The 56,072-nt window shown below is 69.7% G+C and carries 49 protein-coding genes and 5 pseudogenes (1 of these 54 cut by a window edge); 37 read left to right on the forward strand and 17 right to left on the reverse strand.

The features are described from left to right. The 16 genes from OHA03_RS37960 to OHA03_RS38035 form a co-directional block, all read left to right on the forward strand. Window positions 1–338, forward strand: partial view of a glycoside hydrolase family 27 protein gene (locus tag OHA03_RS37960; protein ID WP_267008558.1) — the end only. The gene continues 1,774 nt to the left of window position 1, outside the view; the window shows 338 of its 2,112 coding nt (coding positions 1,775–2,112); the start codon falls outside the window, past its left edge; the stop codon is at window positions 336–338. Window positions 339–535: 197 nt separating this feature from the next. Then, window positions 536–1,828 (forward strand): ABC transporter substrate-binding protein, encoded by a 1,293-nt coding sequence (locus tag OHA03_RS37965; RefSeq protein WP_267008559.1) that lies wholly within the window; start codon window positions 536–538, stop codon window positions 1,826–1,828. Between the two features lie 2 nt (window positions 1,829–1,830). Next, window positions 1,831–2,727, forward strand: a complete 897-nt coding sequence (locus OHA03_RS37970; RefSeq protein WP_267008560.1) for a carbohydrate ABC transporter permease — start codon at window positions 1,831–1,833, stop codon at window positions 2,725–2,727. Further along, window positions 2,727–3,638, forward strand: a complete 912-nt coding sequence (locus tag OHA03_RS37975; RefSeq protein WP_267008561.1) for a carbohydrate ABC transporter permease — start codon at window positions 2,727–2,729, stop codon at window positions 3,636–3,638. The genes OHA03_RS37970 and OHA03_RS37975 overlap by 1 nt, the downstream gene beginning before the upstream one ends. Next, a complete protein-coding gene (locus OHA03_RS37980; protein ID WP_267008562.1) occupies window positions 3,635–5,746 on the forward strand; it encodes an alpha-galactosidase in 2,112 nt (703 codons plus the stop codon). The genes OHA03_RS37975 and OHA03_RS37980 overlap by 4 nt, the downstream gene beginning before the upstream one ends. A 58-nt stretch (window positions 5,747–5,804) precedes the next feature. Further along, entirely contained in the window at window positions 5,805–6,563 is a 759-nt protein-coding gene (locus tag OHA03_RS37985; RefSeq protein WP_267008563.1) for an SDR family NAD(P)-dependent oxidoreductase, read from the forward strand. A 57-nt stretch (window positions 6,564–6,620) separates the two neighbouring features. Continuing rightward, the gene (locus OHA03_RS37990) at window positions 6,621–7,382 is read left to right on the forward strand and encodes a FadR/GntR family transcriptional regulator (protein WP_267008564.1); all 762 of its coding nucleotides are present in this window, start codon (window positions 6,621–6,623) and stop codon (window positions 7,380–7,382) included. Then, window positions 7,379–8,524 carry a galactonate dehydratase gene (gene dgoD / locus OHA03_RS37995; protein WP_267008565.1) on the forward strand — a complete coding sequence of 382 codons (1,146 nt, stop codon included), beginning with the start codon at window positions 7,379–7,381 and terminating at the stop codon, window positions 8,522–8,524. The genes OHA03_RS37990 and dgoD overlap by 4 nt, the downstream gene beginning before the upstream one ends. After that, window positions 8,518–9,315, forward strand: a complete 798-nt coding sequence (locus OHA03_RS38000; RefSeq protein WP_267008566.1) for a hypothetical protein — start codon at window positions 8,518–8,520, stop codon at window positions 9,313–9,315. The genes dgoD and OHA03_RS38000 overlap by 7 nt, the downstream gene beginning before the upstream one ends. A gap of 26 nt (window positions 9,316–9,341) precedes the next feature. Further along, window positions 9,342–9,977 (forward strand): bifunctional 4-hydroxy-2-oxoglutarate aldolase/2-dehydro-3-deoxy-phosphogluconate aldolase, encoded by a 636-nt coding sequence (locus OHA03_RS38005; RefSeq protein ID WP_267008567.1) that lies wholly within the window; start codon window positions 9,342–9,344, stop codon window positions 9,975–9,977. After that, the gene (locus OHA03_RS38010; RefSeq protein ID WP_267008568.1) at window positions 9,974–10,876 is read left to right on the forward strand and encodes an SMP-30/gluconolactonase/LRE family protein; all 903 of its coding nucleotides are present in this window, start codon (window positions 9,974–9,976) and stop codon (window positions 10,874–10,876) included. The genes OHA03_RS38005 and OHA03_RS38010 overlap by 4 nt, the downstream gene beginning before the upstream one ends. Window positions 10,877–10,886: 10 nt before the next feature. Beyond that, a complete protein-coding gene (locus OHA03_RS38015) occupies window positions 10,887–11,876 on the forward strand; it encodes a sugar kinase (RefSeq protein WP_267008569.1) in 990 nt (329 codons plus the stop codon). A gap of 359 nt (window positions 11,877–12,235) precedes the next feature. Then, window positions 12,236–12,760 (forward strand): 2Fe-2S iron-sulfur cluster-binding protein, encoded by a 525-nt coding sequence (locus tag OHA03_RS38020; protein WP_267009614.1) that lies wholly within the window; start codon window positions 12,236–12,238, stop codon window positions 12,758–12,760. After that, window positions 12,757–13,740, forward strand: coding sequence for a xanthine dehydrogenase family protein subunit M (locus OHA03_RS38025; RefSeq protein WP_267008570.1), 984 nt, complete (start codon window positions 12,757–12,759; stop codon window positions 13,738–13,740). The genes OHA03_RS38020 and OHA03_RS38025 overlap by 4 nt, the downstream gene beginning before the upstream one ends. 9 nt (window positions 13,741–13,749) lie before the next feature. Further along, window positions 13,750–15,978 carry a xanthine dehydrogenase family protein molybdopterin-binding subunit gene (locus OHA03_RS38030; RefSeq protein ID WP_267008571.1) on the forward strand — a complete coding sequence of 743 codons (2,229 nt, stop codon included), beginning with the start codon at window positions 13,750–13,752 and terminating at the stop codon, window positions 15,976–15,978. 143 nt (window positions 15,979–16,121) lie between these two features. Next, a complete protein-coding gene (locus OHA03_RS38035; RefSeq protein WP_267008572.1) occupies window positions 16,122–16,346 on the forward strand; it encodes a DUF6480 family protein in 225 nt (74 codons plus the stop codon). Between the two features lie 252 nt (window positions 16,347–16,598). Here the strand turns inward: OHA03_RS38035 and OHA03_RS38040 are convergent, their stop codons facing one another. Beyond that, window positions 16,599–17,576, reverse strand: coding sequence for an aldo/keto reductase (locus OHA03_RS38040; protein ID WP_267008573.1), 978 nt, complete (start codon window positions 17,574–17,576; stop codon window positions 16,599–16,601). A gap of 238 nt (window positions 17,577–17,814) precedes the next feature. On the opposite strand from OHA03_RS38040, the gene OHA03_RS38045 reads away from it, so the two are divergent. Next, window positions 17,815–18,231, forward strand: a complete 417-nt coding sequence (locus OHA03_RS38045; protein ID WP_267008574.1) for a MerR family transcriptional regulator — start codon at window positions 17,815–17,817, stop codon at window positions 18,229–18,231. Between the two features lie 169 nt (window positions 18,232–18,400). Here the strand turns inward: OHA03_RS38045 and OHA03_RS38050 are convergent, their stop codons facing one another. From OHA03_RS38050 to OHA03_RS38060, 3 genes are all read right to left on the reverse strand, one after another. Beyond that, on the reverse strand, window positions 18,401–20,782 hold the full coding sequence (locus OHA03_RS38050) for a phosphoketolase (RefSeq protein WP_267008575.1): 2,382 nt from the start codon (window positions 20,780–20,782) through the stop codon (window positions 18,401–18,403). A gap of 493 nt (window positions 20,783–21,275) precedes the next feature. Continuing rightward, the gene (locus OHA03_RS38055; RefSeq protein WP_267008576.1) at window positions 21,276–22,898 is read right to left on the reverse strand and encodes an amidohydrolase; all 1,623 of its coding nucleotides are present in this window, start codon (window positions 22,896–22,898) and stop codon (window positions 21,276–21,278) included. Window positions 22,899–22,929: 31 nt separating this feature from the next. Beyond that, entirely contained in the window at window positions 22,930–23,643 is a 714-nt protein-coding gene (locus OHA03_RS38060) for a TetR/AcrR family transcriptional regulator (RefSeq protein WP_267008577.1), read from the reverse strand. A gap of 69 nt (window positions 23,644–23,712) precedes the next feature. Here OHA03_RS38060 and OHA03_RS38065 point away from each other — a divergent pair, with 69 nt between their 5' ends. From OHA03_RS38065 to OHA03_RS38075, 3 genes are all read left to right on the forward strand, one after another. Then, window positions 23,713–25,167: a cytosine permease gene (locus tag OHA03_RS38065; protein WP_267008578.1), complete on the forward strand. Its 1,455-nt coding sequence runs from the start codon at window positions 23,713–23,715 to the stop codon at window positions 25,165–25,167. Further along, on the forward strand, window positions 25,164–25,295 hold the full coding sequence (locus OHA03_RS38070; RefSeq protein ID WP_267008579.1) for a hypothetical protein: 132 nt from the start codon (window positions 25,164–25,166) through the stop codon (window positions 25,293–25,295). The genes OHA03_RS38065 and OHA03_RS38070 overlap by 4 nt, the downstream gene beginning before the upstream one ends. A gap of 251 nt (window positions 25,296–25,546) precedes the next feature. After that, window positions 25,547–25,720 (forward strand): hypothetical protein, encoded by a 174-nt coding sequence (locus tag OHA03_RS38075; protein ID WP_267008580.1) that lies wholly within the window; start codon window positions 25,547–25,549, stop codon window positions 25,718–25,720. Window positions 25,721–25,901: 181 nt separating this feature from the next. Here OHA03_RS38075 and OHA03_RS38080 read toward each other — a convergent pair whose 3' ends face one another. After that, window positions 25,902–26,993, reverse strand: a complete 1,092-nt coding sequence (locus OHA03_RS38080; RefSeq protein WP_267008581.1) for a PP2C family protein-serine/threonine phosphatase — start codon at window positions 26,991–26,993, stop codon at window positions 25,902–25,904. Between the two features lie 352 nt (window positions 26,994–27,345). On the opposite strand from OHA03_RS38080, the pseudogene OHA03_RS38085 reads away from it, so the two are divergent. Beyond that, window positions 27,346–27,531 (forward strand): annotated as a pseudogene (locus OHA03_RS38085) (hypothetical protein); the annotation flags it as partial. A 157-nt stretch (window positions 27,532–27,688) separates the two neighbouring features. Here OHA03_RS38085 and OHA03_RS38090 read toward each other — a convergent pair. After that, window positions 27,689–28,186 carry a signal peptidase II gene (locus OHA03_RS38090; protein ID WP_267009615.1) on the reverse strand — a complete coding sequence of 166 codons (498 nt, stop codon included), beginning with the start codon at window positions 28,184–28,186 and terminating at the stop codon, window positions 27,689–27,691. Between the two features lie 136 nt (window positions 28,187–28,322). Continuing rightward, on the reverse strand, window positions 28,323–28,538 hold the full coding sequence (locus OHA03_RS38095) for a hypothetical protein (protein WP_267008582.1): 216 nt from the start codon (window positions 28,536–28,538) through the stop codon (window positions 28,323–28,325). 78 nt (window positions 28,539–28,616) lie between these two features. Between OHA03_RS38095 and OHA03_RS38100 the strand changes: the two genes are divergently transcribed. Together OHA03_RS38100 and OHA03_RS38105 are read left to right on the forward strand one after the other, a co-directional pair. Beyond that, entirely contained in the window at window positions 28,617–29,270 is a 654-nt protein-coding gene (locus tag OHA03_RS38100) for a VanZ family protein (RefSeq protein WP_267008583.1), read from the forward strand. 68 nt (window positions 29,271–29,338) lie between these two features. Beyond that, window positions 29,339–29,689, forward strand: a pseudogene (locus tag OHA03_RS38105) (response regulator); the annotation flags it as partial. Window positions 29,690–30,141: 452 nt separating this feature from the next. On the opposite strand, the gene OHA03_RS38110 reads toward OHA03_RS38105, so the two are convergent. Further along, a complete protein-coding gene (locus OHA03_RS38110) occupies window positions 30,142–30,561 on the reverse strand; it encodes a CoA-binding protein (RefSeq protein ID WP_267008584.1) in 420 nt (139 codons plus the stop codon). A gap of 247 nt (window positions 30,562–30,808) precedes the next feature. Continuing rightward, window positions 30,809–31,621 (reverse strand): annotated as a pseudogene (locus OHA03_RS38115) (alpha/beta fold hydrolase); the annotation flags it as partial. Window positions 31,622–32,141: 520 nt separating this feature from the next. Between OHA03_RS38115 and abc-f the strand changes: the two are divergent. The 3 genes from abc-f (at window position 32,142) to OHA03_RS38130 (ending at window position 36,104) form a co-directional block, all read left to right on the forward strand. Beyond that, complete coding sequence (gene abc-f, locus OHA03_RS38120; RefSeq protein ID WP_267008585.1) at window positions 32,142–33,806, forward strand: ribosomal protection-like ABC-F family protein; 1,665 nt, start codon at window positions 32,142–32,144, stop codon at window positions 33,804–33,806. Between the two features lie 182 nt (window positions 33,807–33,988). Beyond that, window positions 33,989–35,605 carry an ABC-F family ATP-binding cassette domain-containing protein gene (locus tag OHA03_RS38125; RefSeq protein ID WP_267008586.1) on the forward strand — a complete coding sequence of 539 codons (1,617 nt, stop codon included), beginning with the start codon at window positions 33,989–33,991 and terminating at the stop codon, window positions 35,603–35,605. A 214-nt stretch (window positions 35,606–35,819) separates the two neighbouring features. Continuing rightward, window positions 35,820–36,104, forward strand: a complete 285-nt coding sequence (locus tag OHA03_RS38130) for a hypothetical protein (RefSeq protein ID WP_267008587.1) — start codon at window positions 35,820–35,822, stop codon at window positions 36,102–36,104. 45 nt (window positions 36,105–36,149) lie between these two features. Here the strand turns inward: OHA03_RS38130 and OHA03_RS38135 are convergent, their stop codons facing one another. Beyond that, the gene (locus OHA03_RS38135; RefSeq protein ID WP_267009616.1) at window positions 36,150–36,623 is read right to left on the reverse strand and encodes a helix-turn-helix domain-containing protein; all 474 of its coding nucleotides are present in this window, start codon (window positions 36,621–36,623) and stop codon (window positions 36,150–36,152) included. Window positions 36,624–36,799: 176 nt separating this feature from the next. Here OHA03_RS38135 and OHA03_RS38140 point away from each other — a divergent pair, with 176 nt between their 5' ends. Both OHA03_RS38140 and OHA03_RS38145 read left to right on the forward strand, forming a co-directional pair. Continuing rightward, the gene (locus OHA03_RS38140) at window positions 36,800–37,102 is read left to right on the forward strand and encodes a hypothetical protein (RefSeq protein WP_267008588.1); all 303 of its coding nucleotides are present in this window, start codon (window positions 36,800–36,802) and stop codon (window positions 37,100–37,102) included. Window positions 37,103–37,326: 224 nt separating this feature from the next. Then, a complete protein-coding gene (locus OHA03_RS38145; RefSeq protein WP_267008589.1) occupies window positions 37,327–38,496 on the forward strand; it encodes a thiolase family protein in 1,170 nt (389 codons plus the stop codon). A 323-nt stretch (window positions 38,497–38,819) separates the two neighbouring features. Here the strand turns inward: OHA03_RS38145 and OHA03_RS48105 are convergent. Then, window positions 38,820–38,948: pseudogene (locus tag OHA03_RS48105) on the reverse strand (winged helix-turn-helix transcriptional regulator); the annotation flags it as partial. Between the two features lie 172 nt (window positions 38,949–39,120). On the opposite strand from OHA03_RS48105, the gene OHA03_RS38150 reads away from it, so the two are divergent. Beyond that, the gene (locus tag OHA03_RS38150) at window positions 39,121–39,729 is read left to right on the forward strand and encodes a DJ-1/PfpI family protein (RefSeq protein ID WP_267008590.1); all 609 of its coding nucleotides are present in this window, start codon (window positions 39,121–39,123) and stop codon (window positions 39,727–39,729) included. Between the two features lie 91 nt (window positions 39,730–39,820). After that, the gene (locus tag OHA03_RS38155; RefSeq protein ID WP_267008591.1) at window positions 39,821–40,168 is read left to right on the forward strand and encodes a thioredoxin family protein; all 348 of its coding nucleotides are present in this window, start codon (window positions 39,821–39,823) and stop codon (window positions 40,166–40,168) included. A gap of 284 nt (window positions 40,169–40,452) precedes the next feature. Here OHA03_RS38155 and OHA03_RS38160 read toward each other — a convergent pair whose 3' ends face one another. Next, window positions 40,453–40,890 (reverse strand): helix-turn-helix domain-containing protein, encoded by a 438-nt coding sequence (locus OHA03_RS38160; protein ID WP_267008592.1) that lies wholly within the window; start codon window positions 40,888–40,890, stop codon window positions 40,453–40,455. A gap of 416 nt (window positions 40,891–41,306) precedes the next feature. On the opposite strand from OHA03_RS38160, the gene OHA03_RS38165 reads away from it, so the two are divergent. Further along, window positions 41,307–42,296 carry a D-cysteine desulfhydrase family protein gene (locus OHA03_RS38165; protein ID WP_267008593.1) on the forward strand — a complete coding sequence of 330 codons (990 nt, stop codon included), beginning with the start codon at window positions 41,307–41,309 and terminating at the stop codon, window positions 42,294–42,296. Window positions 42,297–42,304: 8 nt separating this feature from the next. On the opposite strand, the gene OHA03_RS38170 is transcribed toward OHA03_RS38165, so the two are convergent. After that, window positions 42,305–43,012: an Imm21 family immunity protein gene (locus OHA03_RS38170; RefSeq protein WP_323181357.1), complete on the reverse strand. Its 708-nt coding sequence runs from the start codon at window positions 43,010–43,012 to the stop codon at window positions 42,305–42,307. Window positions 43,013–43,318: 306 nt separating this feature from the next. On the opposite strand from OHA03_RS38170, the gene OHA03_RS38175 reads away from it, so the two are divergent. From OHA03_RS38175 to OHA03_RS38185, 3 genes are all read left to right on the forward strand, one after another. Next, on the forward strand, window positions 43,319–43,942 hold the full coding sequence (locus tag OHA03_RS38175) for an RNA polymerase sigma factor (RefSeq protein WP_267008594.1): 624 nt from the start codon (window positions 43,319–43,321) through the stop codon (window positions 43,940–43,942). Window positions 43,943–43,944: 2 nt separating this feature from the next. Beyond that, window positions 43,945–45,036 carry a CU044_5270 family protein gene (locus tag OHA03_RS38180; RefSeq protein WP_323181358.1) on the forward strand — a complete coding sequence of 364 codons (1,092 nt, stop codon included), beginning with the start codon at window positions 43,945–43,947 and terminating at the stop codon, window positions 45,034–45,036. 238 nt (window positions 45,037–45,274) lie between these two features. Then, the gene (locus tag OHA03_RS38185; RefSeq protein ID WP_267008596.1) at window positions 45,275–47,044 is read left to right on the forward strand and encodes an FUSC family protein; all 1,770 of its coding nucleotides are present in this window, start codon (window positions 45,275–45,277) and stop codon (window positions 47,042–47,044) included. 34 nt (window positions 47,045–47,078) lie between these two features. Here OHA03_RS38185 and OHA03_RS38190 read toward each other — a convergent pair whose 3' ends face one another. Then, on the reverse strand, window positions 47,079–49,412 hold the full coding sequence (locus OHA03_RS38190) for an FdhF/YdeP family oxidoreductase (RefSeq protein WP_267008597.1): 2,334 nt from the start codon (window positions 49,410–49,412) through the stop codon (window positions 47,079–47,081). A 6-nt stretch (window positions 49,413–49,418) separates the two neighbouring features. Here OHA03_RS38190 and OHA03_RS38195 point away from each other — a divergent pair. Both OHA03_RS38195 and OHA03_RS38200 read left to right on the forward strand, forming a co-directional pair. Then, window positions 49,419–49,592 (forward strand): annotated as a pseudogene (locus OHA03_RS38195) (hypothetical protein); the annotation flags it as partial. 169 nt (window positions 49,593–49,761) lie between these two features. Continuing rightward, on the forward strand, window positions 49,762–50,397 hold the full coding sequence (locus OHA03_RS38200; protein WP_267008598.1) for a DUF1345 domain-containing protein: 636 nt from the start codon (window positions 49,762–49,764) through the stop codon (window positions 50,395–50,397). Window positions 50,398–50,530: 133 nt separating this feature from the next. Here OHA03_RS38200 and OHA03_RS38205 read toward each other — a convergent pair whose 3' ends face one another. From OHA03_RS38205 to OHA03_RS38215, 3 genes are all read right to left on the reverse strand, one after another. Beyond that, window positions 50,531–51,013: a GreA/GreB family elongation factor gene (locus OHA03_RS38205; RefSeq protein ID WP_267008599.1), complete on the reverse strand. Its 483-nt coding sequence runs from the start codon at window positions 51,011–51,013 to the stop codon at window positions 50,531–50,533. Window positions 51,014–51,303: 290 nt separating this feature from the next. Continuing rightward, window positions 51,304–51,975: an enoyl-CoA hydratase-related protein gene (locus OHA03_RS38210; RefSeq protein ID WP_267008600.1), complete on the reverse strand. Its 672-nt coding sequence runs from the start codon at window positions 51,973–51,975 to the stop codon at window positions 51,304–51,306. 940 nt (window positions 51,976–52,915) lie between these two features. Then, window positions 52,916–53,326, reverse strand: a complete 411-nt coding sequence (locus tag OHA03_RS38215) for an ester cyclase (protein ID WP_267008601.1) — start codon at window positions 53,324–53,326, stop codon at window positions 52,916–52,918. A 379-nt stretch (window positions 53,327–53,705) separates the two neighbouring features. On the opposite strand from OHA03_RS38215, the gene OHA03_RS38225 reads away from it, so the two are divergent. Continuing rightward, the gene (locus tag OHA03_RS38225; RefSeq protein ID WP_323181359.1) at window positions 53,706–55,880 is read left to right on the forward strand and encodes a SpoIIE family protein phosphatase; all 2,175 of its coding nucleotides are present in this window, start codon (window positions 53,706–53,708) and stop codon (window positions 55,878–55,880) included. Window positions 55,881–56,072: the final 192 nt, after the last annotated feature.

The following is a 56,072-nucleotide window of genomic DNA, read 5'->3' on the forward strand; positions in this document are numbered from 1 at the left end:
TCCATGTGGCCGTACGCACCGCTGACGACGCGGTGTGGTGGCGGACCAGGGACACCTCCGGGACCTGGTCGTCGTGGACCGCGCTGGGCGGCACGACCAGCGGCAGTCCGACACTGGTCGCCTCCGGCGGCACGGTGCATCTGTACGCGCGGGCCGGTGACTACACGCTCTGGCAGCGCAGTTGGACCGCGGCGGACGGCTGGGCCGGCTGGACCCCGCACAACGGCTTCGTGAGCGGTGTCTTCGACGGCGCGCTCGGTGCCGTCGCCGGGCCGGACGGCGGCGTACTGGCCGCATTCCGCGGGGTGGACGGCCGCGTCCACCAGAGCGAGCTCTGAGCTCCGCTTTCCCTGCTTCACCTGGTGTGGGTGTGCCTCCGGGCCGTACAAGGCCCAGGGGCACACCCTCTGAAGAATAAATTAGTAATTAATCTTGACGGCGCTCCGACCTCTGCGACAGGCTGTGTCTGCCGCACCAAGAGCCGGGCCGTCAGGGGGCCTCAACTCCGTTCCGTGGGCACATAGGGAGTGCACAGATGACCGCCTTCAACGCCAACCGCCGCAGATTCCTCGTAGGATCAGGCGCCGTCGGCGCCGGCGCGCTGCTCAGCAGCTGCGTCACCCAGAGCCCGTCCGCCACCGGAGGAAAGTCCGGCGGCCCGGTGACCCTGCAGTCCAACCTCTCCTCCCCGCAGGCCAAGACGGCCATGAAGGCGATCGTCGCCGCATTCGACAAGCGCGGGGACGCGAAGGCACAGCTCAACACCGTCGCCTCGGAGACCTTCCGCACGCAGCTGCCGACCTACCTCACCTCGGCCACCCCGCCGGACGTCTACACCTGGTACCCGGGGTCGGTCGCCGAGTCCTACGCGAAGAAGGACCTCCTCCTCGACATCAGCGACATCTGGGAGAAGCCGGAGCTCGCCGGATACTCCGACGCGCTGAAGAAGCTGTGCACCTCCGCCTCCAGCGGCAAGAAGGTTTTCGTGCCCACCAGCTACTACTGGTGGGGCATGTTCTACCGGAAGTCCAACTTCGCCAAGTGGGGCGTGCAGGAGCCCAAGAGCTGGGACGAGTTCCTCGACCTGTGCGACAAGCTCAAGAGCAAGGGCGTCGCCCCGATCGGCCTCGGCGCCGGCGGTGACACCCCGTGGGTGGCCTCCGCATGGTTCGACTACCTCAACATCCGCGTCAACGGCGCGACGTACCACCGCGAACTCCTCGCGGGCAAGCACCGCTTCGACGACCCCGAGGTCCGCAAGGTCTTCGACCGCTGGGACGAGGCGCGCCCCTTCTTCGACCCCAACGGCACGGCGATCCCCTTCCAGGACGCCACCACCGCGCTGCTCCAGGGCCGTACGGGCATGATGCTGATCGGCACCTTCTTCGCCGACGCCGCGCCCAAGGACGCCCTCGGCGACCTGGACTTCTTCCAGTTCCCCATCATCGACCCGAAGATCCCGGTGGCCGAGGAGGCCCCCACCGACGGCTACTTCGCCAGCGCGCGCACCAAGCGCACCGACGGCACCAAGGAATTGATGCGCTACCTGGCCACCGCCGAGGCGCAGGAGCTCTACCTCAAGAGCTCCTCGGGCACCACGCTGCCGACCCACCCCGACGCCAAGGACAGCGGCACACCCCTGGTCCTCAAGGGCCGCAAGCTCATCGAGAGCGCCGCCGACCTCACCCAGTTCTTCAACCGCGACTCCAGCGACGCCCTCCAGCCGACCGCCGACACGGCACTGGTCCACTACCTGGCCAAGCCCAAGCAGGTCGGCTCCATCCTCACCACCTGGCAGCGCAGCGCCCAGAAGATCTGGAGTCAGTGAACATGGCGCTGATCGGCTCCGCACGAAGGTCCAGGGCCACGCGGGTGCCCCCGGTGGTCCTGGCCTTCGTCCTCCTGCCGCTGCTCGCCGAGGCCTTCTGGGTCTTCTGGCCCGCCATGCAGGGCTTCTACCTCTCGCTCACCTCGTGGGACGGCCTTTCGGCGCCGACCTTCGTCGGACTCGGCAACTTCAGCGAGATGGTGCACGATTCGGTCTTCCGCACGGCCGCCTTGAACACGGTGCTGTGGCTGGTGCTCTTCGGCGGGCTGTCCGCCGCCCTCGGACTCGGTGCCGCGCTGCTGCTCCAGCAGGAGCGGCGCGGCGTCGGGTTCTACCGGGCGGCGCTGTTCCTGCCGGTGGTCTTCTCACTGGTCGCCACCGCGCTGGTGTGGCAGGCCATGTACCAGCCGGACGGCCTGATCAACAATGTGCTGTCGGCCATCGGCCTCGGGAGCTGGCGGCACGCCTGGCTCGCCGACCAGGACACCGCCTTCTACGCGGTGATCGTGCCCGCACTGTGGCGCCAGGTCGGTTACGTCATGGTGCTCTACCTTGCCGGGCTCAAGGGCATCGACCCCGCACTGTACGAGGCGGCCAAGGTCGACGGCGCGAACCGCCTCCAGCAGTTCCGGCACATCACGCTGCCGCAGCTCAAGAGCGTCAACGCGGTCGTCCTGTCGGTCATCGTCATCGACTCGCTGCGCTCGTTCGACGTCGTGTGGGCGCTCACCCGTGGCGGCCCGTACCACTCCTCCGAACTGCTGAGCACCTATATGTACTCCACCGCGTTCCAGTCCCTGCGGCTGGGCTACGGCTCCGCGCTCGCCGTCGTCATCTTCCTGCTGGCCTTCGGTGTCATCGCCAGCTACCTCGTGCGCGCCTTCCGGGAGGCCGACTGATGACCGCGACCCACGTTCCCGCACCCGTCAAGGACCACCCGGGGCCGTCCCCCGTGCCGGCTCCGGCGGCCAGCCGGCCCGTCGTCCGTGGCCGCGCCTGGCGTACCACCGGCTTCCACGTCTCCGCGGGCCTGCTGTCCGCTCTGTGGCTGCTGCCGATCGTCCTCGTCCTGGTCACCAGCACCCGCACCTTCGACGACATCGCCGCGCACGGGGTGGGCAGTTGGCCGCACTCCTTCACCTTCGACGGCTTCAGTCAGGCGTGGGTGGACGGAGGCCAGCAGCAGGCCCTCATCAACAGCATGCTGGTCTCCGTCCCCACCGTGCTCCTCTCGCTGGGCCTCGCCTCCACGGCGGCGTTCGCACTCAGCCGCTATGACCTGCCGCTGCGCCGCGTCCTGCTGCTCCTGATGCTCGGCGGCAACCTGCTGCCCCCGCAGATCCTGCTGATCCCCGTCTCCAAACTCAGCGAGGTGCTCGGCATCTACGACCAGCTGTACGCGCTGATCGGGGTGCAGGTCGGCTTCGGCGTCGGCTTCTACGTCTTCGTCCTGCACGGCTTCATGCGATCGATCCCCGGAGAGATCCAGCAGGCCGCGGTCATCGACGGCGCGAGCCCCTGGCAGATCTACTGGCGGATCATCCTGCCGCTGGCCCGCCCGGCGCTCGCCGCGCTGAGCGCCCTGTCGTTCACCTGGATCTTCAACGACCTGCTGTGGGCCATCACCGTGCTCCGCACGGACACCCAGATGCCCATCACCGCGTCCCTCATCGGGCTGCAGGGCCAGTACGTGTCGATGTGGAACGTCATCGCCGCCGGATCGGTGATCGCCGCCGCCCCGACCGTGGCCGTCTTCCTCCGCTTCCAGCGCCACTTCGTGGCCGGACTCAACCTGGGGGCCGTCAAGTGACCGGGCACGAGCAGTGGCTGCTGCGTACCGACACGACCACCTATGCCGTCACCCTCGGCGGGGACGGCCGCTGGGCCGAACTCGCCGCGTGGGGGCCGCACGGTGCGGAACAGGGTCCGTCGCCGATGGACTGGTCGCGGCGGACCCACTTCATCACCCCCGCCGACGCGGCGCCCGCCGAGTACATCCCGTACGGGATGCGTCCGTTCACCGGCGCGGACCTGATCGCCCGGCAAGCGGGCGGCGACCGCGGCAGCTGGTGGCGGTTCACCGGCGCCACTGCGGACGGGGACCGCGCGCTGCGCCTGGAGTTCGCCGACGAGGCCCTCGGTCTGCGTACGACGCTGTGCTACGAGACCGTCCCGGGCACCGACGTCATCCTGCGCTGGACGGAGCTGACCTGCACCGGCGAGCGGGAGCTGCGCCTTGAGCGCTTCGACTCCGCCGCCGTCAACGTGCCCGTCCAAGGCGGTGCCAGGCTGACCTACCTGGCGGGCCAGTGGTCGCAGGAGTTCCAGCTGAAGCACCTGGAACTGGAGCGCGGCCGCTTCGAGATGGAGAGCACCCAGGGCTCGGCGGGTCACGCGTACGCCCCCTGGCTCGCGGTCCAGGACGCGGCCGCCCCGGCCGAGGGCACCACCCCCACCTACGGCATCGCCCTGGAGTGGTCCGGGAACTGGCGGATCAGCGCCGACGCCGAACCCGGCGGCTCGGTACGGGTCCGCGCCGGCCGGGTGCCGCACGAGGGCGCCGTCCGCCTCGCTCCTGGCGCCACCCTCACCACGCCCCGGCTGGCCTGCGCCTTCAGCGCGGACGGCCTCGACGGGCTGGCCCGTGTGTGGCACCGCTACGAGCGGCTGCTGACCGGCGACCGTATGAACCGGCCCCGCCAGGTGCTCTACAACTCCTGGGAGGCGACCGGCTTCGACGTCGACGCCGCAGGGCAGCTGGAACTCGCCAAGGCTGCCGCGGACCTCGGCGCCGAGCTGTTCGTCGTCGATGACGGCTGGTTCACCGGACGCCACGACGACACCGGCGGCCTGGGCGACTGGGAGCCGGACCCGGCCGAGTTCCCCGGCGGATTCGACCGGTTCGTCGACGAGGTCCGCGCACTCGGCATGGACTTCGGGCTGTGGGTCGAACCCGAGGGCATCAGCCCCCGATCCAAGCTGTACGCCGAGCACCCCGAGTGGGTCTACCGTCTCGACGGCCGCCCCGCCACGCTCGTACGCAATCAACTCCTGCTCGACCTCGGCCGCACGGACGTGCAGGACTTCGTCATCGCCACCCTCGACCGGCTCCTAGGCGACCACGCCATCAGCTACCTGAAGTGGGACATGAACCGGCCACCCACCGAGCGTGGCCGCCCCGGCGGCCCCGTGGGCGACGACTCGGAACACCTGGATCTGGACGCCGCCCATGTAGCCGGCTACCTGCGGGTCCTGGACCACCTGCGTACCGCCCACCCCCACGTCACCGTGGAGGGCTGCGCGGGCGGCGGCGCACGCGTCGAGCACGCCACCCTCGCCCGCACCGACGTCGTGTGGCCCAGCGACAACACCGCACCGCTGGACCGGCTGCGTATCCAGTACGGCTACCTCCATGCCCACGCCCCGCACACCATGAGCTCCTGGGTCACCGACGCCGCCGGTGTCTTCGACCCCCGGCCCCGCTCGCTCGCCTTCCGGTTCGTCAACTCCATCGCCGGCGTGCTGGGCATCGGTGCCGACATCCGCGAGTGGACCCCGGAGCAGTGTGCCGAGGCGACCGGATGGATCGACCGCTACAAGAAGGTCCGCGACGTCGTGCACCACGGCGAGGTGCACCTGCTGGGCAGCCCGGCCGACCCCACCTGCGGCATCCAGTACGAGGAACCCGGCGGCGGACGCCTGGTGGTGACGGCCTGGAGCACCGGGCCCCTGGACGGCGCACCCCTGGTGCCCGGCAGGGCCGCCCGGCTGCGGTTGCGCGGCCTGTCGCCGGACGCGGTCTACACGGACCAGGACTCCGGCACCCGCTACAGCGGCGCCCATCTGCTCCACTCGGGACTGCCGTTCGCCTGGACCGCCGGGCACGACGCGGAACTGGTCGTCCTGGCCCGGCAGTGACGACAGCGACAGAATCTGCACTCCCACCACCACCCTCGGACAGGAGACGAACCGCCCCATGAACCCAGCGGCCCGCTTCACCAGCCGTGTTGCCGTAGTCACCGGCGCCGCCTCGGGCATCGGGGCGGCCACCGCGGCGCGCCTCGCCGCCGAGGGTGCGGCCGTCGTCCTCGCCGACATCGACGCCGAACGCGGCGAGGACACGACGGCGCGGCTCCGCAAGGACGGCGCGAAGGCCGTCTTCGTCGCCGCCGATGTCGCCCAGGAGGAGGACTGGCAGCGGGTGATGGACGCCGCCCACACCTTCGGACCCGTCAACGTGCTGGTCAGCAACGCCTTTACGGTGCAGGTGCTGCCCGCCCACGAGATGACGCTCGCCTCCTGGGAACGGCAGCTGTCCGTCAACCTCACCGGGGCGTTCCTCGGCTTCAAGGCGGCGCTGCCCGATCTGCGCGACCACCGGGGGGCCGTGGTGCTCACCTCCTCCGTGCACGCCCACCGCGGCATCCCCGGCCACCCGGCGTACGCGGCGAGCAAAGGCGCACTGCTCTCGTTGTGCGGACAGCTCGCGGTCGAATACGGCCCGCAGGTACGGGTCAACGCCGTGCTGCCGGGGCCCATCCTCACCGCCGCGTGGGACAGGGTGCCGCAGCACGAGCGTGAGTTGAGCGTCGAGGAGACCGCGGCCCGCCGCTTCGGCACCCCCGAGGAGGTCGCCGCAGCCGTGGCCTTCCTCGCCGCCGACGAAGCTTCGTACATCACCGGATCGAGCCTGCTCGTGGACGGCGGCTGGAGCGTCGTCAAAGCGTCCGCCTGACGGGCCCGGCCGGCCCGCCACCCCAGCCCCCGACCGAACAGCAAGAAAGGCAAACACATGACGCCATACGCGCGCCGCGGAGTGCACGGCCAGACCGTGGAGACCCTCGCCCGCCGGGTGCTCAGCGGCGAGATCCCCGAGGGAGCGACGCTCGACATGGCGGCCCTGCAGAGCGAACTGGACGTCAGCCTGACGGCCCTGCGCGAATCGCTGAAGGTCCTCGCGGCCAAGGGCATGGTGGACGCCCGTCAGAAGCGCGGCACCTTCGTGCGGCCGCGCGCCAACTGGAATCTGCTCGACGCCGATGTCCTGCGGTGGCAGTTCTCCGAGAGCAACGGAACCGGCGCCGACCTCGCGCTGCTGCGCAACCTCGGAGAGGTTCGCGGCATCATCGAACCGGCCGCCGTCCGGCTGGCCGCGACCCGCCGTACCGACGCCGACCTCGAAGCGCTGGAGGCGGCGCTGGCCGCCATGGGCGAGGAGGGCAGCGCGAGCCACGCCGTCGAGTCCGACCTCGCCTTCCACCGGGCGCTGCTGGCGGCCACCCACAACGAACTGCTGGAACGCATGGAGATGGTCATCGAGTCGGGCCTGGCCCAGCGCGACCAGATCGTGCACAGCGCCCCGCACAGTGAGGACCCCGTGCCCAGCCACCGGGCCGTTCTCGATGCTGTACGGGACCGGGATCCGGACGCCGCCGAGCACGCCATGCGCGCCCTGCTCGACCAGGCGATGCGCGACCTGGACAAGGTCAGCGGCCCGCACGGGGCCGAGAGTGCGGACGGCTCCGCCGAAGCGAAGGACGGCCAGGCAAAGTGAAGATCGCGCGTGTCGAGACCTTCCTCATCCCGCCCCGCTGGCTGTTCTGCCGGATCGAGACCGACGAGGGTGTGGTCGGCTGGGGCGAACCGGTGGTCGAGGGCCGGGCCGAGGTGGTGCGAGCCGCCGTCGAGGTCCTGGCCGAACACCTCGTCGGCCAGGATCCGCTGCGCATCCAGGACCACTGGCAGGTGCTGAGCAAGGGTGGTTTCTACCGGGGAGGGCCCGTGCTCTCGAGTGCCGTGGCCGGCCTCGACCAGGCCCTGTGGGACATCGCCGGCCGCACCCTGGGCGTGCCGGTGCACACCCTGCTCGGCGGGCCTGTCCGCGACACGGTCCGGGTGTACGCCTGGGTGGGCGGCGACGAACCCGCTCGGCTCAAGGACGAGATCACCGCCCAGGTCGAGGCAGGCTTCACCGCCGTCAAGATGAACGCCGCCGGGCGCACTCCGCCGCTCACCAGCCCCGCCGAGACGGCCGCCGTCGTCGAGCGGGTGGCGGCGGCCCGCGAGGCACTCGGCCCGCACCGGGACGTCGCCGTCGACTTCCACGGCCGGTTCAGCGCCGCCAACGCACGCCGTGTCCTGCACGAGATAGAGCCGCTGCACCCGCTGTTCGTCGAGGAACCCGTGCTGCCCGATCAGGCGCACCTGCTCGCGGGGCTGGTCGCCGCGTCGTCCGTCCCGCTCGCCACCGGTGAACGGCTCTACGGACGCGCCGAATTCCTCCCGGCACTGACCGCGGGCATCGCCGTGGCCCAGCCGGACCTGTCGCACGCCGGCGGGATATCCGAAGTCACCCGGATCGCCTCGCTCGCCGAGACCTTCGGGGCCCACCTGGCACCGCACTGCCCGCTCGGGCCCATCGCGCTGGCCGCCAGCCTCCAGGTCGCCTTCGCCACGCCCAACTTCCTGATCCAGGAGCAGAGCCGCGGCATCCACTACAACAAGGACGCCGACCTGCTGTCGTACGTGGTCGACACCGAGCCCTTCCGCTTCGTCGACGGCCAGGCGCACCGCACCGAACTGCCCGGCCTCGGCATCACCGTCGACGAGGACGCCGTCCGCGCGGCCGACCGCGCGGGCCACAACTGGCGCAACCCCGTGTGGCGACACGCCGACGGCTCCTTCGCCGAATGGTGAGCGGCATCCGGCTCCCGGTGTCCGTCGCCACCGACCCCGGGCACGGCGGACGCTGGACCTCGCTGACGGCCGGCGGCCGCGAATGGCTCTGGCATCGCGACGAGCCGCGCCGCTCCCGCGTCGTGCCCGGAGACGTGTTCGCCGACGCCGGAGGGCTGGAGGAGTGCCTGCCCACGGTGCGCGGGCTCCCCGACCACGGGGACGCCTGGTCGCGGCCGTGGCGGCGGGACGGGCATCACGACGTCGTGGAGTGCCCCGCGTTCCGACTGACCCGCCGTCTCGGTACGGACGCGGGGGCGGCGATCGCCGACTACACGCTCACCGCCGAACCGGGCTACCGCTTCGTCTGGGCCGCGCACGCCCTGCTGGACCTGTCCCAGGCCGCCCGGATCGGCGTCGAGGGCCCCGCCGTGACCCGGCTGTATCCGGACGAGGGCGCGCGCTGGGTCACCGGCACCTGGCCGCGCGTCAACGGCATCCCGCTGGACCGGCTCGGCCCGGACGACGGGACCGCCGTCGGCGCAGTCGTCCTCGCCCCGCACGTATCCGTACACGACGGCCAGGACACACTCCACCTGTCCGTCGAGGCCCCCGGCCAGCCGGTTTCCATCGCCCTGTGGCGCAACCTCGGTGGCTTTCCCCAAGGCGCGCCGTACCGCTCGGTCGGCGTGGAGCCCCTGCTCGGCCGCGTCTTCGACCGCACGGCGGTGCACGACGGCGACACGGCCGTCGTGCCCGCGTCCGGCGAGGTCACCTGGCGGCTCACGATCACCGCGAACCGCCGCTCCTGAACCCCAGCAACAGAAAGGGATGCCCGATGGACCTGCTCACCGCGCTGCGCGCGCACCGGCTGCTAGCCATCGTCCGCGGCAGCGACCCGGATGCCGCACTCAAGACCGTCCTCACTCTCGTGGAGGAGGGCGTCACACTTGTCGAGGTGTCCCTCAGCGGGCGCGACGCCCTCGACGTCATCTCCCGGGCCCGCGCCGCGCTCGGCCCGGACGCCACCCTCGGCGCGGGCACCGTCCTCACCGCCGACGACGCGCGGGCCGCCCACCGGGCCGGAGCCGCGTTCCTGGTCACCCCGGCGGTCAGCGACGGCATCGCCACCGGCAGGGAGCTCGGGCTCCCCGTGCTCGCGGGCGTCATGACACCGACCGACGTCCTCCAGGCGCTGCGCCTCGGGGCCGACGCCCTCAAGCTCTTCCCCGCCGGAAGCGCCGGAGGCCCCGGATATCTGCGGGACCTGCGCGGCCCCTTCCCCGACCTGCCCTTCGTGCCCGTCGGGGGAGTGGACGCCCGGGCCGCCGCCGACTATCTGCGGAGCGGGGCCACGGCCGTCGGCGTCGGCTCGCCCCTGATCGCGGACGCGGCCGGCGGAGGCAGCCTGGCCGGCCTTCGCGAGCGCGCACGGGAGTTCCTGGACGTCGTCCGTCCGGAGCCCCGCCCGTGACCACGCCCACGGTCCACGGGATCGACCGACTCGAACTCGGCGAGGGCATCCGGTGGACGGACGGCCGCGCGGTCCTGACCGACATCCTCTCCGGGCGGTTGCTGTCCGCCCCCGACGACCCCGCCGCACCGTTCGGACTGATCGCGCAACTGCCCTTTCCACTGGGTGCGGTGGCCCCCGTCGAAGGACGCCCCGGCCACTGGATCGCGGCGGCGGGTAGCGGCATCTGCCGTATCGACGACGCCGGACGCGTCGACTGGATCGCACGCCCCGAGGACGATGCCCCGGTGCCGATGCGGATGAACGACGGCGTCGCCGACCCGCACGGCCGCTTCTGGGCCGGCAGCATGGCCTACGAGGCGACCGAGGACGCGGGCTCGCTCTACCGCGTGGACCGCGACGGCCGCGTCACCCGCGTGCTGCGGGACATCACGGTCCCGAACGGCCCGGCCTTCACCGCCGACGGCACCGTCATGTATCTCGCCGACAGCGCCCGCGGCATCATCCGGCGCTACCCCGTCGACCCCGCCACCGGCGACCTGGGCGAGCCCCGCCCCTTCGTCACCCTCGGTTCCGGCAGCCCCGACGGCATGACGGCCGACGTCGACGGCGGGCTGTGGACCGCCGTCTGGGGCACCGGACAGGTCCACCGCTACCACCCCGACGGCACCCTCGACCGGATCGTGGAACTGGCCGCCGCCCAGCCTGCCGGACTCTGCCTCGGCGGCCCCGACGGCCGCACCCTTCTTGTCACCAGTGCCCGTATCGGCCTGCCCGATCCGGGTCCGCTCGACGGCGCCGTCTTCGCTTCGCGCGTGGCCATACCCGGGGCGCCCGCCGCGCCGTACCGCCCGGCAGGCACCGCGGACACCACCGCGGTCTTCGCCGACACCCGCTAGGAGACCCACCATGAGCACCCCCCGGCCGCTGCGCCCCGGCCCCGTGGTCTGCGTCGGCGAGACCATGGCCGCCCTCGCCCCCGAACCTCTCGGCCCGCTCGATGCCGCGGACCTTCTCCGGGTCGACATCGCGGGCGCCGAGTCGAACGTCGCTCTGTACCTCGCCGACCACGGCATCCCCGCCCGATGGATGTCCGCGCTCGGCGACGATCCCTTCGGCCGGCGTGTCCGCGAGCGGGTCGCCGCGGGCGGCGTCGACATCAGTGGCGTCCGCACCGACCCGGACCGGCCCACCGGACTGCTCCTGAAGGACCCCGGCGGGAACGGCACCCGCGTCCACTACCACCGCCGCGGATCCGCCGCCTCGGCCCTCACCCCCGAACTCCTCGACGACCCCGCCGTGGCGGACGCCGCACTCCTCCACCTCAGCGGAATCACCCCCGCGCTGTCCTCCGGCTGCCACGCGCTCGTCGAGCGGGCTCTGCGCCCCGACCGCTCCTACAGCGTCAGCTTCGACGTCAACCACCGCCCCGCCCTCTGGACCGGCCGGTCCGCCGCCGACGTCCTGCGGCCCCTCGCGGACCGGGCCGACATCGTGCTCGTCGGCCTCGACGAGGCCCAGGACCTGTGGGGAGAGGCGCTCACGGACCCCCGCGCGGTCCGTGACCTCCTTCCCGGCCCCCGCATCCTCGTCGTCAAGGACGGGGCCCGCGCGGCCACGGCCTTCGTCGGCCCGGACGCCCACAGTGTGCCCGCCCTGACCGTCCGCGTGGTCGAGCCGGTCGGCGCCGGCGACGCCTTCGCCGCCGGATTCCTCAGCGGCCTGCTGCGGCAGCTGCCCGTGGAGCGCTCCCTGCGCCTGGGCCATCTGACCGCGGCCTCGGCCCTCCGGGTCGCCGCCGATCACGGCCCCCTGCCGGACCCCGCCGTCATCGCCGCGCTGCTCGACGCCGACGAGGAGACGTGGCGCGCCGCCACCATCGACTCTCCGCTGCGCTGAGAAGCAGATCGCGGATCCCGAAGACCGGCTCGTCGACCCTGGCCGGTCTTCATGGCACTCCGCCACCCGGCTGATTCGAGAGCATCTTCGCCGCCCGGCGCCGGTTCGCCGGATTCGTGCGCGGATGCTCGCCGGGCTGCCGCGCAGGAGCGCGCGGCCGAGCGGGTAGCGGCACCGGGAACCCTGCAGGCGCGGTTGGCCGCCTTCCGACGAGCGGTGCGACGGTTTCTGCGAGACCTTGAGGAGGAGCGCGCCCCACAGTGGCGACGCATGTCCAGGGTGACACTCGCACCCAGCGAGGAAGGCGGGCTGTGGTGAGTGATTCGGATACGGGCGCCGCGGGGCGGAGCCAGGGCGAGATGGCCCTACTGTCGGCGATCGAGTTGAACGTCAACGATCAGATGCGACGGCTTGAGGTGGATCCACGGACCTCGCTGCTCGACGCGCTGCGCGAGCATCTGCGCCTGAGCGGGACCAAGAAGGGGTGCGATCACGGGCAGTGCGGCGCCTGCACGGTGCTGATCAACGGCCGGCGCGTCAACTCCTGTTTGACGCTCGCCGTGATGCACGAGGACGACGAGATCGTGACGATCGAAGGCCTGGGCGATCCCGATGGCCTGCACCCCATGCAACGCGCCTTCGTCGAGCGTGACGGCTTCCAGTGTGGCTACTGCACTCCCGGCCAGATCTGTTCGGCCGTCGGCATGCTCGCCGAGGTGGAGGCGGGCTGGCCCAGCCACGCCACCGCTGACGTGGCCTCGCCGCGGATCGCGTTGACCGATGAGGAGATCCGCGAGCGGATGAGCGGCAACATCTGTCGGTGCGCCGCCTATCCCAATATCGTCGCGGCCATCCGCGGCATCGCGGAGGGAGGCCCGGAATGAGGTCCTTCACGTACGAGCGAGCGACGGACGCACAGGCCGCCGTCGCTGCGGTGTCCAGAACCGGCGCGAAGTTCATCAGCGGCGGCACCAATCTGCTCGACCTGATGAAGCTCGACATCGAGAAGCCCAGCCATCTGGTCGACATCAGTCGGCTTCCGTTGCGGGACATCGAGGAGCTCCCGGACGGCGGACTGCGCATCGGGGCCCAGGCCGCGAATTCCGATGTGGCCGCCGACGCCCGAGTGCGTACCCGCTATCCGGTGCTGTCGGAGGCGCTGGTGGCCGGCGCCTCGGGCCAGCTGCGCAACAAGGCGTCCACCGGGGGAAATCTGTTGCAGCGCACTCGCTGCCCCTACTTCTACGACACGGCTGCAGGCTGCAACAAGCGGGATCCCGGCTCCGGATGCTCGGCGATCGGCGGGTTCAACCGGATTCACGCGCTCCTCGGCGTCAGCGACTCCTGCATCGCCACCCACCCCTCGGACATGGCCGTCGCGATGGCCGCGCTGGAGGCGGAGATCGAGCTGCTCGACGCCGACGGGTCGGTACGCCGAGTCGCCATCGCAGACTTCTACCGGCTGCCGGGGGATACGCCGCACATCGAGACCGTGCTGCGTCCTCGCGAGATGATCACGAGCGTGCTCCTGCCCCCGCCCCCGTCGGGTCGGCAGATCTACCGCAAGGTGCGAGACCGGGCGTCGTACGAATTCGCACTGGTCTCCGTGGCAGCCGTGGTCTCGACCGACCAGGGAGCCATCAGCGAGGCGCGGGTGGCTTTCGGCGGTGTGGCGCACAAGCCCTGGCGGTCCATCGAGGCGGAGACCGCGTTGACCGGCCGTCCCGCCACGATGGTCACCTATCGCGCCGCCGCCGAGGCCGCGATGCGCGACGCCGTGGGGCAGGGGCACAACGACTTCAAGATCGAGCTGGCCAAGCGCACGCTGTGCCGCACGCTGGCGCAAGCAGCCCGGGCGAGCTGAGGAGACGAGATGATCGGGCAAGCTCTGAACCGCGTCGACGGCCCGTTGAAGGTCGCCGGCCGGGCCACATACGCCTACGAGAATTGGGGGGCCGGCCAACCTCTCTACGGGTTCATCGTCGGCGCGACGATCGGCAAAGGCCGCATCACCCGGATCGACACCGAGAGCGCCGAATCCGCACCCGGCGTAAAGATGGTGATGACCCATCACAACGCTCCCGAGCAGGGTGTCCGTGATGAGTCCATTCCGTTCGAATACTGGCGCGCCCAGCCGGTGCTGACAGGCCCCGACATCCACTATTACGGCGAGCCGGTGGCACTCGTCGTCGCCATGACCCTCGAGCAGGCCCGAGCGGCAGCCGACCTGGTCGAAGTCGAATACACCGGCGGGCGGGGACGTTTCAACTTCGCCGAGCAGGAAGACGAGGTGTACATCCCGAAGGTGGTCAACGCCGGTCTCCCCACCGACACCGCGGTCGGCGATTTCGATGCCGGGTTCGACAGCGCGGCGGTCAAGGTCGACCAGCAGTACACGACGCCGTACGAGCTCTCGATGCCGATGGAACCGCACGCGTGTCTCGTGGAACCGCGCGACGAGGACCTGGTCGTATACGTCAGCTGTCAGATCGTCGACGCGGCGCGGGCCTCGGTCGCCGGCACGCTTCGGATCGACCCCGAGCGGGTTCACATCGTCACCCCCTTCGTCGGCGGGGGATTCGGCTCCAAGCTGGGCATTCATTCCGAGACGATCCTGGCCGCGCTCGCCGCTCGCGAGTTGCGCCAACCGGTCAAGGTCGCGATGACCAGGCAGCAGATCTTCCAGCTCGTCGGCAACCGTCCCACATCCAGGCAGCGAGTCCGACTGGGCGCGGAGCAGGACGGACAGCTGACCGCGATCGCCCATGACGTCACCATGCACACCAACCCCGACGTGGAGTACGCCGAGCAGACCGCCGCCACGACCCGCAGCCTCTACGCCGCGCCCCACCGGTTGACCAGCCACCGGCTGGCGCCGCTCGATCTGCCGCCCGGGTCGGACGTACGCGCGCCGGGCGAAGCACCGGGCATGCTGGCGGTCGAGTCGGCGATGGACGAGCTGGCCCATGCGCTCGGGATGGACCCGGTCGAGCTGCGGATCCTCAACGAGCCCACCGTCGATCCCGAGCGAGACGTGCCGTACAGCGACCGGCACCTGGTCGACTGTCTGCGCGAAGGGGCGCGCCGGTTCGGCTGGGAGCACCGCCCCGCCACCCCGGCGAGTGTGCGCGACGGGCGGTGGCTGGTCGGCTACGGCATGTCGGCCGCCATCCGCGGGCACTTCCAGGGGCCGACAGCGGTGCGCGTGCGGTTGGAGGCTGACGGCACCGCCGTCGTCCAGACGGACATGACCGACCTCGGCACGGGCACGTACACCGTCCTGACCCAGGTCGCGGCCGAGGGGCTCGGACTGCCGCCGGGTCGGGTGCGGATCGAGCTCGGGCGTTCCGAGTTTCCCACCAGCTGGGGCTCCGGCGGCTCGTGGGGCGCCACCAACTCGAGCAATGCGGTGCATGGTGCGTGTATGACGCTGCGCGAGCAGCTCCTGGCCGCGGCGCGCGGCGACACGCGCTCCCCGCTGCACGGCCTGGACCCGGCGGACGCCGTGTTCTCCGATGGCAACGTGGCTGTCGGCGGCGCGTCCGAGGCGCTGAGCGACATCGTCGCACGCAACCATCCGGAAGGTGTCGAGGCGGAGGGCGGTACCCGCTTCATGGGCGATGACCCGAACTACACGGACTACTCGATCAACACCTACGGGGCCCATTTCGCTGAAGTGGGGGTCGACGCGGACACCGCCGAGATCCGTCTGCGGCGGATGCTCGGCGTGTTCTCGGTGGGCCGCGTGCTCAACGCGAAGACGGCTCGTTCGCAGCTGATCGGCGGCATGATCTGGGGAACCGGAGCGGCCCTCGAAGAAGAGGCCGTGGTCGACCTGCGATCCGGCGCCTTCGTCAACCGGGACTTCGCGCAATACCTGGTGCCGGTCCACGCCGACATCCCCGACGTCGACGCGGTCATCCTTGACGGGTACGACGACAAGGCCAACGTCCTGGGCGCGAAGGGCGTCGGCGAGCTGGGTATCTGCGGGGCCGGTGCGTCGGTCGCGAACGCGGTGTTCAACGCCACCGGCGTGCGCGTGCGTGACTTCCCCATCACCATCGAGAAGGTGCTGCCCGGTCTCCCGCTGATGGATGCCTGAATCCGTGACGGCGGTGCCGGTTCGCCGGCCGGTGGGCGTGAGCCGGCGATACCGGGACCGTCGCCGGCCCGACCGGATCAAGGCCCGTCCACGATTGGGTGTCCCGGCGCGCCGGCCTGTCCGGTAGGGGGCACTCTGAACGAATGAGTGATGCGAATCCTGATCCGCACAACGGCCGCCGTGCCCAGCACGAGCGGACGGTTCCGCCGGAGGAGACTCCACCTGCCGAGAGCAGCACAGGGCCGGAGACGGGACCACGAGGTGACGTGACCCGAGGCTGGACCAAGGGGCCCCTGATCGCCATCGGGATCGTCGTCGTGCTGTGCGCCGCGTTCTTCTTGGTGTACGCGATCATCGTGGCGCAGTGACCGCACTGCAGGAGCGGATGCCGACGGGACGCCAGGCGGATCAGTGCCAACTGGTCTGAGCCCTTGGGTTACTTGGGTGGCGTCCGTCGGCTGTGTCTCGACCCGTACTCGCGGGCGCGGTGAGCCCGGTGTCATATCGGCGCTCGACGTCGCCAGGACCACTGGCTCCGGCATCACTCCGGTGCTCGATGCCCGGCGCGGTTGTGTGGTCGAGCCGGCCACACGTGCCCCGGCCGCGCACCGGCACTCCTGTCAGTGGTTCGTGAGCGCGAGCCCCTCGACGGTGTCCCGCGCGCCGCTGACGGCCCCGGTCGGCACAGCGCCGTCCAGGGCGCTCAGCTCCGCCGTGGTCAGGGTGATGTCGGCCGCTCCGACGTTCTCCTCCAGATAGGCCCGCCGCTTGGTCCCGGGAATGGAGACGGCGCCTTGCGCCGCAACCCAGGCCAGGGCGATCTGCCCCGCAGTCGCCCCGCGCGCCTCGGCAATCGCGGCGACCCGGTCCACGAGTGCGAGATTGGCGGCGATGCTCTCGGGTGAGAAGCGGGGCAGACCCCGGCGCGCGTCGTCGGGGTCGAGGTCGTCGACGCTGCGGATGGCTCCGGACAGGAAGCCGCGGCCGAGGGGAGAGAAGGCGACCAGGCCGATTCCCAGCTCGTCCAGCACCTCCTTGATCCCGTTCTCCAGGAGATCCCGGCTGAAGAGGGACAGCTCCGACTGCACGGCCGTGATCGGGTGGACGGCGTGTGCGCGGCGGATCGTTGCGGCGGCGGCCTCGGAGAGCCCGAGGTGACGTACCTTGCCCGCCGTGACCAGCTCGGCCATGGCGCCGACGGTCTCCTCGATCGGGACGGCGGGATCGACACGGTGGAGGTGGTAGAGGTCGATGGTGTCCGTCTCCAGATGACGAAGCGACCGTTCCACCGCTCGGCGGACGTGCTCGGCCCGCCCGTCCAGCGGTGTGCCGTCGGCGTCGAAGTCCATGGCGAACTTTGTCGCGATGGTGACCTCGGAGCGGCGGTGGCCCAGAGCCCGGGCGATGAGCTTCTCGTTCTCGAACGGCCCGTACGCCTCGGCCGTGTCGATGAGCGTCACTCCGAGATCCACCGCACGGTTGAGAGTGGCCACCGCCTCGGACTCGTCCCGTGCCCCGTAGAACGCACTCATGCCCATGGCGCCGAAGCCCTGCATCGGTACTCGCAGGCCGCTACTGCCCAGATCTATCGTCTTCACGGTTCGTCTCACTTCTCGTGCTTGCCAGGGTTTCCGGTGGCACGCATCGTCACGGGGCCTGGGTTCCCGGTTCTCGCCCGGAGCAGGTGGTGCGGCGCGGCCACGTGCCAACCGTGCCTCCTGGAGCGCGCTCCAGGTCAAGCGGGAGCCGTGCCGCCCGTGATGCTGCGCGGCCGACGGCGCCACCGGTTGCGTCGGCGCTTGACCTGGAGCGCACTCCAGGTTGCATAGTGGTGGGGTGGACGAGGTGATATTGCCCGATGTGTCCGTCGAGGTGCCGCCCGAGGGCTTGCCCATCGGGGAGGCGGCAGCTCTCTGTGGTCTGAGCGTCGACACCTTGCGCTACTACGAGCGCGAGGGCCTGACACTCCACCCCGCGCCGCGCTCGCCGTCCGGGCGCCGCCGTTACGGTGCCGGCGACCTGGCGTGGCTGGCCGGGCTCGTCATGCTGCGGGACACGGGCATGCCGATCGCGGACATCCGGCGGTACGCGGCGCTGGCCCGTCGTCAGGGAACCGACGCCGAACGTCTGCAGATCCTCGAACAGCACCGCCGCGAGGTGATCGCGCGCATGGAGCAGACGCGGAAACACCTGGCCGCGATCGACCGGAAGATCGCTGTGTACCGGAACATCATCGGAACACACGAACCGTGACACCCGGTCGCCTCCCCCTGCGGCCCACGCAGCTCGCCGCTCTCATGCCTGACTGCGCGAGTCAGGTGAGCCGATCACCGAGGGTGCGAGCGAGGTACTCGATTCCTTCCTGGCTTTCGCTGCCGGGTTCAGCTGTGAACACGGTCAGAATCTGCGACCGGTCGGAGCGTCACGACGACCAGGTCCAGTGGGCGACCTCGGGCAGGTCGTCGCCGTGTTCGCGGATCCAGTCGTGGTGGCGACTGCGGGCGTCCACCATGGCCTCCCGGGTGGCGGCGGCCCGGGCGCCCAGGTGGGGAACCCGGTCGATGACGTCCATGACCAGCCGGTAGCGGTCCAGGTCGTTGCGCACCACCATGTCGAACGGCGTCGTGGTGGTGCCGGACTCCTTGTAGCCCCGCACATGCAGGTGCGGGTGGGCGGCCCGGCGGTAGGCGAGCCGGTGGATCAGCCACGGGTAGCCGTGGTAGGCGAAGATCACCGGCTTGGACGTGGTGAAAACCGCGTTGAACTCGACGTCGGGCATACCGTGCGGGTGTTCCGTCGCGGGCATCAGCCGGGTCAGATCCACGACGTTGACCACCCGGAACATCAGGTCCGGCAGGTGACGCCGGAGGAGGTCGGCCGCGGCCAGCACTTCCTGGGTGGGGACATCACCGGCGCAGGCCAGGACGACGTCGGGTTCACGGTCGCCGTTCTCGGTTCCGGCCCATTCCCAGATGCCGACGCCGCGTGCACAGTGGGCACGTGCCTGTTCCATGCTGAGCCAGTCGAAGCACGGTTGCTTGCCGGCGACCACGACGTTGACGTAGTCCCGGCTGTGCAGCACGTGGTCGGCGATGGACAGCAGGGTGTTCGCGTCCGGGGGCAGATAGACGCGCACCACTTCGGGGCTCTTGTTGAGGATGTGGTCGACGAATCCGGGGTCCTGGTGTGAGAAGCCGTTGTGGTCCTGGCGCCACACGTGCGAGGTGAGCAGGTAGTTCAACGAGGCGATCGGCGCGCGCCAGGGAAGCTGACGAGAGGTGTGCAGCCACTTGACGTGCTGGTTGACCATGGAGTCGACGATGTGGACGAACGCCTCGTAGCACGAGAAGAGACCGTGGCGGCCGGTGAGGAGGTAGCCCTCCAGCCAGCCCTGGCAGGTGTGTTCGGAGAGAATCTCCATCACCCGGCCGTCCCGGGCCAGGTGTTCGTCGGTGGGCAGCATCTGCTCCTGCCAGGCTTTGCCGCTGGCTCCGTAGACCGCCTGGAGTCGGTTGGACGCGGTCTCGTCGGGGCCGAACAGACGGAAGTCCCGGCGCTGCGCGGTATCCGACATGATGCGCTCCAGCATCCCGCCCAGGACGCGGGTCGGCTCGTGCTGGGTCGTCCCGGGCTTGTCGACGGGCACCGCATGGTCCTCCAGCGGCGGCACGGGCAGGGTGCGCAGCAGTCGGCCACCATTCGCGTACAGGGTGGCTCCAAGGCGGCGTTCGCCCTCGGGCACGCACGCCAACACCTGCTCGGTGGGACGCCCGGTGGGGTCGAACAGGTCCTCGGGCCGGTAGGAACGCAGCCATTCCTCCAGCTGCGCGAGGTGAGCGGGGTTCTCCCGAACGGCGGGAAGCGGAACCTGGTGGGCCCGCCATGTGCCCTCCACCGGCAGCCCGTCGACCTCGCCGGGGCCGGTCCAGCCCTTCGGCGTGCGCAGCACGATCACCGGCCAGCGTGCCCGACGGCGCTCTCCGCCGTGGCGGGCGGCGTGCTGGATGGCGCGGATCTTGTCCACGGCGGTGTCCATCGCGGCGGCCATGGCACGGTGCACGGCTGCGGGGTCGTCGCCGCTGACGTGGAGCGGTTCGTACCCCAGTCCGCGCATCAGCTGCTCGAGTTCGTCCTGGGGGATACGGGCCAGCACGGTGGGGTTGGCGATCTTGTATCCGTTCAGATGCAGGATGGGCAGCACCGCGCCGTCGTGGACGGGGTCGAGGAATTTGTTGCCGTGCCAGGAGGCCGCCAGCGGGCCGGTTTCCGCCTCGCCGTCGCCGATCACACAGGCGACCAGCAGGGCCGGGTTGTCCAGTGCGGCCCCGTAAGCATGGGAGAGCGAGTAGCCGAGTTCTCCGCCCTCATGGATGGAGCCGGGGGTCTCCGGCGCGACGTGGCTGGGCACGCCGCCGGGGAAGGAGAACTGCCGGAACAGCCGCCCCATCCCCTCCGTGTCCCGGGTGACGTCCGGGTACGTCTCCGTGTAGGTGCCCTCCAGCCAGGAGTTGGCCAGCACCGCGGGGCCGCCGTGCCCGGGGCCCCAGACGCACAGCACATCCTGGGAGCGGTCCTTGATGATCCGGTTGAGGTGCGTGTAGACGAGGTTGAGGCCGGGAGAGGTGCCCCAGTGGCCGAGCAGCCGTGGCTTGATCTGCTCGGTGCGCAGCGGCTCTGCGAGCAACGGATTCGCCATGAGGTAGATCTGCCCGGCCGAGAGGTAGTTGGCGGCGCGCCAGTGGGCGTCGAGAGCGGCTGCCTCCTGGTCGGTGATCGTGCCGACCGAGTCCGGAGCGGTGGTCATTCATGCCTCCGTCTGCGCGGTGAAGGGGTGTTCTCTCGGCGGTACCCGAGTCATCGGCTCATGGGCCTGAGCCTGCGGACCGTGGACGCCGAGTCACTGCCGGACTCCCGGAGCAGCAGGAGGCCGATGGCGGGGTGAGGTGTCCAGCCATCGTCGGCCAACTCCTTCTCGCACGGTACGAGCGCCTTGGGCGGGTGCGCCCCGGAGCGCCGACACCCCGGGAACCCGCGGACCCGCGGCCGTCGGGGGCGAAGGCCGCCGGCCGCCCGGTTGAACGTCCGAAGAGGCGGGAACATCAGCGCCGGTGCCTGCCGAATGGCCCGGTGCGGTCAGCGCTGCCCGGTTCGGCTCAGATGTCGGCTGTGCCGACGAAGCTTCCGGGACGTGTCCAGCGTGCGCAGTCCGTGGCCCGGCGGCACCCCTGACGGGACCGAATGGGCGACGAGGCCCGTCGCGGAGGGAAGGCCCGATCGGTGGCTGCCGACGGAACGGGTCACACGCTCGGGTCGCGGTGGGTGGGGTGCCCGTCGAGGACCGTCAGCAGCACGGGCAGGTCGGGCAGGTCGGTGGCGGCGGTGGTGAGCGGGTCGTCGGCGAAGACCGTGAGGTCCGCGCGGTGGCCGACGGCGATCCGGCCGGCCTTGTGCTCCTCGCCTGCCGTGAGAGCCGCGTTCAGGGTCATGCCCTGGAGGGCCTCCAGGGCGGTGAGCGCCTGTTCGGGGCCGTGCGGGGGCTGGGTGAGATCGCGGCTGGGCCGACGGTGGCGGGCGCCCGCCATGACGGCCAGCGGCGGGTACGGGGCGATGGGCCAGTCGGAGCCGAGGACGACGGTGGCTCCGGAGTCCCACAGATCGCGACAGCGCCAGGCGCGGGAGGCGCGCTTCTCACCGAGGCGGCGCGACCAGTTGTCGGTGTGGTCGGCCCGGGTGAAGTCGCAGCAGTGGGTGGGCTGCATGGACGCCACGACGCCGAGCTCGGCGAAGCGGCGCAGCGTGTCGTCGGGAACGGTCTCTATGTGCTCGATCCGGTGCCGGACTCCGCGGTCCCCGGTGGCCAGGGCCTTCTCGACGGAGTCGAGAGCATGCCGTACGGCCGCGTCACCGATGGCGTGGGTGGCCGTGGGCACCCCGGCCCGGTGGAGCTCGCCGATGATATGGGTGTAGGCGTCCGGGTCGGGCCAGAAGGCGTGCGTGGACTCGCCGTGGCAGTCGGGGCGCTCCAGCCAGGCGGTGCCGTTGTCGATGGTGCCGTCCATGAAGAGCTTGACGCCTTCGGTCCGCCAGAGCGCGCCGCCGGTGCCCTGTTGCTCGATGATCGCGCGCAGCGCGTCGGCGTCGGTGCCGGGCTGGCACCAGGGCGCGACCCGCAGCCGCAGCGGCAGCTCGCCGGCCGCGTCGAGTTCGGTGTAGAGCGCGAGGCTTTCGCCGCCTGCGTCCATGGCGTGACCGCCGGTGAGTCCGGCGGCGGCCATGCTGCGTAGCGCGGCGGCGAGCCCGGCGCGGCGCTCCGCGTGCGTGGGCTGCGGGGCCGCACGTTCGACGAGTTCGCAGGCGGCGTCCTCCAGGAGCAGCCCGGTGGGCCGTCCGGCGTCGTCGCAGACGACCTCGGCGGCCTGGGCGAAGGAGCGTGGCCCGTCGATGCCTGCGAGTTCGAGTGCGCGCGGGCTGGCCAGCATGGAATGGGCATCGAAGAGCTGGAGAAGGGCCGGTACGCCGTCGAGTACGGGGGAGAGGGCGGCGGCCTCGACGGGCCGGCCCCCGAAGACGTTCGGGTCGAGGCCCCATCCGTGCAGCCACGCTCCGGGTGCGAGGGTCCGGACCTCGCGGGCCAGCGTCTCGCGGACATCGTCCAGGTCGGTGCAGCCCGACAGGTCCAGTCCCTGGGTCAGCTCGGCGCCCGAGACGGGATGGAGGTGCCCGTCGGCCAGGCCGGGGGTGACCACGGCCCCCTTCAGGTCGATCACCGTCGTCGAGGAGTCCGCGAGTGCGCGTATCCCGCGGTCGTCGCCGAGGGCGGAGATCTGCCCTCCGGACACGGCCAGGGCGGTCTCCGGCAGGAGCCGGCCCGTGACCGGGTCGAGCAGACGGGCGGAGAGCAGGACGAGACGGGTGTGCACGGCGGCTCCTTGAAGGACTGGTGGGGGAAGGTCAGTTGGGGGTGGCGGTCGACTCGGCGGCCGGATCCGTGCCGGCGGCGGAGGCCGGGTCCTGGTTTGTGTCGGTGGGTGCGTCGAGGGGGCGGGTGAGAACGCCGCTCGGCAGGCCCAGTTCGCGTTCCGCCGTGGTGATGGCCATACGCGTCACTGCCTCGGGGCGATCGCTGGTGTCGGTGTTGGCATGGGCGCCGAGGCCGTCGATCACCACAAGAATCTGAATGGTCGTCACATATGGGTCGTCCGTGTGGAATTCCTCCCGCTCGACGCCCTCCCGGATGAGGCTCTCAAGTCGTCCGCGCCACGCCGCCTCCTGCTCGCCGACCCGGTCCCGGAGGACAGGCCGGTAGCGGCTGAGGTGCCGCGCGTTGATCCAGAGTCGGCTGATGTCGTCGTACGCCTCTCCCGTCGCGTGTGCGAAGAACCGCGCCAGGTGCTGCGTGGGGGTTCCGCCGGTCCCCTCGGCCGGCAGGAGGGTGTCGAGCTCGGTGCTCGCGGCGCTGCCGAACGCCTCGGCCACGAGGTCCTCCGCCGAGGGGAAGTAGTGGCTGATGAGCCCGGGACGGACATCGAGCTGCTCGCCGATGCGTCGCAGGGTGATGCACTCCAGCCCCTCGGTCAGGGCGATGGTGGCGGCTGCGTCGACGATTTCCGCACGTCGGGCGGCGGGTGATTTCCGAATTCGCTTGCGCTGGACGCTTGACGACATACCCCGGATGTTATTGAGTGTGCGACCAATAAGCAAGCAGGTGGGTATGACCAGCACCCGGAGGGCTCCATGGCGTCCACGATTCCCGACCCGCACCCCCACACGCGCGGCGTGCACGACACGCCGCCGCCCGCGGACCGGGCGGGCCGTATCGAGGTCCACGGCATCGATCACATTCCCGAGCGGGAACGCCGCGGCCGTGCACGGGAGTTGTTCGTCGTCTGGGCGGCGGCGAACGTCAACTACCTGAGCCTGGTGGTCGGTGGAGCCCTGATACTCATGGGCCTGAGCCTGTGGCAGGCGCTCGCCGTGATCATCGTGGGCAACCTGTTCTGGGTGCCCGTCGGCCTCCTCGCCGTCTCGGGCCCGGCCTCGGGCACGCCGAGCGAGGTGATCATGCGGGCCATGTTCGGCGTCCGCGGCAACCGTGTGAACATCGCGGTCACCGGCTGGGTGATCTGCATCTGCTACATCGCCCTCAACCTGGCGGCCGCGGCGCTGGCAGCCTTCTCCCTGGTCGAGAAGGCCGGCATCGTGCCGAACGCAGGTGTCAAGATCGCCGTCGTGATGGTCATCGCCGCGCTCACCCTGGCCATCAGCGTCTACGGGCACGCCACGATCATGAAGCTCTACCTCCCGATCACCGTTGCCCTCACCGCCGCGTTCGCCGTCCTGGCCTTCAGCGTGCTCGGGCACACCGACTTCGGTTACGAGCCCGCCCAGCCGCTGACCGGCAGCGCCCTGTGGGCGGCCCTCGCCGGCGGCATCACCCTCATCGCCTCGGGCCCGCTCTCGTACACCAACAGCGCCGACTTCTCCCGCTACCTGCCCCGCACGACCTCCCCGAAGGCAATCGTGGGCTGGACCTCGCTCGGCGGCTTCCTGCCCGGCGTCGTCGTCACCTCACTGGGCGCGTTCGCCGCGACCGCGGTCGACATGACCGACCCTCAGACCGCGCTGGAGACGATCCTGCCCAGCTGGTTCACCCCCGTATTCCTGCTCGCCCTGGTGCTCGGCACGATCTCCATCAACGCCATGACCGCCTACAGCTCCGGCCTCGCACTCCAGGCCGTCGGCGTGCGCATCCGCCGTTCCCTCAGCGTGATCGTCGACGGAGTTCTCGGTGTCGCCCTGACCCTGTACGCGCTGCTCGTGTCCAACTTCCTCGACACCGTCGGCAACGTCCTTCAGCTGACCGTCGTCCTGCTCGGACCCAGCACGGCCGTCTACGCCACGGACATCCTGCTGCGCCGTAATCGCTACGACGGCCTCGCGCTGACGGACGAAACGCCCGGCAGCCCCTACTGGTTCACCGCAGGCGTCAACTGGGCAGGTGCCCTGGCGCTCACCGCGGGCACAGCCGCGGCCGCCCTCTGCGTGAACACCCTGTACACCGGGCCGCTCGCCCGCGCCCTGGGCGGTGTGGACCTCGCCCTGCCTGTCGGCATCGCCGTGGCGTCGGCCGTCTACGCGACCTTGATGTGGCGCTCCCGCGACGGGCTCGGCATGGCGCAGCGGGCATGAGCCGCCGCACGGCCCTCCAGGTCACGGGGGAGCGACCGGGGCAGCGCGGCCACCACCGGGGCCGCCTGATCCGGGACGGGATCGAGGAGGAGGGTCCGGTCGCCGTGTGCCGCACCGCCGCCAGGTAGGGGGCGCGCCCCGGAACGCGAGTACGCCCGCAGCGCAACGGGGGCCCGCAGCACAACCGGCCCCGGGGCAGTTCACGGTTCGGCAGCCCAAGCCGGGCGGGACGTCCCCCATTCGGCCCGTAGTGGTTGCTGGTGCGCGTCGTTAGAGGTGGGCTGTCACTGCGCCTGGCGATAGTCGCCGGCGCCAGGAGCGCCCCGCCGAACGGGCGGGCCAGCTCCCCCACCGACCCATACGAGACTTGGAGATCCCCATGCCTTACCGCAAGGGACAGCACGTGGAGTACCGGGACCAGCAGGACGAGCTCCAGCGGGGCGAGATCCGCAGCGCCGAGGGCAGCGGGGCGCAGGCCCGCTACGCCGTCCAGAACGAGGCGACCATGCGCGAGGACAAGGTCAGCGAGAACCAGATCGAGCGGGAGCTGTAGTCACAGCCTTGCCGACACAGCCGCCGTTGCACGGAACCAAAGTGCAGCGGCGGCTGCTCGTGTTTCATCGCAGCTGGGGCCCGGTCACGGACTTCCAGGCTCGTTCACTCCCGAGCACCCAGGCCGCCGAAGTGTCCCGAGTGGGGCGCCGGGTCTGGAGAAGCCAAGGCTCGGCGGGCCGTCACCACCGCATGCAGCGCAGGGCCATCAAGGCCACATCGTCGTGGATCCGGCCGCCGGTCCATGAGCGCAGGTCGTCCAGCACACGGTCGAGCAGGGCGTCCGGATCGTTCTCGCCGATGCCTCGGAGGCGTTCGGCGACCGGGTAGAAGTGGCCCTGCCGATTGCGGGCTTCGGAGGTGCCGTCGGTGAAGAGCAGCAGCAGGTCACCGGGCTGGAAGGGGACCTTCTGCGAGCGATAACAGTCACCGGCCAGCTCGCACAGCCCCAGTGGTGGCGCAGCCACCTCGGGCGATACCTCGGTGACGGTCCCCTCGCGGTGGCGCAGCAGCGGTGGGGGATGGCCGCAGTTGACGATGACGGCCGCGTGGTTTTCCTCCGGTGCCGTGGCGACCAAAATCGCGGTGGCGAAATCTTCGCTCCGGCCGCGCCGGGCAATCGCGCCGTCGAGTCGTGTGGCCACGCTGTCCAGGCCGGGTTCCGTTCGGGCCACGTCACGGAAGACGCCGAGGACGTCGGCGGCGACCTCCACTGCTTCGAATCCCTTGCCGCGGACGTCGCCCAACAGCACCCGGATGCCGAACTTGGTCTCCAGCAGGTCGTACAGATCCCCGCCGATTCGAGCATCCGGCTCCGCGGCGGCATAGCGCACCGCCACCTGCAGACGGCCGATCCGGGGTGGGAGCGGGCGCAGCAGCGCCCTCTGAACCGCCTCAGCAATGTTGTGCAGCCGGGCCGCCGCCTGCTCTTCTCTGCGCATAAGGGCGATAACACCCGAAGTGACGGCGGCGGCCAGCACCACGCAGCCCGCGGAGCTCACGTGGATCACTGTCGGCACACTTGGGTTCGCCCGGGCGAGTGCGAACACCAGGACGATCGCGAGAACACCCGCAGCCAGCGGAGCCCAAACCCTCCGGGCTCCAACCGCAGCCAGCACCGGCACCGAAATCAGGACCGGGGAAAGGGTGCTGTCCGGCCCGGACAGCAGATCGACAACTACGCACACCAAGATCATCAGGCAGCCGAGGCCAAGGAGAAACTTCACGCCGAGGGGCAGCTGCACCCACCTGTGGCGCTCGTACCAGGCAACCATGGGTGTCCCCTCTGTCCAGGGCTCTCCCCTCCCAATGTTCCGGGCCGCGTCGTCATCCCGCCAGCCGGCGAGTAGTGGCAGTAAAAGGCGCTTTGCGGCCGAACCGGGCCCGCCGCGGCGCCCACGGCTCGTACCTCGACGAGTGCTGCCGCACCCCCGGCCGGCGAGACCCAGCCCGCCCGGTGTCTCAAGTGCCGCAGGATCCGACGCCGCCCCTCGGTGGACTGCGGGCTCTGCCTAGACCTGCGCGGGAAAAAAACCCCGAGGTCGCTGAGGCGGCGTTCCGGGTGCGGCTCGCCGAAGAGGGCGCGACTCTCCGGGGTCCTCGACGACTTTGTCGAGGGCGCTAAAGATCTCCGTCTTGGCCTGGGTGTTCTCGACGACGGCTTCGGCCTGCGCCGCTCGCGAGCGAGTGGCATTCTCTCTTGAACGCGCCGTCCAACGAGGCACACCGGACCGCGCAAGCGCCGAGGGCGCCCTTGCCCGGATGCTCTTCACCGGCAGTCTCGACGACCTGGCCGGCCGTCAGCTCGTCGTCCCGCAACCTTTGAGGTTCCCAGCCTTCCGTCAGGCAGCCCCCACGCATCGTTCCGCGACCTCGGTGCCGTGAGCTCCCCGCACCCCCGACACCAGACCGGCTGCCCCACGGGGCCGCTCCCGGTGCGTCGGCCGGGGCAGCGGTCTGCGCTCCGTCGTCACCGCTCTAGCGCACGACTCCCGAGGCCGCTCGTAACGACGGTGCGCATGGGAACGCCGCGGAAGGTTTGGATGAGGACGACCGCCGCACCGGCGGTCACACACTGGTCGGCGAGGTTGAAGATCCCTGACTCGCCGAACTGGATGAAGTCCAGCACAGCACCACGACCGAATCCGGGTGTGCGGAATATGCGGTCGGCGAGGTTGCCGCCGGCGCCCGCGAAGATCAGTCCGAGACCGACCGCCCAGCCGGTGGACCGGATGGAGGGGGCGACCCGGGCGATGAGGATGAGCACGACGATCGCCAGGAGGGTGAAGACCAGGGTTGCGCGGGGCGCGAAGGAGCCGGCCGCTCCGGAGTTGCGGAAAGCGGTGAAGGTCACCGCACCGCCCAGCGGGTGCCTGGGTTCATGGCCCTCAACGACAACCGCGGCGATGGCCTTCGTGATCTGGTCCACGGCGAATCCTGCCGCCGCAATCGTCCACAGCAGATACATCCGCCGCACCGCCCACCTCCTGATCGCCGGCCGTTCTTCACCGAGCGTACGCGCCGGGGCGGCATGATCCGCCTACGTCATCCGACTTCACAACCTCGCCCGCACTGGATAACTTCCGCCCCATAGGTGACAGTTTTTAGGCGTTCACGGCCCAGGGCAGATGTGCGGGCGTGACGGCGAGCTCGTCCAGGATGCTCGGCAGTGCGATGTTCACGGACGAGTCGTCCAGCACCTGCAGTAGCTGGGCCGGCGCGATCACCAGCGGCGGGACCATCTCACTGCTGGCTTGCGCCAGTTCCTTGATGCCGCGGATTCCGTGTATCGCGGGCGTATCGAAAATCGCATACGCCACCGCAACGGCCCTCCGTCTCCAATGGGGGCATGAACCACAACGCATCCCTGTCAGCACCGCCCCGCCGCGCGCAGGATCGTGCTCCTCGGCCTGGCGATCCTCGGCATGGCGAGCGCCGCGTTCGTCGTGCGGGGGCCGCTCATGATGGCCGCTCCGATGTGCATGGCCGGGCGGTGGCACGGCTGCTTCGACACGTTCAACGGTGTCGTGCTCATCACGTTGGTCGCGCTGCCGTTGGCCGCGCCGGTGGTGTGGGTTCTGGCGCGCCGTCGGCGTGCCGCCGGCGTCACATCGGCGTGGCGGATGTCGCTGGCCGAGGTGGGCATGGTCCACGGGACGGTGCCGTTCCTATGGATGACCATGATGCCGGGCGCCGCTGCCGGCACCGTCCCCGGCCGGGTGAGCCTGGTACCGCTGCGGGACCTGCTCACGATGGGGCCGGTCGGGATCGTCGGCAACCTGCTGATCTTCGCGGCGCTGGGGTACTTCGCCCCGATGCGGTTCGCGGCGCCGGCGTCCGTGCCGCGGATCCTGGCGCTCGGGGCGGGCTGCTCGGTCCTGGTCGAAACCGCACAGTACGTCCTGCGGCTGGACCGGGTGTCCTCCGTGGACGACGTACTGGTCAACGCCGCCGGCGCCGTGCTGGCCGCGCTGGCGTCGCGCCGCTGGTGGTGCACTACCGCGGAAGCGCTGTCGGACCAGCGTCGCCCCGCGCTGGCATCGGCAGGCTGAGTCGAGTGTCCGGTGTGCACACGTCTTTGCATACGTCGGCGATATGTTGTGCTGCTTAGGCTTCGGACATGCGCGTGGAGGACGAGCCCTACCTGGCCGAAGCCGTCCGTGACGGTCTGCGGCTGGAGGCGATCGCCGCCGACATCGCCGGCGACGGCGACTCCGCCCTGGAACTGCTCAGCGTCAACTCCTACGACCTCGCGGTCCTCGACCGCGACATCCCCGGCCCCTCCGGCGACGAGGTGGCCCGGCGCATCGTCGCCTCGGGCAGCGGTATCCCGATCCTCATGCTCACCGCTGCCGACCGGATCGACGACAAGGCTTCCGGGTTCGAGCTCGGCGCCGACGACTACCTCACCAAACCGTTCGAGCTGCGAGAGCTCGTCCTGCGGCTGAGGGCGCTCGACGGCAGGCGCGCGTACCCAGCCTGCGAACACCACCGCGCAACTCGGCGACGTCGGACTGCAGCCCGAGTCCATCGGCGACGTCATCACCCGCGACGGCGAGCGTGCCGGGATCGAGATCCGATTCACCGGCCACAGGCCCCGCCGGGGCCTGGCGACCTCCTCCCGCCTGAAGGGCCACGATCAGATCGTCATCGCCGAACAGGGCGGATGGGCTCTGCACTCCAGGTGCTGGCGGGCTACCTCGAGGTCGTCGACGAGGGGGAGGACAACGCCCGGCTCGGCGTGTTGCAGGAGAGACGTTCTCTGCAAGTTTTCGAGAGAATGCGACGCATCGCGCGCTCCTGAAATGCGTGACGCGTCGCATCGTCAGCACGACGACGAGAATGACGTCGTCACCGCCGCCTTGACTCCCGGTTCCTGGAATGTGAGTGATGTGCGATCGCGCAGTGGCTGGCTGGGGAGCGTCAGCCCAGCGCCAGTCGGGGTATCTCCCGTCCCGGGGAGCGGTCCATCACCATCAGCAGGCCGGCCTCGCGAGTCCTCTCGTAGGCGGCCTCGTCTATGACGCCCAGCTGGAACCAGATCGCTTTGGCGCCGATCGCCACAGCCTGGTCGGCGACGCCTCCGGCGAGGGCGGAGTTGACGAACACGTCCACCACATCCACCGGGAAAGGGATCTCCGCAAGGGAAGCGTAGCCCTGCTCGCCGTGCACCGTCTCGGCCTTGGGGTGCACGGGCACCACTCGCTTGCCGATGCGCTGCAGCTTCTCGGCCACGCGGTAGGCGGCCCGTTCGGGGTTGTCGGACAGGCCCACCACGGCCCAGGTGTCTCCGGCAGCGGTGAGAATCCGCCTGATTGTCGCGTCATCGCCATAGAGCGTCATGCCCGGCACCGCCGTGCGGTGGTGAGTTCCGCACCAGTTGCCGCCGACCGCATGATCATGAGGAGCGTCAGGTCTGTGGACTTCGTCAGTCGCATGGGTAGACGTTAGCCAGTTTGGATACTGTATGCAATAGGTATCTTGGGCGCCCATCGTTTGACAGGAGCAGCTGGGGAGATCAGCGGGGCTGTGGCCGGGGCCGACGCTGTCCAGGTGTCTCAACCGCATCGGACGGTCCTGCGCGAGTGCTTCAGGAAGGCAGCGTGGCCAGCCAGTCGGTGAGGATCTGGTTGACCTCGGCGGGGCGTTCTTGCTGGATCCAGTGGCCGCAGCCGTCGAGGATGTGGGAGGAGACCAGACCTGGAAGCGTGACCGGGTAGGCGTGGATCGCGTCGGCCAGCCAGGTCGTGGAGGCGTCCAGAGCGCCGCCGATGAACACCGAGGGCTGGGTGATGGGGGCGCCGTCGAAGGCGGTGAGATCCTCCCAGTCGCGGTCCATGTTCCGGTACCGGTTGAGCGCGCCGGTCAGACCGGTGCGCTCGAACTCAGCGGCATAGAAGTCGAGATCCCGCTCACCGAGCCAGCCGGGCAGCCGACCGCCGGGAAACCGGTCGCGCAATGTTCCACCCCTGCTGACGAAGTGCGGGTCCGGAGCGCCGGTCGCGGGCATGGTGTCGGCGGACAGTGCCGCGTAGAAGCCGGCGAGCCAGCCGCGTACATCGGGTTCGATCTCGGCTTCGGCCCGGCCGGGCTCCTGCAAGTACGAGACGTAGAACTCCTCGTCCCCGCCCATCTGGGCGAAGATGCTGGTCGGGCGGGGGCCACCACGCGGGGTGTAGGGAACGCTCAGCAATCCCACCGCGCGGAAGACCTCCGGCCTGAGCAGGGCGGAGTGCGCGGCGATGGTGGCGCCCCAGTCGTGGCCGACGACCACTGCCGACTCCTCGCCCAGGGCGCGCACCACCGCGGCGTTGTCCTCCACGAGATCGAGCATCCGGTACGCATGTGTCGCAGCCGGCTTGGAGGAGCGGCCGTAGCCGCGTACGTCGATGGCGACCTCTCGGCGAAGAAATCGTCCGGTGCGTGATCTCCGAACTGTGCTGTGCCATACGCCGCCTCCAGGACCGGTTGCTGTGCGCCAGGACCGGCCCCATCTGCTGTCCCGTCGGTTCTGCACCGATCATGCGCAAGACACTGTCAAAGAAGCGAGTCCGTTTGCCGATTCGGCAAGTCTGACCCGCGGCGGTGGCGTCGACGCGCGGCCCCGAGTACCTGGCCGGGACCGCTGGTGCAGTCTCGTATCAGAGAGTGCACGCCTCGGGCACCCTCCGTGCGGCAACGGTTACCGCGACCGGAAAACGGAGGGCGTGGGGCCGGTGCCTGCTGTTACGATCGATTGACCAGAAGTGGTAGCAGACAGGGAGAGACACATGGTGGGTGACGACGACATCTCCGGGTGATACCGGAAGTGTTCAGCCATGGACAGGAGCGCCGAGGCGCCGCCGTGGCTATTTCGTCGTTTCATAACCACCTTCTCTTGTGGGTGACGCCATGGGCGTTCCCCTGTCACACGAGGTCTTCACATGTCCGACGCCTTTGTCGTCTGCTCGAACCTTTCCTTTTCCTGGCCCGATGACCAGCAGGTCTTCCAGGATCTTTCGTTCACCGTCGGCGGCGGCCGCACCGGCCTGGTCGCACCGAACGGCGCCGGGAAGAGCACCCTGCTCAAGCTGATCGCCGGCGAGTACAAGCCCAGCCGGGGAAGCGTGTCCACCGAAGGGGTGCTCGGCTACCTCCCCCAGAGCCTGCCGCTGGTCGGCGACCTGACCGTGTCAGAGGTCCTGGGCGTCGCTCAGAAGATCAAGGCTCTGGACGCGATTGAGTCCGGGGACACGAGCGAAGAACACTTCAGCACCATCGGTGACGACTGGGACATCGAGGAGCGCACTCATGCTCAGCTGGACCGACTCGGGCTGGGGCAGATCGCGCTCACCCGGCACCTGCATAGCCTCAGCGGTGGCCAGGTCATCTCGCTGGGCCTCGCGGCGCAGTTGCTGAAGCGGCCCGACGTCCTGCTCCTCGACGAACCGACCAACAACCTTGACATCGACGCACGGCACAAGCTGTATGACGCGCTGGAGGAGTGGCGCGGCTGCCTGCTGCTGGTCAGTCACGACCGCGCACTGCTCGACCGCATGGACCGCATCGCGGAACTCGACCGAGGCCAAGTGCGTTTCTACGGGGGGAACTTCACCGCGTACGTGGAAGCCGTGAGCGCCGCCCGGGAGGTCGCCGAGAAGAACATTCGCAGCGCCGAGCAGGACCTCAAGCGGGAGAAGCGGGAACTGCAGCAGGCCCGCGAGCGGGCCGAGCGCCGGGCCGGCAACGCGGCCCGCAACCTCAAGAACGCCGGTCTGCCGAAGATCTTCGCCGGGAACATGAAACGCGGCGCCCAGGAAGCGGCGGGCAAGTCACATCAGACCCATTCGTCGCGGGTCAGCGATGCCAAGGACCGGCTCGACGACGCCGGCCGCGCGCTGCGGGACGAGCAGAAGATCACCCTGGAGCTCCCGGACACCAACCTTCCGGCCGGGCGCACCGTCTTCCTGGGCGAGCAGTTGCAGTTCCACTACGGCGAGAAGGCACTGTTCGCCGACGCGGGCACGGACCTGACGATCCGAGGCCCCGAGCGAATCGCACTGACCGGTCCCAACGGTGTCGGCAAGTCCACCCTGCTGCGCATGATCAACGGCGATCTGGAACCGGACAGCGGCTCGATCAAGCGCGCCGACGGCCGTGTGGCCTACCTGTCGCAGCGCCTGGACCTGCTGGCTCTGGACCGCACGGTGGCCGAGAACCTGGCCTCGTTCGCGCCGGCCATGCCGGAGGCGGACCGGATGAATCTGCTCGCCCGCTTCCTGTTCCGGGGCCCTCGTGTGCACCTCCCGGTCGGGGTGCTGTCCGGCGGCGAGCGGCTGCGGGCCAGCCTGGCCTGCATCCTGTACGCCGAACCGGCCCCGCAGCTCCTGCTGTTGGACGAGCCGACCAACAACCTCGACCTCGTCAGCGTCGGGCAACTGGAGAGCGCGCTCAACGCCTTCCAGGGCGCCTTCGTGGTGGTCAGCCATGACGCGCGGTTCCTCACGGAGATCAAGGTGGGCCGCTGGCTGCGGCTCGCCGACGGGCGGCTGCTGCAGACGGCGGCGCCGGAGATGGCTTCCGGACACCAGGACGGTTCAGGCCGGTAGGGCGGACCCGCCCCTCAACCGGGCGGGCAATCCCCGTCCCTCGCGCCAGGCCGAACCCGTCCCTCACCCGGGTGGACCGACCTCGCCCCTTGCGCTCGGGCGGGCCGCGTCCGCCCGGGCTTCGCCACTCGCGTCCGCGGCTCCGACCCCGGGCGCGACCACCCACCCCGTTTGGTGCTCGTATGCCTCAAGCTGCTCTGCTCGCCCACGATCTCGTCCGCACGCTCGGCACCCGCCGGGTTCTCGACGGCTTCTCCCTCACCGCGGCACCCGGCCACCGGATCGGATTGATCGGCGAGAACGGCGCCGGAAAGTCCACCCTGCTGCGGCTGCTCGCCGGCGAGGACACACCCGACGCCGGCACCGTCGTCAGCCCGGCCGACCTCGGCTTTCTACCGCAGGAGATGCCGTTCGACGCCACCTCGACCATCTCCGATGTGCTCGATCACGCCCTGCGGGAAGTCCGTGAGGAACTCTCCGGACTCGACGGGATCACCGCCGCGCTCGCCGGGACACCGCAGGACTCACCCGGCTACGCCGCCCTGCTGGTCGAGTACGGCGTGCGGCTCGACCGGGCGCAGGAAAGTGGGGTTTGGGACGCCGACCGGCGCGCTGCGATCGTCCTCGCCGGACTCGGCCTGGGCTCCATCCCGTACGACCGGACCCTCGAGGCCCTTTCCGGCGGACAGCGCAGCCGGCTCGCGCTCGCCGCGTTGCTGACGCGGCGGCCCGCCGCGCTCTTGCTCGACGAGCCCACCAACCATCTGGACGACGGCGCAGCGGCCTTCCTGGAGGAGCAGTTGCGCGGCCTGCCGGGGACCGTGCTGCTGGCGAGCCACGACCGGGCGTTCCTCGACGCCGTCTGCACCGACCTGATCGACCTCGACCCGTCCGCCGAGGGACCCACCCGGTACGGCGGCAACTACACCGCCTACCAGGGGCTCAAACGCGCCCAGCGGGAACGCTGGCAGCAGCGCTTTGCTCAGGAAGAGGAGGAACTCGCCGAACTACGCAGCGCCGCCGCCACGACCGCGCAGCGGGTCGCACCGGGACGGACCAGAAGCGACAACGAGAAGATGGGCTACGGCCACACGACCGGCCGGGTGCAGAACCAGATTGCACGACGGGTCCGCAGCGCCGCCCGCAGACTCGACGACCTGGAGCGCAACCACGTCAGCCGGCCACCCGAGCCACTGCGGTTCCACGGCACCTCCCTTGCGGCCGCTTCCGATGACGGCATCCTTGTGTCGCTACGGGACATCCACGTAACCGACCGTCTCTCCATCGACCGCCTCGACGTGCTGTCCGCCGACCGGCTGCTGGTCACCGGGCCGAACGGGGCGGGCAAGTCGACCCTGCTCGGTGTGTTGGCCGGACGACTTGACGCGGGCGGCGAGGTTCAGCAACGCAGCGGGCTCACGGTCGGCCTGCTGACCCAGGACACTGCGTTCGGCCGGCCGGACCGTACCGTCCGAGAGACGTATGAGCTGGCGCTCGGCGCCGAGCGCGCCGAGTCCGTACCGCTTGACTCGCTCAGCCTGTTCAACACGCACACCCTGGAGCAGAGAGTCGGGGAGGTGTCGGTCGGCCAGCGCCGCCGGCTCGCCCTGGCGCTGCTGCTGGCGCACCCGCCCGAGCTCCTGCTGCTCGACGAGCCCACCAACCACCTCTCGCCTCTGCTCTGCGACGAACTGCAGGAGGCCCTTGGCACCAGTCCTGGTGCCGTGGTGGTCGCCAGCCACGACCGGTGGCTGCGCTCCCGCTGGCCGGGCCGTGAGTTCCGGCTCCGTGCGTGGTGAGGCGAACGAAAGCGAGTGAGAATCCGACACATTCAATGCGACAGGACACCGCTGACCTGCAGCGTCTCGGTTCGTGCCCCGTTCGATGCCAAGATCGTGAGATTGTGCCGCGAAGATGAGATCCCACAGCACCTGGAGGGTCTCGCGGCACTTGTCATAGAGCGTGCGCTGCACAGCAAGTTCGGCATTTGTCTGAGGGCACGTTCCTGAGCGTGTGTCTCAGCTCCAAGGGCATTTCCTCGGCGCAGCGTCAGACCCGTGCTGGAAGATGGGCGACGTGCTGCCCCGCGTCTACCGCGTCACCAAGTACGACTCAGCCGTCCGCGACAAGCACGGCCACTACACCGGCACCGAGGACACGGTCAGCGATCACGGGGAGATCGAGGCGCCCAATCTTCAGGCGGTCGAGGCGTTCGCCGCGGGGCCGGCATCGACCGCCGGTCCGTCCGCGAGCCGGAGGTTCCGTTCCTCGTGCTCTTCGGCGTCGAGCGGCCCCTGAACCACTTTGGGCTGGACGGACTCTTCCGGACGACCACCGCACGGTCTACGGGGTTTGCACCGGGCCGGACCGGTCCCAGCCGGGGGTCAGCTCCTCCCGGTGGATGTCCTCGGCGTGGACCTGCTCGCCGCAGGTCTCGCAGACCGTGTGGGTGACGAGTTCGTGGTCCCGGTGACGGATCCGGCTGGGCGGCGTGGTGACGACCCAGCGGTCGCCCCAGCCGATGAGCTCGCGGGTGATGCCTCCGAGATCGCCCCCTGCTTCCGTCAGGTAGTAGCCGCTGTACCGCGCGTCGTCCGGCAGCGGGCGCCGTTCGAGGATGCCGCTCTCCACCAGTGCCTTCAGGCGCGCCGCCAGGCGGTCCGTGGGGGCGCCGGTGTTCCTGGCGATCTGGCGGAACCGGTGGTTGCCGAGCATGACCTCGCGGATCGCCGGCAGAGCCCATCGGTCGCCGATGATCTGCAGGGCGGCGGTGAGCGAGCATGGGCGTCCGGTCATGTCCTGGGGATCGATGCGCATGGTCACGGCCCCAGTATCGCCCCGGCAGGGTTTGGTTTCCAAATCACTCCGTTCTTGGCTTGCGTCATGATTACGCCGCTTCTATTTTCAAAGCACTCTCGAACGGCCGCCGCAGTCGTCCTGGTGGCCGTCTTCATGACCAACTTGGATCTGTCGGTCTGACCCTGGGCGCTCTGGTGGCCGCCGGTGTGTATGCCCTGCCGGGGCACCGTGCGGCGACCGGGTCGGCGCTGGTCAACTTCGTCCGCCAGATCTCGGTCACGGTCGGCGTCGCCGTCCTGGTCGTGGTGGCCGGCTCCCATGTAGGTGCCGCCTCACCTCCCGACTTCCGGATCGTCTGGTGCGTAGCCGCCGTACTGGGCCTGCCGACGTCGGTGATCGGTGTGCACCTCGGCCGTGGCGGACGCTCGGGCCGAACGACGTGCGCCGCGTCGAAGCAGTCCAGGGCGGATGTGCGGGCTCTGATGGACGCGTCCTGACCGACGACTTTCCCTTCGTTCGGCGGCAGTTGGGGCCGTGCCGGCGTTCGGATGCGACGAGCGTCAGGAGGTCGGGTAGTCAGGAGGATGCGTCGGCATGACGCCCGGTCCAGGGTGGTTTGATTTTCCAAGTCTTCGAGTTATAGTGAGTTTGATTTTCCTACTCATTGGTAATCGCGCCGGGCGGCCCGCCCGTCGCCCTGGCGGCCAAGGAGGCCCGCACCATGCGTGACGCAGTCATCGTCGAAGCCGTACGCACGCCGATAGGCAAGGGCAGGCCCAACGGCGCCCTCGCGCACGTCCACCCCGTGGAGCTCCTCGCCCACACCTTGCGCACCCTCGTCGAGCGCTCCGGCGTCGATCCCGCCCTCATCGACGACGTCATCGGCGGCACCGTCGACCAGGTCGGCGAGCAGGCCATGAACACCACTCGGTACGCCGTACTGTCGGCGGGCTTCCCCGAGACGGTCCCGGCGACCACCGTGGACCGCCAGTGCGGCTCCTCCCAGCAGGCGGTGCACTTCGCCGCGCAGGGCGTCATCTCGGGTGCGTACGACCTCGTCGTCGCCTGTGGCGTCGAGTCGATGAGCCGGGTACCGATGTGGTCGAACGTGCCCGCCGGCAAGGACCCCTTCGGCCCCGGAGTCGCCGAGCGCTACCCCGAGGGCCTCGTCCCGCAGGGCATCAGCGCCGAACTCATCGCCGCCAAGTGGTCCATCACGCGCGAGCGGATGGACGCCTTCGCCGTCTCCTCGCACCACAAGGCGGCCGCCGCCTGGGACGCCGGCCTGTTCGACGCCGAGACCGCGCCCCTGGCGGGCGTCACCCGCGACGAGTGCGTACGGCCCGGCAGCACCCCGGAGATCCTGGCCGGCCTCAAGCCCGCCTACTACGAGCCCGGCTTCGGCGAGCGCTTCCCGCAGATCGAGTGGAACGTCACCGCGGGCAACGCCAGCCCCATCAACGACGGCGCCTCGGCTGTCCTGATCACCTCCAGCGAGACCGCGGCCCGCCTCGGCCTGCGCCCCCTCGCCCGCCTGCACAGCTTCGCCGTCACCGGCTCCGACCCGCTGCTGATGCTCACCGGCGTCATCCCGGCGACCGAGAAGGTGCTGCGCAGGGCGAACCTGAGGCTCGACGACATCGACCTGTTCGAGGTCAACGAGGCCTTCTCCAGCGTGGTCCTGGCCTGGCAGCAGGAGACCGGCGCCGACCTCGCCAAGGTCAACGTGCACGGCGGCGCGATCGCCATCGGCCACCCCCTCGGCGCGAGCGGCACCCGCCTGACGACCACCCTGGTCCACGCCATGCGCGAGCGCGGCGCCCGTTACGCCCTGCAGACGATGTGCGAGGCAGGCGGGCTCGCCAACGCGATGGTGGTGGAGGCCGTCTGACGGGACGTCCGAGTGCGGGCTGCCCGTCCGGTGACCGACGAGGTGATCTCGAGTCCGCCAGGTCGGCCGCACCGACATGGCCGTGCCGGGCGGACTCTGTCAGTTCTCCGCTCCTGAGCGTTGGCGAGGGCGGCCAGGTCGTGCCGCGCGACGGCGAGGTGTGTCGACGGGATCGGCCGCACGCGACTGGACCACGAGGATGTCCTCGGGGGACAGTCCCTGCCGTCCTCGGCGGTGAGCGTGATCGGTTGGGGCCGCTTTCCCGTGCGGGCGTCGATGACGCGGTTGATGGGCTCGTCGTCGTCGAACAGGTGCCTCTGGCCTCACTGGCGCATTGCTGCGAGGACGGTGTGAAAGTACCGTCCCTTCTCGGTGAGGACGTACTCGTGCGAGTTCCCGAGTTCCGACTCGTGGATCTCGAAGATGCCTACTGCTACGAGTTCTTGCAGTCGTGCGGTGAGGACGAGCGTCTCGCCGAGCGTCTCGCCGGATTCCTTGCTCTACGTGGTGTAGCAGCGGCTCTGGGAGAGCGGCGGTAGACATGCCACCAGCCGCTGATTGGCTCTCGCGCCGGAACGGCGCACCGGGGGAGACTGCTGCGATGCCGTGTTTGAAGGAGTTGTGATGCAGGTAGCTGTGGTTACCTTCGACGGGTTCAACGAGCTCGACAGTTTCATCGCTTCCGCGCTGATCAACCGGTGCCGTAAGGACGGCTTGGAAGCCTTCATTACGACGCCGACACCAGTGGTCACGTCGATGAACGGCGTCGAGGTGACCGGGCAGCGCCCGATGGAGTTCGTGACCGAAGCCGAGGTTGTGCTGATCGGTAGCGGGGTGAAGGCGCGAGACGTGGTCGCCGACGACCGGCTGATCTCCAGGCTGCTGCTCGACCCTTCGCGACAGTTGATCGGTGCGCAGTGCTCCGGTGCGCTGGTGCTCGCCCGGCTCGGGTTGCTCGATGGCATGCCGGCTTGCACGGACAGGAAGAGCCGGCCCTTTGTCGAAGCCTGCGACGTCACCGTGCTGGACGAGCCGTTCCACGCCGAGGGAAACATCGCCACGGCGGGCGGTTGCCTGGCGTCCCAGTACCTCGCCACGTGGGTCATCGCCCGACTCCTCGGAGATGACGCCGCGCGCGACGTCATCGATTACGTGGCTCCGGTCGGCGAAAATCAGGAGACCGTCGAGCGCGCCATGGGCGCCGTCCACGCGGGCGAGGTTGCACTGCGCTGACGCCTCGCGATCAGCATTTTTCAGGATCGCCTGCAGTCCTTCCCGAGCGCATTGAGGCTGCGTTGGATCGTTCTGGTACGCCTCCGGCGTGATGCCGAGCTCGGATGGTGTGTTGCGCATGTCGGCGGCGGAGATCGGAGCCGAGCTGGGGGAGCGGGTGACGCTGCTTCAGTTCCCCACCGCTGTCTGCCGGCCATGCCGGGCGACGCGGCGAATGCTGGCCGAGGTTGCCGGGGCGGTGCCGGGAGCGACGCATGTGGAGATCGACGCGGAGGCCCGACTGGAGCTGGTGAGACGGCTGGAGATTCTGCGCACGCCGACCGTGTTGGTTCTCGACCCGACCGGCCGCGTTGTCGGCAGGGCGTCCGGGCAGCCCAGGCGTGCGGACGTGATCGCGGCCATCGGTAAGGCAACCGGGAACTCCGTCGCCCCATCGTGATCAAGCATCTCGCCCGAGTCCACTGACCGGCCCGTCGGCTTCGACCTCGCGAACAGCTGGACGTGGGACCGGCTGGAACCGGCTCTGCCGTTGAGTGACGGGCGTTGCGGCGCCGGTGGCGTGATCACGGCAAGTGATCAACGTCGTCTTGCGTCGGGAGAGGACGAGTGTGTCATGGCGTGAGATCGTGCCGCCCTCTGTCGATCGACATCACCGCAGGCCGGCGTCCCGACTGCACCCCATTCATTCAAGCCCGTGATGGCGCAGCGGTCATCGGCATCACGTTACGGGCGGGCCGTGTGCCTCGCTTCTCCGTCCCCGATCGGTTCTGCGTTCCTCATCGGTCGCGTGAAGATCTTGGCGATGCAGGCCGGGACGGCCGCGCCCTGCTCGTGCCGGCGCGCCCGGTACGCGCTCGGGCTCTCGCCCACCAGCTCGGTGAACCGCGAGCTGAACGACCCCAGCGACGTGCACCCGACCGCGAAGCAGACCTCCGTCACCGACAGGTCGCCGCGCCGCAGCAGGGCCTTGGCCCGCTCGATCCTGCGGGTCATCAGGTAGCTGTACGGCGTCTCCCCGAACGCGGCGCGGAAGCTGCGGGAGAAGTGGCCGGGCGACATGTGGGCTGCGCGTGCCAGCGCGGGGACATCGAGCGGCTCCGCGTAGTCGCGGTCCATCATGTCGCGGGTCCGGCGGAGCCGAACCAGGTCCGGTAGCGTCACCGGACCAGCATCGCACGGCCGCCAGGCGGTGCGGCGCCGTCGCGGTGTGACAGGGGCTACGCCACCCGGCGCGGGTGCAAGCCCGTCCGGCGGATCGCCCACGTCGCACGCCGCTGCACCGGACGCCCGGGGCCGATCCTCGAAGATCCGCCGGATCGTCGGCTCCCTCGCTCTGGGTTCTGAACATTCGACGGAGGCTCGTTCGCCCTGCGGCCGCTCGCTCTCGACTCCGGCGACTCGGCGCACATGTGCGGTCGTCTCACATATGGCCTGGTGGCCGCGCTGCCGTGATCACTGCGTGCGTGAGCTGTAGCCACGTTCCGCGATGTCGAACACGTCCGACCTCGGCGCGGTTTCCGCCGTGGGAGCATGATCCGCGGACACCCGCACGGCAGCTCAGACGGAAAGCGGTGGCGATGACCTCGGACAGCCCTACCTCGCACCGAGCAGTGTTCGGGACCTGGCCAACCCCGCTCGAGCCCATGCCACGCCTCGCCCGGGCAATCGGCCTCGGCGCGGACGATCTGTGGATCAAACGTGACGACCTCACCGGCCTGGGCGGCGGCGGCAACAAGGTGCGCAAACTCGAGTGGACCTGCGGTGCAGCGCTCGCCGACGGCGCCACGGCTCTCGTAACCACCGGTGCGCCACAGAGCAACCACGCGCGTCTGACCGCCGCTGCCGGCGCCCGGCTGGGGCTCGACGTCGTCCTCGTGCTCGCCGGCGAACCGGGATCGTCGACGTCCGGCAACCTCGCACTCGACGGTCTATTCGGCGCCACGGTCGTGTGGGCCGGTGATGTCGACGACGCGGCGCTCGACTCCACTGCCGAGCATGTGGCAGAGCAGCTGCGGCAGCGGGGCGTCGTCCCGGCGCTGATCCCCTTCGGTGGTTCCAGCGTCCTGGGTGCTCGCGGTTACGCCGAGTGCGGGCGTGAACTCCTTGCCCAGGCCCCTGACCTGGCGACCGTTGTCGTCGCGGTCGGCTCCGGTGGAACCATGGCCGGCCTCCTCGATCCGCTCGGGTCCGCACGCGTGCTCGGCGTCCATTGCGGTGCCGTAACCGATCCTGCCCGGACCGTGTCCGAACTCGCCTCCGGCCTGACCGGCACACACTGCGCGCCGGAGACGCTGAGCCTGCGGCTCGATCAGGTCGGCGACGGCTACAGCACATTGACCGAAGCGGCCATGGCCGCCCTGACCCTGACCGCCCGCACCGAAGGCATCGTGCTCGACCCGATCTACACGGGACGTGCGATGGCCGGCCTGATCGCGGCGATCGAGGAAGGAGACGTGGTGCCCGGCCAACGCACGATCTTCCTGCACTCGGGCGGTATGCCGGGACTCTTCGGTCACGCCGCGACGCTCGCGAAACTGGAGGAGGCACTGACCTTCTCGAGTCCATAGACGACAGGTCACTCGTCGCCGTCCGGGGTGACCCGGATCGTCTCGTTCCCGAACCGCTTCCCCGACTCGCCCGTCAGCCGCGATGAGCCAGCGCTCCGCTTCGCCGCGTTCCCGCCACCGGGGTTCTCGGCAGGTGCCGGAAGAAGTCGGACCAGTCCGACCCAGGTGTCTTCGTCTCCGGAGATGTGGGCGGCGCGGACCTTCCAGAAGCCGGCCGGTACCGGAACGGGGGCCTGTTCCGGCAGCCCGCCCTCGTTGGGGTACTCGACACCCAGGTCGGCTCCGGCATCGGCGGAGTCCATGAGTACCGCCTGACCGTCCGTCCTCCAGGTGCCGCACTCCTCCCATTCCGTGGCGGGATCGACGAGGACGGCCTCGGCTGCGCCCGACAGGTCGGACTCGGAGTCGGCGGCCAGCCATCGGAGGAAGGCCCGGTGCTCCGGGAGATAGCAACTTCGAGCCGGCTCATCTGCCAGGACCAGTGCCTGCGCGCAGTCCTCGCCCATCACAATCACACCCGCCAGATCCTCGACCGCGCAGGCACGGTCGTAGTCGTCAGGGGTGCCCGCGTCACTGTTGACCATCCCGCCGGCCGTGCAGCCGCCCCACCGGGCCAGTGCAGAAACGGGTACGACCACCAGCGGGCCGCCCACCGACCTGACCCAGGCGAGTGGGCGACTGGCCGGACCTGGCAGGTGAGGTGAGGAGATGGTCATGGTGGCAGTGTGCCTTCAGCCTCTGACCGTGCGAATCGGGGTGCGTGGAGCAGTTTCGGTGCCATCGAGCCACGGACTGGCCCGGCTTCGACGGCATCGGTGCAGAACGCCTGAGACGGGACATCGCCGATATATGAGCCGCGCGTTTTCGCTGATCAGCGGCCAACCGGTGAGGTAGAGGGTAGGTAAGCTCGACACCGACCCGGTTCAGCACATTGGCTTGCCAGTCACCTGGTCGCGCGATTGTGACTCACGTCTCGGGAACCCCGTGCTCGAAATCGACAGCTGACTGATGTGACGACAACTATGCGAGCCCGTATTCGCGCAGGGGATCCGCAGGCCTTCGCGGAACTCTTCGACGAGTACGCGCGAATCCTCTACAACCACGCCTTTCGGCTGACTGCGGACTGGGCAGCGGCCGAGGACGTGGTGTCCGCGACGTTTATGGAGGCGTGGCGGGGCCATCAGCGGGTCGACGCCGACGGCGGCACCCTGCGCCCCTGGCTCCTGGGCATCGCCACCAACCTGGTCCGTGCCCAGTCGCGCAGCAACCGTCGCTTCAAGGCGGCCGCTCTCGCCGCCGCCCGAGCCGAGACCGCTGTGGCCGATCACGCCGACGAGGTCGCCGGCCGGATCGACGACCGCCGGCGCCTCGCCGCCACCGCCACCGCTCTGGCCGGGTTGCGGCGCGCCGAGCGCGAAGTGCTCAGCCTGTGCCTGTGGCAGGGGCTGGACTACGCCACCACTGCCCAGGTCCTGGGTGTCCCTGTGGGAACGGTCCGCTCCCGTCTCTCACGGGCCCGGACCAAGCTGCGCAAACTCGCGGATACGGAAATGCAGGCAGATTTCCGGGAACCCCGGCCTGTGGATCGACAGGTAAGAGGAGACCGCAACATCGCGGCCCGGCCCGTCCAGGAAGGAACCCGGTGAACATGTGCCAGTCCCGTCTTACGCCTGATGAATGGCAGGAGACCGCGCGTCTGGTCTCCCTCGACGAAGCCGACTTTCCCGCGGGCCGCCACGCCTTCCACAGGGAAGAACTGATGAACTTCATCGACCAGGACACCCAGTCGGCCGCCCCGGCCACCGCACCCGCTCCCACGGCGCCCGCGCGACGACGCGGGTTCATGCGGCCCCTGATCGTCATCCCGGCCGCCGCCTGCTCGCTGGCGGTGATCGCTGCCGGTGTCCTCACCCTCACCGGCTCCAGCAGTAGCAACAGTTCCCTCGTCGCGGGGCCGGCGCTCACTGCACAGGTCGGTGCGGGAACCGCCCAGGGTGTCCCACAGCTGCTCAACCAGATCTCGCTGGCCGCGGCGAAGAAGCCGGCGCCCACGGTGCGTGCGGGGCAGTACATCTACATCGAGAGCCAGGTCGGCACCACCTACGAGAAGACGGTCGACGACAAGACCACCGTGGTCAGCGACGGGATCCACCGCCGGCAGATCTGGCGCTCGACCGACGGTGCGAAGGGCTGGCTCATCGACCCGGCCGTCTTCCCGCCCGGCGGCGGGACCGTCGACCACATCAACGAGAAGGGCGAGATCGAACCCGCACGGCTGGGCGGCCCGTCCTACGACTATCTCGCCACCCTGACCACCGACCCCGACACGCTCCTGGCGAAGATCTACAAGGAGACCAAGGGGCAGGGCAACAGTCCCGACCAGCAGGCCTTCACGACTATCGGGGACCTCCTCAACGAATCCATGCCCCCCGCCGACCTCAATGTCGCCCTGTTCAAGACCGCGACCAAGATCCCCGGCGTGGTCCTGGTCAAGGACGCCGTGGACGCAGCCGGCCGCCACGGCGTGGCCGTTGCACGGCTCGACGAAACCTCCGGCGCCCGCACCGAATGGATCTTCGACGCCAAGAGCTACACCTACCTGGGCGAGCGCACCATCCAGGTCCGTCCCCACGGCGGCGAATCCGGCAAGATCAAGCCCGGCACCATCCTCTACACCTCGGCCATCACCGCGCGACAGGCCGTCGACGAGATGAAGCAGGTTCCCTCCTCCGCCGCGTAGCACCGCGCCCGACGAGGGGTGTGTCTGCCTCACAGCTCGAGGCAGGCACACCTGCGGCGCCGACCGATCGCGGGCCGGCCCCGCCCGGGACCGCGCCAGATCTTCTCGGACGGTGACGAGGAGTGGGTCGGTGCATGCTGAGCACCGACGTGCCACCGGGGCGGAACCCCGGCGCACCGGTGGGTTCGGTGATCAATGACCCGCCCGGCGGCAGAAGCAGGTGATATATATACCGCATATGCCCCGTTTCCGTCTTCCGCTTCCTGGTGTGATCGGGAGCGGCCGGCGGCCTTCGGCAGCCCGTGTGGGGCGCGCGCTCTCCCCGCGTGGCGCGCTCGCCCTGCAGAGCGTGGACGGCGCCCTGTCCTTTGCTCTGCGTGCCGCGCTGGCCATGGCGTTGCCGGCGCTGCCGATGGCACTGGCCGGGCGGGCCGACCAGGCTGTCTACGCCATGCTGGGCTCCTTCACCACCACGTTCGGCCGCAACCTGCCCTACGCGCGTCGTGCCCGTGTCCTCGCCCTGGTCGCGGCAGCCATGACGGCGTGTGTGGGCTGCGGTTCGGCTCTCGCCGCGTGGGCCCATCCCAGGGACGGGGGAGTGGGCGCCGCAGTGGTGGTCGCGGCCATGGCCGTGGTGGCCGGCGCGGCGAAGCTCGCCTGTGACGCGGCACGTCTGAGCGGGCTGGGCGCGGTGTTGCTGCTCTTCTCCTTTGCCGTGGCGGCCAACGGTTCGCCGGCCCCCGCCGACATCCTTCCCCAGACCGCCCTGGCCGCATTGGGCGCGACCGTGGCCTGGGTGCTGGCCGTGTCGGGCTGGTTCGTGCACCCGGATCGTCCGCAGCGTCTCGCCGTGGCCGCGGCGCTGCGCGAGCTCGCGGAGCTGTTGGAGGCGACCGGCGCAGGGGACGGAAGCGGGCTCGTCCGGCACCGGGCGACAGCTGCTGTTCTGCAGGCCTATCAGACACTTGGCGTTATGCCTCCGACAGCCGCCGAGTGGGGCGGCCGGGGCGGAACGTGCGTGCGTCTGACCGACCTCTCCTGGTCGCTGTTGATCGGTTCCGCCCGACGGCCACCCGATGACCCGACCGGCCTGGCGCAGCACCTGCGCGGCCAGGTTCGCCTGCTCGTCAGCCGTCGCCACCGTGTTCCGCAATTGCTGCCCGAGCTGTTGCGCCCGTCCGTGGTCGCCCAGGCCGGTGTGGTCCCCGAGCCGGTTCCGGCCGATCCCACCACCCCGCGCGCTGCCGAACTGCGCGCTGCGGTACTGGTGACGGGGCAGCGCCACGGCGCCCCGGGTCACGCCTCGGTCCTGCTCATTCCCGCCCTGCGGATGGTCCTCGGCACCGGGCTGGCGGGAGGGACGGCCCTTCTTCTGGGCCTCGGCCACGGCTACTGGGCGGCGATCTCCGCTGCCGCGGTGCTGCACTCGATCAACGTCCGTACGGCGGCACAGCGTGCCGTCCAGCGCACCTTGGGCACAGTTGCCGGACTGATGCTCGCTCTCGGCGTGCTGGCGGCGCGCCCCGATCCCGTGGTGCTCGTCCTCGTGATCGTTCTTCTGGAGTTCATGCTGGAGTACGTCGTGGCCCGCAACTACGGCCTCGGCGTCGTCTTCCTCACGCCGCTGGCGCTACTGCTGAGCGACCTGGCCTCTCCCTCACCTGCCGGAGCCCTCGTCCAGGACCGGGCGCTGAGCAGCTTCCTCGGGATCGTCATCGGGCTGGGCTGTGCGCTCTTGGTGGTCCATGACCATGCCGCGGTCCGGGCAGAGCGCGCGTTGGCCGCATGCAGGGAGGCGTCCGAGCGTGCGGAGCATACGTTGGACGACCGCTTGGAGCGGTCGTTCCCGATCGTCCAGACGCACCTGGCAGCAGCCGTGGTCGAGTTGCGTGAGGCCGACGACGTCGCGGCGGGCGAGCTCTGGCCGGCAGAGATCGATCCCACCGAATTCGCCGCCGCGGAGCAGCGTGCCTACCTCCTTCTGGAGCGCCTCGTCCGGTGGCGGTGATGCCACGCGGAGCTCCGACCTGCGCGCTCCCCGCTCAGGCGGCGGGGCCGATGGTGACCTTGACGTGCTTCATGATCGGCTGGTCACTCTGGGTGCTGTAGTCGCTGAGCGCGCACAGCACGTTCATCTCGGGCATGTAGCCGGCCGCGCAGCCGCGGGGGATGTTGTAGGGGATGGCGAGGTAGCCGCTGAGGGACCGCTGACTGCCGTCCTTCGCGGTGCTCGTGATGTCGACCCGGCCGAGGTCGGCGATACCGCGCTCGCGCATGTCGCCTCGGTTCATGAAGACGAGCGTGCGCAGGTTCTTGATGCCGCGGTAGCGGTCGTTGTCGGAGTAGATGGTGGTGTTCCACTGGTCGTGGGACCGCATGGTGCCCAGGGCCAGGGTGCCGGGGGCGGGGACGACGTCAGGCAGGACGGCGGTGGAGAACTCGGCGCGTCCGGACGGGGTGAGGAAGACCAGTTCACGGGCGGGCTGCTTGATGCGGAAGCCGAGGGGCAGGCGCACGCGGCGGTTGAAGTCCTCGAAGCCGTCGAGGACTTGAGACATGGTGTCCCGGATACGGTCGTAGTCCTCGATGTACCAGTCCCAGGGCGTGGTGCTGTCGGGCAGGGCGGCACGAGCCATGCCGGCGATGATGGCCGGCTCGGACAGCAGGTGCGAGGAGGCGGGGCGCTTCATCCCGATCGAGAGGTGGACCATGCTCATCGAGTCCTCGACGGACGTGCTCTGGATGCCCTTGCGCTGATGGTCCTTCTCGGTACGGCCGAGGCACGGCAGGATGAGGGCATGGCGGCCGTGGACAACATGGCTGCGGTTCAGCTTGGTGCTCACCTGGACGGTGAGGTCGCAGTTGCGCAGCGCCGCGTATGTGTACGGGGTGTCGGGCGCCGCGAGGGCGAAGTTGCCGCCCATGCCGACGAACACCTTCACATCGCCGCTCTGCATCGCCTTGACCGTGTGGACGGTGTCCAGACCGTGCTCACGGGGCGGCTCGATGTCGCAGACCTCGGCGAGGCGGTCCAGGAACTCGTCGTCGGGGCGGTGGTCGATGCCGCAGGTGCGGTTGCCCTGGACGTTGCTGTGTCCTCGTACGGGGGAGGGGCCCGCGCCTTCCCGTCCCAGATTGCCGCGGAGCAGAAGCAGATTGACGATCTCCCGGACGGTGTCGACGCCGTGCTCGTGCTGGCTGATGCCCAGGCACCAGCTGACGATGCTTCGGTCGGCCTCGCCGTACACGTGCGCCGCCTTGAGGACGTCGGCGCGGCTCAGCCCGGACTGGTTCTCGATCTCCTCCCACGAGGTGGCCTCGCACAGCGCGCGGTATTCCTCGAAGCCGGCGGTGTGGCGGTCGATGAACTCCCGGTCCAGAGCCTTGGGGTCGGATTCGGACTGCTCCAGGATCGCCTTGGCCATGCCGCGCAGCAGGGCCATGTCGCCGCCGATGCGGGGCTGCAGGTTCAGCGTGCTGGTGCGGGTCGTCTTGAAGAGGGCCATGTCCGTGAAGTCGTGCGGGACGATGGTGCTTGTGGCTGCCGCCTCGACGAGCGGATTGATGTGCACGATCTGGGCGCCGCGGTGGTAGGCCTCGGCGAGGGCCGTGAGCATTCGGGGCGCGTTGGATGCGGCGTTGACTCCCAGGATGAACAGCGCGTCGGCGGTCTCCCAGTCCTGGAGGTCGACGGTCCCCTTGCCGGTGCCCAGGGACGCATAGAGGGCGCGACCGCTGGCCTCGTGACACATGTTGGAGCAGTCCGGCAGGTTGTTCGTGCCCAGTTCACGGGCCATCAGCTGGTAGAGGAAGGTGGCCTCGTTGCCGAGTCGGCCGGAGGTGTAGAACGATGCCTGATTCGGGTTGTCCAGCTCGCGCAGAGCACGGCCGACCACCTCGAACGCCTCCTTCCAGGTGATCGGGACGTAGTGGTCCGAATCGAGGTCGTAGACCATCGGTTCGGTCAACCGTCCCTGGTTCTCGAGGTCGTAGTCGCTCCACCCGGACAGCTCGGTCACCGAGTGGGCGGCGAAGAACTCGCGTCCGACCCGCTTGCGGGTCATCTCCCAGGTGACGTGCTTGATTCCGTTCTCGCAGATGTCCAGGTGCAGCCCCTTGGTGTCGTCCGGCCACGCGCATCCGGGGCAGTCGAACCCGGTGTTCTCATGGTTCATCCGCATGATCGCCCGTGGGCCGTCCACCAGCGCGCCCTCGCGTACCAGGAAACGGCTCACGCTCTTGGCTGCGCCCCAGCCGGCAGCGGGGTGGTGGTAGGGGCGAAACTCCGGATTCCCCTCGGGAGCGGGCCCCACCTTGGGCTCCAGGCGTTCCTGCTCATCACTATTGGCACTCAAGGCTCTCGGCCCTTCCACCATTTGGGCATGGGTGACAAAACGGCACTTTCGGGCAGGTTATGTCCGCTGATCAACGCACGCCACTCGACGTGCCTCCGACGGTGGTTACCTGATCGCGGCTCATCAGGGCCGGTGCTGGACGGCTCCCCGATCTGGACGCCGACCCTCAATGGTGGCATCGTCCTGTCCACCCGTGGTGGCGACCTCGAGCTGCCCCTCGGCCAGGACGTGGCAATCGGTTGCACGGGGCACGACGCGAGCGCATCGAGTTGTACTTCCCCGGGACGCTGACGTATACGGACGAGGCCGTGGTCGTACTCGAAGGCTGAAACCCTTCACCGAGCTGCCGAGGTAGTCATTGTTGAGGCCCATGAACCGCTGCTTGGCGCTTTCCGCCGTTCCTCGACTCGCCGGTTCGGCGGTCGTCGGAGCGGTGATCGGCTCGGTCGTCGGTGTACTGACCAACACACCGCTGGGAATTCTCGCCGGTATCGCCGCGGCGGAGACGAGCTTCGTCGTCGCAGGGTGGATCGTCCTGTGGCCCATGGACGCCGTCACCACCCATCGCAACCTCCGGAGCGAGGAGTTCCGGCCCGTCACCGAGGAACTCGTCGTCGTCGCGTCCGCCCTGTGCGGACTGGTCGGCATCGTGATGCTGCTCCTGGTCGGCAAGTCGGAACTGAGCCACGCCGCGGCCGCGATGGCACTCTGTGGCGTGTTCATGGCCTGGGCGGCACTCCACCTGATGTACGCCACCCGATACGCGTACCTTTATTACCTGACTCCCGAAGGCGGGATCGACTTCAATTCCGACGACCCGCCGCACTACAGCGACTTCCTCTATTTCAGTTACAACCTCGGAATGACCTATCAGGTCTCCGACACCGACGTCTCCAGTTCCACGATTCGCGCGGTCGCCCTCCGGCACTGCTTGCTGTCCTACGTCTTCGGCGCCAGCATCCTGGCCACCACCATCAACCTCGTCGCCGGAATCGTCACGGGCTGATGCGAGGACGGTCCCGTACGGTGTGGGCGACTTCGTGATCGGCACGGCGAGGGCCCGCGCCATCAGGACGGTATGCCCGGGGCCGCGCCTCTTCTTCCCGCACGGGCTGCACCGGTCGGCGCTGCGCGTTCCTCTATGACCTGTTGTCCTCGTCGCCGAGGGACAACACGACCGCGGTCGACCGCCCCTCGGGGGTCTCGTAGCTGATGGTGTCGCCGGCGCGACGGCCGAGCAGCGCGCGGCCGAGAGGGCTGTCGGCGGTGACCAAGGTCCGGTCCAGTGCCTCGGCGACCTCGCCGATCTGGACGGTTGTCTCCGTGGCTTCGGCGTCCGCGAACCGTACCGTCACGGTGCTGCCCACGCCGACCTTGTCGGTGCGGGGAGGCCCCGCAACGGCCGCCTCGCGAAGCCGCCCGTTGATCTCGGCGATTCGGGTGTCCAGGCGGTCCAGTTCCGTGCCGCGTTGCAACTCGTCGGCTTCGTCGGCCCTGTCGCCAACCCGTTCACCGCCTCGCAAGGTGGCGGCGACTGTTTCGCGTTCGGCACGCAGGTCGGCGAGCTCTCGCTCGAGCGCCTCGCGGGCGGCATCGCTGATGGGTTCGGGTCCACCGGTCATTCCTGTTCCCGTCGTGCAGGCGGCACGGTTGAGTGTCGCAGGTTCAACTCCGACATTTTTACGCTATCAGGCAAATCGCCACGCCGTGGTGGCGGGCCAGGGCCATTGGGCCGGGCTCTCGCCTGACGCTTCCGGGAGGCCTCTGACCAGCTTCTCCTGGGCGAGGACGAGGGAGGAGCAGTTGGTGCTGCGGGCGCGCAGTGCGCGGCGCGCCCGGCTTCGGCGGTGCGGTGCTTCGGGCCGGACACCCTTGCCCGGGTGTCCGGCATCCTCGGTCGACTGCTGCGGTGTCAGCCGAGCGGGTTGGCCTTCTCGTGCAGAGCGGCGAGGGCGGGGGCGTACATGCGGGCCTTGATGGTGCCGAGGGTGTCGCCGGCCTTGCTCACCTGCGCCTGGGCGATCTCGATGGCGGCGGAGCGGACGGCTTCCTCGTCCACGGCGCGGTCGACGATGCCGGCGGCCGCGGCGTCGTGGCCGCCGAAGCGGCGGGCGGCCACCATGGCCTCATGTGCGGTCTGCGGGGCCAGCCGGGCCTGGATCAGGGCGGACATGCCCGGGGTGAAGGGAATGTTGATCTCGGCCTCGGGCAGGCACCAGTAGCCGCGGTCCGCGCGCATCACGCGGAAGTCGTGAGCCAGGGAGAGCATCGCACCAGCTGCGAAGGTGTGCCCCTGGAGTGCGGCCACGCTGATCAACGGCAGTGACAGCAGGCGCGCGAAAAGCTCGTGGACCGAGATGACGTAGTCCACGTGCTGATCGGAGTTGGCGAACAACCAGTCCAGGTCCAGACCGTTGGAGTAGAACTTGCCCGTCGCGGCGGTCACCAAGGCGCGCGGCCCCTCCGCCTTCTCCACCTCGTCCAGCGCGGCATTGGCGGAGGCGATCCAGTCGGGGTGGAAACGGTTCTCGCCGTCTCCGAGGTCGAGGACGAAGACGTTGTCCTGGCGGTCGAGAGTGGGCATGGTCGCTCCTTCGAGCTGGATGGGGTCGGGGTGGAGGCGGGTCATGGCCGTGGTGCCTGATCCGGATCGGGGCGGCTGTGCAACGCGTGGAGAAGCGGGTCATGGATTTCGACGGTCGCCGGCGAGTGCCACCGCCTCGTCGATCAACTGCGCCCGCCCGCCGGTGAGAACAATCCGCTCACGGCTGTCGCTCTTGCGCGGGCTCACGAGCCCACCACCCCAGCAGCTGTGAAGTGGCCGACCATGTCTGCAGCGGCTGAGCAAACGATCACGCCGTTCGCCTTCCTGTTCAGTGACGAGCACTGACCCGAACCTCGCTACCTGTCGGTAACTTATGTTGCATGACATAGAACATGCAAGGGCCCGCAGGTCTCTCCGTGAAGGAAGGCGTTGATTCCGAGTGGCGCCGCCATCCAAGGGACTTCCGAAGATGGGCATCGACGCGAGTCCGATCGAGGCAACAGGGCTCGACCGGCAGCAGCACGCGGCATCGAGCGACGGCACTGGCCGACACGCTGCGGAAGGGAGGTGCATGCGGGGAGAGATGGACGGCCCGGACCGGCCTATGTGCCACCGGCCATGGAGGCAGTCGGCAAGGACAGGCGCTCGTCTCGGGTGTCCCGGCCCGGCCCGCAAACCCGCACGGTTGTCGGGCGCACCGGCATGACGGCGATCGCGGCCCGATCTGGAACAAATCGCACCTGTACGACCTGGCCCGCCAGAGGGCGGGCGGCGAGGTGGTGCAGCGTCATCACGGGGCACAGGCCGCACTCGAGGGCACCTTCGAACACGCGTCGACAGTGGGCGACGGTGGCGCGGAACGCTCACTCGGTGTCGGCTCGATACGCCCCCACTCAATGCTTGCCCAGGCTCCCCTTCGGTTCACCCCGAGGCCGAGACGCGGCCCATCATCCGTGTCCGATGAGTGGGCGCTGCACCGTCACGGGATGAGATCGAGCTGGCGCAGCATGCCGAGTTCGTCGCTGCTGCCCCACCGCTCCACGAGCTTTCCGTCGGCGAACCTGCTTATCTGCATACCCCGGTAGGACACCTTCTTCCCGGTCGGACTGTGTCCCATCAGTTCACCAAGGTGTGTTCCGCTGATGGTGTAGGCGAATGCCAACTCGTCGTCCGTGGTGACGAGATGCTCGACATCGACGTGCAGGTCAGGGAAGGCCGCCCTGATCTCGGCGAACATTGCCTGAAATCCGGCCGGGCCCGGAACCTGGCCGGGAGCCGGATCGTGGTCGACCGAGTCGGTTGCGACGACCTTGACGAGATCCTCCAGTTTTCCGCTGTTCACGGCCTCGGCGATAGTGTTCTGGGCAGCGAGGTTTTCGTCGCGGGACATGGCTCTCCTTCGACCGTGTACGGGGAGGTCCGGGCACCGTGAAAGCGCGCTCGGGTTGGCGGCGAGTGCACCGGCCCCTTCTTCAACGTAATGAGTCCCCGGTCCTTTCGCCTGTTCAGCGGGTGTACCTCAGCTCCCGGGCAGCCCAGGACGACGTGGGCTTCCCCGCGTAGGATGGGCTCCAGGCGGAGTTACGTACAGCCCACCTGCTCGGACGGGGATCGCAGTACCCCAGGAACCGGCGTCGCTCGTGGACTGGTCGGCCGGTGACCAAGCGGCCTTCATCACCGGTGACGTCCTGGCCATGGACCGAGGCTGCAAGCCCGCTGAGCGGTCGCATCGTCCCCGACAATGAACAGGCCATGGAAGGTCAGGGGCCATGACGCGCCCAGCCGACGTCGCACCCGGTGCCGAGCAGGAGCGAGATGCCCCCTCGCACGGCATCCGCGGTCTGCCGGCTCCTGCGGTAGCGGTGATCGACGGCGACGGTACGGTCCTGGCGTGGGCCGACGGGGCGCGACAGCTTCTCGGCCACCGGGCCGAGGACGTCGTCGGGCGGCCTGCGGCGCGCCTTCTGGCAAGCCGGCAGGAAGGTGCGGAAGAAGGCGAAGGCGGATCCTGTCTGCCGCCCCGGGCGCATGACCCCGCGTGGAGGGAGCGGACGGGCGAACACGAGCACAGGCCCCGCGCGGTGGTGGACGTCCGGAATCGCGATGGCCGCATTCTGCGGGTGCAGCTGGAGATCAGTGCACTGACCGGCGCCGACGGTGAGAGATGCTGGCTCCTGGCGGCGACGGACATGCCGGACGGCGACGCGCGGCGGAAGGCGGGCGAGCCCGTCGTACGGGCGCTGCTCGACCGCACGGCGCTCCTGGTTGCCGTCTGGGACACACGGCTGCGTTGCGTCTGGCTGAACCAGGCGACCAGACGGACGGTGGGCCTGCCCCCGGACGGTCGCCCGGGACACTTGATGCGAGCGCTGCGGGGCTTCGACCTCGCCGCGGTCGAGCCGGTGATGAGGGGGGTCCTGGATTCCGGTGAACCGGTCTCCGGCTACGAGGCGCGCTGGGTCTCCCCGGGCGGGGGCTGGGGAGCCGACCGGGAAGTCGTCTTCTCGACCACCCTCATCCGCCTCGAGCGCGCGGACGGTACACCGCTCGGGCTGTGCACGATCTCGACGGACATCACCCACAGGTGGACGCGCGAGCGCATGGCGCTGTTGAGCAGGGCCACGAGGTGCGTCGGCACGACACTGGATGTGATGACGACCGCCCAGGAGCTCACGGACCTGGCCGTCCCGTCGCTCGCCGACTACGCGACGGTCGACCTGGCCGAGTCGGTGCCCCTCGGCGGCGAGCCGCTGGCGCGGATGCGGCCCGGGGACTCAGGCATCCCCGTGTTCCGCCGCGGGGGACTCGCCTCCATCCACGACGGTGCGCCGGAGTCCGCCTTCGCCCGGGGCGAGCCGGTGTACGTGCCCCCGGAGTCCCCTTTCCTGTACGTGCTCCACCACCGCGAGTCGCATCTGGAGCCCGTGATGAACACCGCGTCCGGCAGCTGGCTCGCCGGGGATCCCAAGCGTGCACGGATCATCCGTGAGACCGGCATGCACTCCGTCATGATGGTCCCCCTCATGGCGCGCGGCACCATCCTCGGCATCGCCGTGTTCGTCCGCACCGAGAACGTCGCTCCGTATTCGCGGGACGATCTGCTCCTGGCCGAGGAACTCGCCGTCCACGCGGCCCTGAGTCTGGACAACGCCCGCCGGTACACCCGCGAGCGCGCCGCCGCCCTCGCGCTCCAGCAGAGCCTGCTGCCCGGCGCGTTGTCCGGCGGCAACGCGGTGGAACTGGGTTGGCGTTACCTGCCGTCGGACCGCCACGAGGGCGTCGGAGGGGACTGGCTCGACGCCATCCACCTGCCGGGCGGGCGGATCGCCCTGGTCGTCGGGGACGTCATCGGGCACGGCATCAATGCGGCCGCCACCATGGGCCGTCTGCGTACGGCGGTGCTCACGCTGGCCGCCTTGGACCAGCCGCCGGCCGAGCTGCTCGCCCACCTCGACGAGGTGGCCACCCATCTGACGGAGGAGGCTGCCCGGGCCGGCGATCCCGCCCCGCCGATCGTAGGGGCCACCTGCATCTACGCCGTGTACGACCCGGCCACCCGCGTGTGCTCCTTTGCCCGTGCCGGACACCCGCCACCGCTGCTGGTTACCCCGGACGGCCAGGTCATCACGCCCGACACCCCGCCAGGCACGCTGATCGGAATCGGCCTCGGCTCGTTCGAGTCGGTGGAGGTGGAGCTGCCGGAGGGCAGCCTGATCGTCCTGTTCACGGACGGGCTCATCGAGACGCGGAACACCGACATCGACGCCGGACTCGACCGGCTGGTCACCGCGTTGGGCCGAGCACCATCGGAGCTGGACGACCTCTGCTCCCAGGTGATCACGGAGATGGCGACGACATCGAAGCCGGAGGACGACATCGCGCTGCTGGTCGCCCGCACCCGCGTTGTCGGCGCCACCACGTTGTCGTCACAGCGCGTCGCTTGACCAGGATGACGCCGGTGACAGTGAGGATGCCAGGACGGAAATTGCCGCTGCGGAGGTCCATTCGGTGGCCTGTGGAGCAGGGGCGCCGGTGCGATGCGGTGCGGATCGTGTCCACAGTTCCGGTTCCCCGACACGGGCCGAGGATCCCCAAATGCCTTAGAGTGGTGACATATCGCATGATGTGCAGTGGTA

The organism is Streptomyces sp. NBC_00154 (assembly GCF_026342835.1).
Classification (GTDB): Bacteria; Actinomycetota; Actinomycetes; order Streptomycetales; family Streptomycetaceae; genus Streptomyces.

Excerpts from the sequence above, each read along its gene's own strand:
- OHA03_RS38110 (WP_267008584.1), bottom strand. The coding sequence starts at position 30,561 with ATGACGCTCTATGGCGATGACGCGACAATCAGGCGGATTCTCACCGCT.
- OHA03_RS37965 (WP_267008559.1), top strand. The coding sequence starts at position 536 with ATGACCGCCTTCAACGCCAACCGCCGCAGATTCCTCGTAGGATCAGGC.
- OHA03_RS38080 (WP_267008581.1), bottom strand. The coding sequence starts at position 26,993 with ATGGTTGCCTGGTACGAGCGCCACAGGTGGGTGCAGCTGCCCCTCGGC.
- OHA03_RS38075 (WP_267008580.1), top strand. The coding sequence starts at position 25,547 with ATGCCTTACCGCAAGGGACAGCACGTGGAGTACCGGGACCAGCAGGAC.
- OHA03_RS37985 (WP_267008563.1), top strand. The coding sequence starts at position 5,805 with ATGAACCCAGCGGCCCGCTTCACCAGCCGTGTTGCCGTAGTCACCGGC.
- OHA03_RS38035 (WP_267008572.1), top strand. The coding sequence starts at position 16,122 with ATGAGTGATGCGAATCCTGATCCGCACAACGGCCGCCGTGCCCAGCAC.
- OHA03_RS38210 (WP_267008600.1), bottom strand. The coding sequence starts at position 51,975 with ATGCCCACTCTCGACCGCCAGGACAACGTCTTCGTCCTCGACCTCGGA.
- OHA03_RS38015 (WP_267008569.1), top strand. The coding sequence starts at position 10,887 with ATGAGCACCCCCCGGCCGCTGCGCCCCGGCCCCGTGGTCTGCGTCGGC.
- OHA03_RS38165 (WP_267008593.1), top strand. The coding sequence starts at position 41,307 with ATGACCTCGGACAGCCCTACCTCGCACCGAGCAGTGTTCGGGACCTGG.
- OHA03_RS38190 (WP_267008597.1), bottom strand. The coding sequence starts at position 49,412 with ATGGTGGAAGGGCCGAGAGCCTTGAGTGCCAATAGTGATGAGCAGGAA.
- OHA03_RS38020 (WP_267009614.1), top strand. The coding sequence starts at position 12,236 with ATGGCCCTACTGTCGGCGATCGAGTTGAACGTCAACGATCAGATGCGA.
- OHA03_RS38070 (WP_267008579.1), top strand. The coding sequence starts at position 25,164 with ATGAGCCGCCGCACGGCCCTCCAGGTCACGGGGGAGCGACCGGGGCAG.
- abc-f (WP_267008585.1), top strand. The coding sequence starts at position 32,142 with ATGTCCGACGCCTTTGTCGTCTGCTCGAACCTTTCCTTTTCCTGGCCC.
- OHA03_RS38145 (WP_267008589.1), top strand. The coding sequence starts at position 37,327 with ATGCGTGACGCAGTCATCGTCGAAGCCGTACGCACGCCGATAGGCAAG.
- OHA03_RS38155 (WP_267008591.1), top strand. The coding sequence starts at position 39,821 with ATGCCGAGCTCGGATGGTGTGTTGCGCATGTCGGCGGCGGAGATCGGA.
- OHA03_RS38000 (WP_267008566.1), top strand. The coding sequence starts at position 8,518 with ATGGTGAGCGGCATCCGGCTCCCGGTGTCCGTCGCCACCGACCCCGGG.
- OHA03_RS38065 (WP_267008578.1), top strand. The coding sequence starts at position 23,713 with ATGGCGTCCACGATTCCCGACCCGCACCCCCACACGCGCGGCGTGCAC.
- OHA03_RS38205 (WP_267008599.1), bottom strand. The coding sequence starts at position 51,013 with ATGACCGGTGGACCCGAACCCATCAGCGATGCCGCCCGCGAGGCGCTC.
- OHA03_RS38025 (WP_267008570.1), top strand. The coding sequence starts at position 12,757 with ATGAGGTCCTTCACGTACGAGCGAGCGACGGACGCACAGGCCGCCGTC.
- OHA03_RS37990 (WP_267008564.1), top strand. The coding sequence starts at position 6,621 with ATGACGCCATACGCGCGCCGCGGAGTGCACGGCCAGACCGTGGAGACC.
- OHA03_RS38200 (WP_267008598.1), top strand. The coding sequence starts at position 49,762 with ATGAACCGCTGCTTGGCGCTTTCCGCCGTTCCTCGACTCGCCGGTTCG.
- OHA03_RS38005 (WP_267008567.1), top strand. The coding sequence starts at position 9,342 with ATGGACCTGCTCACCGCGCTGCGCGCGCACCGGCTGCTAGCCATCGTC.
- OHA03_RS38150 (WP_267008590.1), top strand. The coding sequence starts at position 39,121 with ATGCAGGTAGCTGTGGTTACCTTCGACGGGTTCAACGAGCTCGACAGT.
- OHA03_RS37970 (WP_267008560.1), top strand. The coding sequence starts at position 1,831 with ATGGCGCTGATCGGCTCCGCACGAAGGTCCAGGGCCACGCGGGTGCCC.
- OHA03_RS38215 (WP_267008601.1), bottom strand. The coding sequence starts at position 53,326 with ATGTCCCGCGACGAAAACCTCGCTGCCCAGAACACTATCGCCGAGGCC.
- OHA03_RS38090 (WP_267009615.1), bottom strand. The coding sequence starts at position 28,186 with ATGTATCTGCTGTGGACGATTGCGGCGGCAGGATTCGCCGTGGACCAG.
- OHA03_RS38050 (WP_267008575.1), bottom strand. The coding sequence starts at position 20,782 with ATGACCACCGCTCCGGACTCGGTCGGCACGATCACCGACCAGGAGGCA.
- OHA03_RS38060 (WP_267008577.1), bottom strand. The coding sequence starts at position 23,643 with ATGTCGTCAAGCGTCCAGCGCAAGCGAATTCGGAAATCACCCGCCGCC.
- OHA03_RS38125 (WP_267008586.1), top strand. The coding sequence starts at position 33,989 with ATGCCTCAAGCTGCTCTGCTCGCCCACGATCTCGTCCGCACGCTCGGC.
- OHA03_RS37975 (WP_267008561.1), top strand. The coding sequence starts at position 2,727 with ATGACCGCGACCCACGTTCCCGCACCCGTCAAGGACCACCCGGGGCCG.
- OHA03_RS38030 (WP_267008571.1), top strand. The coding sequence starts at position 13,750 with ATGATCGGGCAAGCTCTGAACCGCGTCGACGGCCCGTTGAAGGTCGCC.
- OHA03_RS38175 (WP_267008594.1), top strand. The coding sequence starts at position 43,319 with ATGCGAGCCCGTATTCGCGCAGGGGATCCGCAGGCCTTCGCGGAACTC.
- OHA03_RS38170 (WP_323181357.1), bottom strand. The coding sequence starts at position 43,012 with ATGACCATCTCCTCACCTCACCTGCCAGGTCCGGCCAGTCGCCCACTC.
- OHA03_RS38185 (WP_267008596.1), top strand. The coding sequence starts at position 45,275 with ATGCCCCGTTTCCGTCTTCCGCTTCCTGGTGTGATCGGGAGCGGCCGG.
- OHA03_RS38225 (WP_323181359.1), top strand. The coding sequence starts at position 53,706 with ATGACGCGCCCAGCCGACGTCGCACCCGGTGCCGAGCAGGAGCGAGAT.
- OHA03_RS38135 (WP_267009616.1), bottom strand. The coding sequence starts at position 36,623 with ATGCGCATCGATCCCCAGGACATGACCGGACGCCCATGCTCGCTCACC.
- OHA03_RS38180 (WP_323181358.1), top strand. The coding sequence starts at position 43,945 with ATGTGCCAGTCCCGTCTTACGCCTGATGAATGGCAGGAGACCGCGCGT.